At 71.0% G+C, this 56,623-nt stretch carries 52 protein-coding genes, 2 pseudogenes and 1 riboswitch (2 of these 55 cut by a window edge); of the genes and pseudogenes, 38 read left to right on the forward strand and 16 right to left on the reverse strand.

What is annotated here, in order from left to right; translation table 11 throughout:
• The 12 genes from rplS to ABZ919_RS12420 all read left to right on the forward strand — a co-directional run.
• On the forward strand, positions 1–50 hold the 3' end of the coding sequence (gene rplS, locus ABZ919_RS12365; protein ID WP_361246133.1) for a 50S ribosomal protein L19. The gene continues 301 nt to the left of window position 1, outside the view; the window shows 50 of its 351 coding nt (coding positions 302–351); its start codon lies beyond the left edge, outside the window; its stop codon occupies positions 48–50.
• A 45-nt stretch (positions 51–95) separates the two neighbouring features.
• Complete coding sequence (lepB, locus tag ABZ919_RS12370; protein ID WP_361246136.1) at positions 96–812, forward strand: signal peptidase I; 717 nt, start codon at positions 96–98, stop codon at positions 810–812.
• On the forward strand, positions 805–1,896 hold the full coding sequence (gene lepB / locus ABZ919_RS12375; protein WP_361246139.1) for a signal peptidase I: 1,092 nt from the start codon (positions 805–807) through the stop codon (positions 1,894–1,896). The genes lepB (ABZ919_RS12370) and lepB (ABZ919_RS12375) overlap by 8 nt, the downstream gene beginning before the upstream one ends.
• Positions 1,784–2,791 carry a signal peptidase I gene (lepB, locus tag ABZ919_RS12380; protein WP_361246141.1) on the forward strand — a complete coding sequence of 336 codons (1,008 nt, stop codon included), beginning with the start codon at positions 1,784–1,786 and terminating at the stop codon, positions 2,789–2,791. Before lepB (ABZ919_RS12375) ends, lepB (ABZ919_RS12380) begins: the two co-directional genes overlap by 113 nt.
• 203 nt (positions 2,792–2,994) lie before the next feature.
• A complete protein-coding gene (gene lepB, locus ABZ919_RS12385) occupies positions 2,995–3,780 on the forward strand; it encodes a signal peptidase I (protein WP_361246143.1) in 786 nt (261 codons plus the stop codon).
• Positions 3,770–4,294, forward strand: a complete 525-nt coding sequence (locus ABZ919_RS12390; RefSeq protein ID WP_361246146.1) for an NUDIX hydrolase — start codon at positions 3,770–3,772, stop codon at positions 4,292–4,294. Before lepB (ABZ919_RS12385) ends, ABZ919_RS12390 begins: the two co-directional genes overlap by 11 nt.
• 56 nt (positions 4,295–4,350) lie before the next feature.
• Entirely contained in the window at positions 4,351–4,659 is a 309-nt protein-coding gene (locus ABZ919_RS12395; protein ID WP_003965949.1) for a DUF2469 domain-containing protein, read from the forward strand.
• 91 nt (positions 4,660–4,750) lie between these two features.
• Positions 4,751–5,143 (forward strand): YraN family protein, encoded by a 393-nt coding sequence (locus ABZ919_RS12400; RefSeq protein WP_361246149.1) that lies wholly within the window; start codon positions 4,751–4,753, stop codon positions 5,141–5,143.
• Positions 5,144–6,769: a YifB family Mg chelatase-like AAA ATPase gene (locus ABZ919_RS12405; RefSeq protein WP_361246152.1), complete on the forward strand. Its 1,626-nt coding sequence runs from the start codon at positions 5,144–5,146 to the stop codon at positions 6,767–6,769.
• Positions 6,766–7,926 (forward strand): DNA-processing protein DprA, encoded by a 1,161-nt coding sequence (dprA, locus tag ABZ919_RS12410; protein WP_361246154.1) that lies wholly within the window; start codon positions 6,766–6,768, stop codon positions 7,924–7,926. Before ABZ919_RS12405 ends, dprA begins: the two co-directional genes overlap by 4 nt.
• 322 nt (positions 7,927–8,248) lie before the next feature.
• Entirely contained in the window at positions 8,249–9,091 is an 843-nt protein-coding gene (gene whiG, locus ABZ919_RS12415; RefSeq protein ID WP_361246157.1) for an RNA polymerase sigma factor WhiG, read from the forward strand.
• A gap of 154 nt (positions 9,092–9,245) precedes the next feature.
• Positions 9,246–9,803 carry a helix-turn-helix domain-containing protein gene (locus ABZ919_RS12420; RefSeq protein WP_361246427.1) on the forward strand — a complete coding sequence of 186 codons (558 nt, stop codon included), beginning with the start codon at positions 9,246–9,248 and terminating at the stop codon, positions 9,801–9,803.
• A gap of 500 nt (positions 9,804–10,303) precedes the next feature.
• On the opposite strand, the gene ABZ919_RS12425 is transcribed toward ABZ919_RS12420, so the two are convergent.
• Positions 10,304–10,876 (reverse strand): M23 family metallopeptidase, encoded by a 573-nt coding sequence (locus ABZ919_RS12425; RefSeq protein ID WP_361246160.1) that lies wholly within the window; start codon positions 10,874–10,876, stop codon positions 10,304–10,306.
• 285 nt (positions 10,877–11,161) lie between these two features.
• Here ABZ919_RS12425 and rpsB point away from each other — a divergent pair, with 285 nt between their 5' ends.
• From rpsB to ABZ919_RS12450, 5 genes are all read left to right on the forward strand, one after another.
• Positions 11,162–12,052, forward strand: coding sequence for a 30S ribosomal protein S2 (gene rpsB, locus ABZ919_RS12430; protein WP_361246162.1), 891 nt, complete (start codon positions 11,162–11,164; stop codon positions 12,050–12,052).
• 174 nt (positions 12,053–12,226) lie between these two features.
• A complete protein-coding gene (gene tsf, locus ABZ919_RS12435; protein WP_361246165.1) occupies positions 12,227–13,063 on the forward strand; it encodes a translation elongation factor Ts in 837 nt (278 codons plus the stop codon).
• Between the two features lie 204 nt (positions 13,064–13,267).
• Complete coding sequence (gene pyrH / locus ABZ919_RS12440; protein WP_361246168.1) at positions 13,268–14,026, forward strand: UMP kinase; 759 nt, start codon at positions 13,268–13,270, stop codon at positions 14,024–14,026.
• A gap of 175 nt (positions 14,027–14,201) precedes the next feature.
• Entirely contained in the window at positions 14,202–14,759 is a 558-nt protein-coding gene (gene frr, locus ABZ919_RS12445) for a ribosome recycling factor (RefSeq protein WP_258780901.1), read from the forward strand.
• Positions 14,759–15,913, forward strand: coding sequence for a phosphatidate cytidylyltransferase (locus tag ABZ919_RS12450; protein WP_361246172.1), 1,155 nt, complete (start codon positions 14,759–14,761; stop codon positions 15,911–15,913). Before frr ends, ABZ919_RS12450 begins: the two co-directional genes overlap by 1 nt.
• Positions 15,914–16,104: 191 nt before the next feature.
• Here ABZ919_RS12450 and ABZ919_RS12455 read toward each other — a convergent pair whose 3' ends face one another.
• The gene (locus ABZ919_RS12455; RefSeq protein ID WP_361246175.1) at positions 16,105–16,755 is read right to left on the reverse strand and encodes a YceI family protein; all 651 of its coding nucleotides are present in this window, start codon (positions 16,753–16,755) and stop codon (positions 16,105–16,107) included.
• A gap of 550 nt (positions 16,756–17,305) precedes the next feature.
• On the opposite strand from ABZ919_RS12455, the gene ABZ919_RS12460 reads away from it, so the two are divergent.
• The 6 genes from ABZ919_RS12460 (at position 17,306) to ABZ919_RS12485 (ending at position 23,543) form a co-directional block, all read left to right on the forward strand.
• Positions 17,306–17,488: a hypothetical protein gene (locus tag ABZ919_RS12460; protein ID WP_361246178.1), complete on the forward strand. Its 183-nt coding sequence runs from the start codon at positions 17,306–17,308 to the stop codon at positions 17,486–17,488.
• A 126-nt stretch (positions 17,489–17,614) separates the two neighbouring features.
• Positions 17,615–18,721 carry a 23S rRNA (adenine(2503)-C(2))-methyltransferase RlmN gene (rlmN, locus tag ABZ919_RS12465; protein ID WP_361246180.1) on the forward strand — a complete coding sequence of 369 codons (1,107 nt, stop codon included), beginning with the start codon at positions 17,615–17,617 and terminating at the stop codon, positions 18,719–18,721.
• Between the two features lie 23 nt (positions 18,722–18,744).
• Positions 18,745–18,853: riboswitch (TPP riboswitch) on the forward strand.
• A gap of 83 nt (positions 18,854–18,936) precedes the next feature.
• Positions 18,937–20,028 (forward strand): thiamine ABC transporter substrate-binding protein, encoded by a 1,092-nt coding sequence (locus ABZ919_RS12470; RefSeq protein WP_361246183.1) that lies wholly within the window; start codon positions 18,937–18,939, stop codon positions 20,026–20,028.
• A gap of 38 nt (positions 20,029–20,066) precedes the next feature.
• On the forward strand, positions 20,067–21,668 hold the full coding sequence (locus tag ABZ919_RS12475) for an iron ABC transporter permease (protein ID WP_361246186.1): 1,602 nt from the start codon (positions 20,067–20,069) through the stop codon (positions 21,666–21,668).
• 29 nt (positions 21,669–21,697) lie between these two features.
• Positions 21,698–22,717, forward strand: coding sequence for an ABC transporter ATP-binding protein (locus tag ABZ919_RS12480; protein ID WP_361246189.1), 1,020 nt, complete (start codon positions 21,698–21,700; stop codon positions 22,715–22,717).
• A 25-nt stretch (positions 22,718–22,742) separates the two neighbouring features.
• Positions 22,743–23,543 (forward strand): maleylpyruvate isomerase family mycothiol-dependent enzyme, encoded by an 801-nt coding sequence (locus ABZ919_RS12485; protein ID WP_361246192.1) that lies wholly within the window; start codon positions 22,743–22,745, stop codon positions 23,541–23,543.
• An 81-nt stretch (positions 23,544–23,624) separates the two neighbouring features.
• Here the strand turns inward: ABZ919_RS12485 and ABZ919_RS12490 are convergent, their stop codons facing one another.
• The 6 genes from ABZ919_RS12490 to ABZ919_RS12515 form a co-directional block, all read right to left on the reverse strand.
• Positions 23,625–24,311 (reverse strand): LAETG motif-containing sortase-dependent surface protein, encoded by a 687-nt coding sequence (locus ABZ919_RS12490; RefSeq protein ID WP_361246195.1) that lies wholly within the window; start codon positions 24,309–24,311, stop codon positions 23,625–23,627.
• Between the two features lie 224 nt (positions 24,312–24,535).
• The gene (locus ABZ919_RS12495) at positions 24,536–24,943 is read right to left on the reverse strand and encodes a VOC family protein (RefSeq protein WP_361246197.1); all 408 of its coding nucleotides are present in this window, start codon (positions 24,941–24,943) and stop codon (positions 24,536–24,538) included.
• Between the two features lie 102 nt (positions 24,944–25,045).
• Positions 25,046–26,497, reverse strand: a complete 1,452-nt coding sequence (locus tag ABZ919_RS12500) for a hypothetical protein (RefSeq protein WP_361246199.1) — start codon at positions 26,495–26,497, stop codon at positions 25,046–25,048.
• The gene (locus ABZ919_RS12505) at positions 26,479–27,219 is read right to left on the reverse strand and encodes an ATP-binding cassette domain-containing protein (protein WP_361246201.1); all 741 of its coding nucleotides are present in this window, start codon (positions 27,217–27,219) and stop codon (positions 26,479–26,481) included. The genes ABZ919_RS12500 and ABZ919_RS12505 overlap by 19 nt, the downstream gene beginning before the upstream one ends.
• 207 nt (positions 27,220–27,426) lie before the next feature.
• Positions 27,427–28,791, reverse strand: a complete 1,365-nt coding sequence (locus ABZ919_RS12510; protein WP_361246204.1) for an aspartate aminotransferase family protein — start codon at positions 28,789–28,791, stop codon at positions 27,427–27,429.
• Between the two features lie 19 nt (positions 28,792–28,810).
• Complete coding sequence (locus tag ABZ919_RS12515; RefSeq protein WP_361246206.1) at positions 28,811–29,332, reverse strand: Lrp/AsnC family transcriptional regulator; 522 nt, start codon at positions 29,330–29,332, stop codon at positions 28,811–28,813.
• 170 nt (positions 29,333–29,502) lie between these two features.
• Here ABZ919_RS12515 and ABZ919_RS12520 point away from each other — a divergent pair, with 170 nt between their 5' ends.
• Entirely contained in the window at positions 29,503–30,942 is a 1,440-nt protein-coding gene (locus tag ABZ919_RS12520) for a gamma-aminobutyraldehyde dehydrogenase (protein ID WP_361246209.1), read from the forward strand.
• A gap of 94 nt (positions 30,943–31,036) precedes the next feature.
• On the opposite strand, the gene ABZ919_RS12525 is transcribed toward ABZ919_RS12520, so the two are convergent.
• Positions 31,037–31,195, reverse strand: a complete 159-nt coding sequence (locus tag ABZ919_RS12525; protein WP_361246212.1) for a hypothetical protein — start codon at positions 31,193–31,195, stop codon at positions 31,037–31,039.
• Between the two features lie 807 nt (positions 31,196–32,002).
• On the opposite strand from ABZ919_RS12525, the gene ABZ919_RS12530 reads away from it, so the two are divergent.
• Both ABZ919_RS12530 and ABZ919_RS12535 read left to right on the forward strand, forming a co-directional pair.
• Positions 32,003–33,196 carry a spermidine/putrescine ABC transporter substrate-binding protein gene (locus ABZ919_RS12530; protein WP_361246215.1) on the forward strand — a complete coding sequence of 398 codons (1,194 nt, stop codon included), beginning with the start codon at positions 32,003–32,005 and terminating at the stop codon, positions 33,194–33,196.
• Positions 33,197–33,395: 199 nt separating this feature from the next.
• Positions 33,396–33,582: pseudogene (locus ABZ919_RS12535) on the forward strand (IS5/IS1182 family transposase); the annotation flags it as partial.
• A 508-nt stretch (positions 33,583–34,090) separates the two neighbouring features.
• Here the strand turns inward: ABZ919_RS12535 and ABZ919_RS12540 are convergent.
• From ABZ919_RS12540 to ABZ919_RS12550, 3 genes and pseudogenes are all read right to left on the reverse strand, one after another.
• A complete protein-coding gene (locus ABZ919_RS12540; protein ID WP_361246218.1) occupies positions 34,091–34,561 on the reverse strand; it encodes a hypothetical protein in 471 nt (156 codons plus the stop codon).
• Complete coding sequence (locus tag ABZ919_RS12545) at positions 34,561–38,871, reverse strand: DUF6531 domain-containing protein (RefSeq protein WP_361246221.1); 4,311 nt, start codon at positions 38,869–38,871, stop codon at positions 34,561–34,563. Before ABZ919_RS12545 ends, ABZ919_RS12540 begins: the two co-directional genes overlap by 1 nt.
• Positions 38,861–39,225 (reverse strand): annotated as a pseudogene (locus ABZ919_RS12550) (hypothetical protein). Before ABZ919_RS12550 ends, ABZ919_RS12545 begins: the two are co-directional and overlap by 11 nt.
• A gap of 586 nt (positions 39,226–39,811) precedes the next feature.
• On the opposite strand from ABZ919_RS12550, the gene ABZ919_RS12555 reads away from it, so the two are divergent.
• The 7 genes from ABZ919_RS12555 to ABZ919_RS12585 all read left to right on the forward strand — a co-directional run bounded on the left by ABZ919_RS12555 (position 39,812) and on the right by ABZ919_RS12585 (position 44,164).
• Complete coding sequence (locus tag ABZ919_RS12555) at positions 39,812–40,261, forward strand: hypothetical protein (protein ID WP_361246224.1); 450 nt, start codon at positions 39,812–39,814, stop codon at positions 40,259–40,261.
• A 150-nt stretch (positions 40,262–40,411) separates the two neighbouring features.
• On the forward strand, positions 40,412–41,374 hold the full coding sequence (locus ABZ919_RS12560; RefSeq protein WP_361246227.1) for a hypothetical protein: 963 nt from the start codon (positions 40,412–40,414) through the stop codon (positions 41,372–41,374).
• A gap of 34 nt (positions 41,375–41,408) precedes the next feature.
• Positions 41,409–42,068, forward strand: coding sequence for a hypothetical protein (locus tag ABZ919_RS12565; protein WP_361246229.1), 660 nt, complete (start codon positions 41,409–41,411; stop codon positions 42,066–42,068).
• On the forward strand, positions 42,052–43,008 hold the full coding sequence (locus tag ABZ919_RS12570; RefSeq protein WP_361246232.1) for an inositol monophosphatase family protein: 957 nt from the start codon (positions 42,052–42,054) through the stop codon (positions 43,006–43,008). Before ABZ919_RS12565 ends, ABZ919_RS12570 begins: the two co-directional genes overlap by 17 nt.
• Before the next feature lie 104 nt (positions 43,009–43,112).
• Entirely contained in the window at positions 43,113–43,775 is a 663-nt protein-coding gene (locus ABZ919_RS12575) for a helix-turn-helix transcriptional regulator (RefSeq protein WP_361246235.1), read from the forward strand.
• Between the two features lie 16 nt (positions 43,776–43,791).
• Positions 43,792–44,001 carry a Scr1 family TA system antitoxin-like transcriptional regulator gene (locus ABZ919_RS12580; protein ID WP_361246238.1) on the forward strand — a complete coding sequence of 70 codons (210 nt, stop codon included), beginning with the start codon at positions 43,792–43,794 and terminating at the stop codon, positions 43,999–44,001.
• Positions 43,970–44,164: a DUF397 domain-containing protein gene (locus tag ABZ919_RS12585; RefSeq protein WP_361246241.1), complete on the forward strand. Its 195-nt coding sequence runs from the start codon at positions 43,970–43,972 to the stop codon at positions 44,162–44,164. Before ABZ919_RS12580 ends, ABZ919_RS12585 begins: the two co-directional genes overlap by 32 nt.
• Here ABZ919_RS12585 and ABZ919_RS12590 read toward each other — a convergent pair.
• Complete coding sequence (locus tag ABZ919_RS12590) at positions 44,161–45,444, reverse strand: SLC13 family permease (protein WP_361246244.1); 1,284 nt, start codon at positions 45,442–45,444, stop codon at positions 44,161–44,163. The genes ABZ919_RS12585 and ABZ919_RS12590 overlap by 4 nt on opposite strands.
• Before the next feature lie 101 nt (positions 45,445–45,545).
• Here ABZ919_RS12590 and ABZ919_RS12595 point away from each other — a divergent pair, with 101 nt between their 5' ends.
• Together ABZ919_RS12595 and ABZ919_RS12600 are read left to right on the forward strand one after the other, a co-directional pair.
• Positions 45,546–51,401: a TIR domain-containing protein gene (locus tag ABZ919_RS12595; protein ID WP_361246247.1), complete on the forward strand. Its 5,856-nt coding sequence runs from the start codon at positions 45,546–45,548 to the stop codon at positions 51,399–51,401.
• Between the two features lie 49 nt (positions 51,402–51,450).
• Positions 51,451–51,954: a hypothetical protein gene (locus tag ABZ919_RS12600; RefSeq protein ID WP_361246250.1), complete on the forward strand. Its 504-nt coding sequence runs from the start codon at positions 51,451–51,453 to the stop codon at positions 51,952–51,954.
• Here the strand turns inward: ABZ919_RS12600 and ABZ919_RS12605 are convergent.
• Both ABZ919_RS12605 and ABZ919_RS12610 read right to left on the reverse strand, forming a co-directional pair.
• Complete coding sequence (locus ABZ919_RS12605) at positions 51,948–52,670, reverse strand: glycerophosphodiester phosphodiesterase (protein ID WP_361246253.1); 723 nt, start codon at positions 52,668–52,670, stop codon at positions 51,948–51,950. The two genes, ABZ919_RS12600 and ABZ919_RS12605, sit on opposite strands and share 7 nt — an antisense overlap.
• A gap of 30 nt (positions 52,671–52,700) precedes the next feature.
• On the reverse strand, positions 52,701–53,768 hold the full coding sequence (locus ABZ919_RS12610) for an adenosine deaminase (RefSeq protein ID WP_361246256.1): 1,068 nt from the start codon (positions 53,766–53,768) through the stop codon (positions 52,701–52,703).
• 156 nt (positions 53,769–53,924) lie between these two features.
• On the opposite strand from ABZ919_RS12610, the gene ABZ919_RS12615 reads away from it, so the two are divergent.
• Positions 53,925–54,770 carry a DUF4190 domain-containing protein gene (locus ABZ919_RS12615; protein WP_361246259.1) on the forward strand — a complete coding sequence of 282 codons (846 nt, stop codon included), beginning with the start codon at positions 53,925–53,927 and terminating at the stop codon, positions 54,768–54,770.
• A gap of 125 nt (positions 54,771–54,895) precedes the next feature.
• Positions 54,896–55,348 (forward strand): DUF4190 domain-containing protein, encoded by a 453-nt coding sequence (locus ABZ919_RS12620; protein WP_361246261.1) that lies wholly within the window; start codon positions 54,896–54,898, stop codon positions 55,346–55,348.
• 64 nt (positions 55,349–55,412) lie between these two features.
• Here the strand turns inward: ABZ919_RS12620 and ABZ919_RS12625 are convergent, their stop codons facing one another.
• A complete protein-coding gene (locus tag ABZ919_RS12625) occupies positions 55,413–55,991 on the reverse strand; it encodes an NADAR family protein (protein WP_361246263.1) in 579 nt (192 codons plus the stop codon).
• A gap of 209 nt (positions 55,992–56,200) precedes the next feature.
• On the opposite strand from ABZ919_RS12625, the gene ABZ919_RS12630 reads away from it, so the two are divergent.
• Positions 56,201–56,623, forward strand: partial view of a gamma-aminobutyraldehyde dehydrogenase gene (locus ABZ919_RS12630; protein WP_361246265.1) — the 5' portion only. The gene runs 1,113 nt beyond the window's last position; the window shows 423 of its 1,536 coding nt (coding positions 1–423); it begins with the start codon at positions 56,201–56,203; the stop codon falls past the right edge of the window.

The following is a 56,623-nucleotide window of genomic DNA, read 5'->3' on the forward strand; positions in this document are numbered from 1 at the left end:
GTGAGCTGCGCGGCAAGGCCGCGAAGATCAAGGAGAAGCGCGAGAGCTGAGCGCTTCCCCGGTGTCACAGCGGGGCCGGATAGCATCTGGCCCCGATGGACACCGAAGCACAGCCGACGGAACGCGACCGCTCCTCCCACCCGGATTCCCCGGGGCCGGAGGGACGGTCGCGTTTTGCGTGGGTGCCGCGGGTCGCCGAGTGGCTGCCGGGCGGCCGGATCACCCTCACCCTCGTCGCCTGCCTGGTGTTTTTGCTGGTCCTCAACGCGTTCGTGGTGCAACCCTTCCAAATTCCGAGCGGATCGATGGAACAGGGCTTGAGGATCGGGGACCGCGTTCTCGTAAATAAGTTGGCGTACCGTTTCGGTGCCCGGCCGAGCCGCGGCGACGTCATCGTGTTCGACGGCACCGGGTACTTCGGGCACGCCGACTACATCAAGCGCGTGGTCGGAGTGGGGGGAGACCATGTCGTGTGCTGCGACGAGAAGGGGAGGATCGAGGTGAACGGCCGCGCGGTCGACGAGTCGGCGTTCCTCTATCCGGGGGACAGCGCCTCCAGCGTGCCCTTCGACGTCGTCGTGCCCGCCGGCCGTCTGTTCGTCCTCGGCGACCACCGCAGCGACTCCAGCGACTCCCGCGATCATCTGGGCTCGCCCGGCGGTGGCATGATCCCGGTCGGTGACGTCGTCGGCCGCGCCGACTGGATCCTGTGGCCGTACGACCACCGGAGCCATCTCACGCGTCCCTCCGCCTACGCGCGCGTGCCGGCCCCCCGGGCGGAGCAGCCGGCTGGGGCAGGCGCTCATGGGTAACCGCGGCAAACCGCGCGGGGTGCCCAGCAACCCCGCCGACAATCTGCTGCCCACCGGGTCGCGCCGGACCTCCGCGCCCGGCGGCGGCCGTACGCGCGCCGAACGGCGGAAGCTCCAGCGCAAGGTCAAACGCAAACGCCGCCGTTCAGCCGTTCGGGAGATCCCTCTTCTGGTCGGTGTCGCCGTCCTCATAGCGCTGGTCCTGAAGACCTTCCTCGTCCAGGCGTTCGTGATCCCGTCCGGCTCCATGGAGCAGACGATCCGGATCGGCGACCGCGTCCTCGTCGACAAGCTCACCCCCTGGTTCGGCTCCGAACCGCAGCGCGGGGACGTCGTCGTCTTCCACGACCCGGGCGGCTGGCTGGCCGACGAGAAGACGACCAAGAAGCACGACCCGGTCGTCGTCAAGCAGCTCAAGGAAGGCCTCACCTTCATCGGCCTGCTGCCCTCCGACAACGAGAAGGACCTGATCAAGCGGGTCATCGGGGTCGGTGGTGATCACGTCAAGTGCTGTGACCAGCAGGGCCGGGTCACCGTCAACGGCGTACCGCTCACCGAAGGGGACTACATCTATCCGGGTGATGTTCCGTCCGCCCAGCCGTTCGACATCACCGTCCCCAAGGGCCGGCTGTGGGTCATGGGCGACCACCGGGGCAACTCGGCGGACTCCCGTTTCCACCAGAACACGCCGTACGGCGGCACGGTTTCCGAGAGCTCCGTCGTCGGCCGTGCCGTCGCCATCGGCTGGCCGATCGGCCATTGGACACGCCTGCAGGAACCTAAAACCTTCGCAAGCGTCGCCGACTCAGCGTCGGGTACGACCGCCGGTAGCCGGCTGTCGCATAGGGTTGCCTCCGAGAATCCGAACGCAATGACCCAGCTCCCGACCCCTGCGGAACTCCCGCTCGTTATGGGAGTGGTGGGCCTGCACCGTATGCGGGGCAGGCGGCGGCACAGAGTAAGGAGTTGGCGTGGGGGATGTGGCGGTTGGCGCACGGTCGGGGCACGACGGCGAGGAGCACCGCGGGCACCCCGTGGCAGCGAACGTCCCCGTGCCGAACGGCGCCATGACCTCAGAGAATGACGCGGCGGGCGACGACACGCCGCAGGACGGGCAGAAGCCGGGCACCGACGGCGTGGGCGCGGGCCGGACGGCCGGCCAGCAGAAGAAGCCGCGCTCCTTCTGGAAGGAGCTGCCGATCCTCGTCGTGATCGCGCTGGTCCTCGCGCTGCTGATCAAGACGTTCCTGGTACAGGCGTTCTCGATCCCGTCCGCCTCGATGCAGAACACCCTCCAGGTGGGTGACCGCGTCCTGGTCGACAAGCTGACCCCGTGGTTCGGCTCCCAGCCCGAGCGCGGCGAGGTCGTCGTCTTCCACGACCCGGACGACTGGCTGGCAGGCGAGCCGGCCCCGACACCGAACCCCGTGCAGCAGGTCCTCAGCTGGATCGGCCTGATGCCGTCCGCCAACGAGAAGGACCTCATCAAGCGCGTGATCGGCGTCGGCGGCGACACGGTCCAGTGCAAGGGCAGCGGCCCGCTGCTGGTCAACGGCAAGGCCCTGAACGAGCCGTACGTCTACCCCGGCAACACGCCGTGCACCGACGACGAGATCGGCGGCCAGTTCAAGGTGACGGTCCCCAAGGGCTACATCTGGGTGATGGGCGACCACCGCCAGAACTCCCGCGACTCGCGCTACAACCAGTCCGACAAGCACCACGGCATGGTCCCGGTCAAGGACGTGGTGGGCCGCGCGATCGTCAAGGCCTGGCCGATCAACCGCTGGGGCACCCTGCCGATCCCGGACACCTTCGACCAGCCGGGCATCGGACAGCAGACCTCGGCGTCCGCCGCCCTGACGGTGGCTCCGGAGGGTGTGGCCGTCGCCGCGGCGCTGCCGGTGGTGGTGTGGCGGCGCCGGCGCACGGACCGGCTGCAGTCCAAGGCCGAGCAGAAGACGACCGCGGGCAGCCGGTGACCGGAGCGGTCCGCAGCGTTTCCCGACGGCCGGACGGCCTACCGCCCGCGCACGCACTCCGGTGTCGCGCGGGCGGTCCCGTTTTCCCCCGAGTGATCCGGAATCCGTGAGTCCGGCGACGGCCGGGCCCGTCGTGCCGGTCCGGTCCCGGTCGCGAAACGGGGGCTGCCCCTGCCGGGTACTGCCGGGTAGGGTGCGGGTCCATGGGTGGCGAGAGCACGACGCGTACGGCCCCGCACAGCGGCGGGACAGGCACGGCACAGGCCGGCGGCAGCCGGCTCGGACAGCGGCTGTCCTCATGGGCCGTGGCACTGGGGCTGGTGCTGTTCCTGGGCGGATTCGGCTGGGCGGCGGTGACCTACCGGCCGTACACCGTGCCCACCAGCTCCATGACCCCCACGATCGACGCCGGTGACCGGGTGCTCGCCCAGAAGGTCGACGGCGGTGAGGTGCGGCGCGGCGACGTCGTGGTCTTCACGGACAAGAGCTGGGTCACTGGCGCCAAGGTGGTCAAGCGTGTCGTCGCGGTCGGCGGCGACACCGTCTCCTGCTGCACCAACGGCAAGCTGACCGTCGACGGCAGGCAGATCGACGAGCCGTACCTGCCCAAGGGCAGCCTGGCCGAGATCAAGAACTTCCCGACGGTTACCGTCCCCAAGGGCCGCCTGTTCCTCCTGGGCGACGAGCGTCAGGGCTCCCTGGACTCCACGGCCCACCTCACCGACGCGGCCAAGGGCACGGTCGCCCGCGGCGCCGTGACCGCACGCGTGGACGCCGTCGTCTGGCCCTGGAAGGGCTCGCTGAAGCGCCCCACCGGCTTCCAGGCCCTCGGCACCCTCTCCCAGCCCGGTCCGCTGTCCACCATTGAGCTGCTGATCGTCGGCGGTGCCGTCCTGGTGCTCGCCGGAGGTGCCTACGGGCCGATCGCGGGGCGCATGGGCCGCTCCCGCGCCCGTACCGCCCGCACGGAGACGGCCGGTGTCCGCTGAGACCACGCCGACCGGCGAGGACTCGTACGACGGCGCGCTGCGCAAGGTGGCCCGGGTGATCCTCCTCGACCCCGAGGACCGCATCCTCCTCCTGCACGGCCACGAGCCGGACGACCCGGCCGACGACTGGTGGTTCACCCCCGGCGGCGGCCTGGAGGGCGCCGAGACGCGCCAGGAGGCCGCGCTCAGGGAACTCGCCGAGGAGACCGGCATCACCGACGTCGCGCTCGGGCCCGTGCTGTGGCGGCGCAGGTGCTCCTTCCCGTTCGCGGGCCGCCGCTGGGACCAGGACGAGTGGTACTACCTGGCCCGTACGACGCAGACGGCCACCGCGGCGCAGGGGCTGACGGAGCTGGAACGGCGCAGTGTCGCTGGAGCACGCTGGTGGACGTGTCAGGAACTGACCCGGGCACATGAGACGGTGTATCCGACCAGACTCGCCGAGCTGCTGCGCACGCTGCTCGACGAAGGTCCCCCGGCCAGTCCCGTGACCCTCGACGCGGAAATCGTCTGAGGGGCCGTCGGACTGGCGCACAATGGGGGGATCGCACGGCTGAAGGGGAACATGCCATGAGCGCCGAGGACCTCGAGAAGTACGAGACCGAGATGGAGCTGAAGCTCTACCGGGAGTATCGAGATGTCGTCGGTCTGTTCAAATACGTGATCGAGACCGAGCGGCGCTTCTACCTCACCAACGACTACGAGATGCAGGTGCACTCGGTCCAGGGCGAGGTGTTCTTCGAGGTGTCGATGGCCGATGCCTGGGTCTGGGACATGTACCGGCCGGCTCGCTTCGTGAAGCAGGTTCGGGTTCTCACGTTCAAGGACGTGAACATTGAGGAGCTGAACAAGAGCGACCTGGAGCTCCCGGGCGGCTGAGCCGTCCTGCTCCCGTTCTGCTCGTCCGGGTGACGGAGTTTTCCACAACCGGCGAGTAACTCACCAAGATCAACAAGTTTCGCGGTGATGCGTGACCGTTGGCGCCGGAGGTGGTGCCGACATGAACGCACGAGAGGCACTGGGCAGGTACGGCGAGGAACTGGCCGCCCGGCGGCTCGCCGAGGCCGGAATGACGATCGTGGAGCGCAACTGGCGCTGCGGGCGCTCCGGCGAGATCGACATCGTCGCGCGGGACGGCGACGCGCTCGTCGTCTGCGAGGTGAAGACCCGCCGCGGCAGTGGCTACGAACACCCGATGGCCGCGGTGACGCCCGAGAAGGCGGCCAGGCTGCGCGAACTGGCCGAACACTGGATCCAGGCCCACGGAGGAGCGCCGCCGGGCGGCGTGCGCATCGACCTGATCGGCGTCCTGCTGCCCCACCGCGGCGCCCCGTCCCTCGAGCACGCGCGGGGGGTGGCCTGAATGGGATTCGCCCGCACCTGCTCGGTGGCCCTGGCCGGCGTCGAGGGAGTGGTCGTCGAGGTCCAGGCCGGCCTCGAACCCGGCGTCGCGGCATTCACCCTGGTCGGCCTGCCGGACAAGAGCCTGACGGAGAGCCGGGACCGGGTCCGGGCGGCGGTGGTGAACTCGGGCGGCGAGTGGCCGCAGAAGAAGCTCACCGTCGGACTCAGTCCGGCATCGGTGCCCAAGGCCGGCTCGGGCTTCGACCTGGCCGTCGCCTGCGCGGTGCTCGGCGCCGCCGAACGGATCGATCCGCGTGTCCTCGCGGACATCGTCATGATCGGGGAGCTGGGCCTGGACGGCCGGGTCCGCCCGGTCCGCGGCATCCTGCCGGCCGTCCTCGCCGCGGCCGACGCCGGCTACGAGCAAGTGGTCGTCCCCGAGTGCGCCGCCGCCGAGGCGTCGCTGGTCCCCGGCGTCTCGGTGCTCGGCGTCCGCAGCCTGCGGCAGCTCGTCGCGGTCCTCACCGAGGAACCCGTCCCCGAGGAGGAACCCGACGGGCAAGGCCGCCCCGATCCCCTCCTGGCCGGCCTGCGCGTGCCGGGCACGGGCGCGGCCACCGGCATGCACAGCGGCGGCGCAGTACAGCACGACCATGATCATGACCTGGCGGACGTCGTGGGCCAGACCTCGGCCCGCACGGCCCTGGAGGTGGCCGCCGCCGGCGGACACCACCTGTTCCTCGAGGGGCCGCCGGGTGCGGGCAAGACCATGCTCGCCGAGCGCCTGCCCGCCGTCCTTCCCCGCCTCACCAGGGAGGAATCGCTGGAGGTCACGGCGGTGCACTCGGTGGCCGGGCTGCTGCCACCGGGCAAGCCGCTCATCGACGTCGCCCCCTACTGCGCCCCGCACCACTCGGCCACGATGCAGTCACTCGTCGGCGGAGGCCCCGGCATCCCACGCCCCGGAGCGGTCTCCCTCGCCCATCGGGGCGTGCTGTTCCTGGACGAGGCACCCGAGTTCCACAGCCAGACCCTGGACGCCCTGCGCCAGCCGCTGGAGTCGGGGCACGTCGTGATCGCACGCAGCGCGGGTGTCGTCCGCTTCCCGGCGCGCTTCCTGATGGTGCTGGCGGCCAACCCGTGCCCCTGCGGGCGCTTCTCGCAACGGGACTCGCTGTGCGAGTGCCCGCCGTCGGTGATCCGCCGCTACCAGTCCCGCCTGTCGGGTCCGCTGCTGGACCGGGTCGACCTGCGCGTCGAGGTCGATCCGGTCACCCGGGCCCAGCTCACCGAACCCGGTGCCCGAGGCGAGTCCACGGCGACGGTGGCCGAGCGGGTACGGCAGGCCCGCGAGCGGGCGGGGACCCGCCTGTCCGGCACCCCCTGGCGCGCCAACAGCGAAGTGCCCGGCAGAGAGCTGCGCAGCCGCTACCACCCCGTGGCCGGCGCGATGGACGAGGCCGAGCGCAACCTCGAGCGTGGTGTGCTCACCGCCCGCGGCATCGACCGGGTGCTGCGCGTCGCCTGGACGGTCGCCGACCTCGTCGGGCACGACCGCCCGGACGCCACCGACGTCGCACTGGCCCTGCACCTGCGCACCGGCGTTCCGCGAGGGGTGCCGATGGCGATCGGGGCGCTGACATGACCGCCGGCGAGGACTCGGCAGGCGAACTGCTCGGGCGGGTCCTGCTCTGCCGGGCCATCGAGCCGGGGGACGAGGCTGGCGGGCGGTGGATCCGGGAGTTCGGGGTGGGAGAGGTGGTACGACGGCTGCGGGAGGGGGCGCCGGCGTTGCCCGGGGTGAGTGAGGCGCGGTGGAGCGGGCTGGTCGGGCGGGCCCGGCGGGCCGAGCCGGGACAGGATCTCGCGCTGGCCGGGCGGGCCGGGGCAAGATTCGTGGGGCCCGGGGACGCCGAGTGGCCCGGGCAGCTCGACGACCTCGGTGACGCCCGGCCGATCGGGCTGTGGGTGCGTGGGCGGCCCAGTCTGCGGATGTGGGCGCTCAAGTCGGTCGCCGTGGTGGGCGCGCGTGCCTGTACCGAGTACGGCACTCATGTCGCCGCCACCCTCGCCGCAGGGCTCGCCGAGCGGGGCTGGGTGGTGGTCTCGGGCGGCGCGTACGGCATCGACGGCGCCGCCCACCGAGGCTCCCTCGCCGCGCGCGGAGCCACCGTCGCCGTCCTGGCCTGCGGCGTCGACCGGCCCTACCCGCGCGGCCACGCCGCGCTGATCGGCAGGATCGCGGAACAGGGACTGGTGGTGGGCGAGTTGCCTCCGGGCGACCATCCGACCCCGAGCCGGTTCATCCTCCGCAACCGCGTCATCGCCGCCCTGACCAGGGGAACCGTCGTCGTGGAGGCCGCCTGCCGCAGCGGCTCGCTGGCCACCGCGCGGGCCGCGGGGCGCCTCGGACGGTTCGTCATGGGCGTGCCAGGCCCCGTCACCAGCGCGCTCTCCGCCGGTGTGCACGAACTGCTGCGCGGGGAGGCCGCCCTGGTCACCGATGCCGCGGAGGTCGTCGAACTCGTGGGCGACATGGGTGAGCTGGCCCCGGCCCGGCGAGGCCCCGTACTCCCACGTGACCTGCTGGAACCCGCCGCGCGTGCCGTCCTCGCCGCCCTGCCCGGCAGCCGCCCGGCCACCGTCGAGGAGGTCGCGCTCGGCACGCCGACGGCCCGGGACGAGGCGATCGCGAGATTGTACGAACTCCGAGCACTTGGGTACGTCGAACGACACGGCGATGGCTGGAAGTTGACACGCCAGGCCGTGATGTCGGTCCGCGCCGGCCGCGGTCCGTGCTGACCGAGTGTGTTCGGCCGTCCGGGGGAAAGCCCGACGCCCTTGAGGTTCGCAGGAGTTGGCGCCCCGGCCGGTCACGCAGAGCGAGTCGCGGAACGAGCGCGCGCGCCCCGCCGGAGCGCCCCGCGCGCGGGTGGAGCCTCGGTGTTCGCACACCGCGACACCTCAGTCACGCTACGCTCACGAAGACGCCGACACAGACCGCACGAACTCGACACCAGTCCGACAGCTCACCCAGGAAGCCCACCTTCCCCCACGACCTACCACCCCCTCCCACTTCACAGCACTTCACGGCACTTCACGGCAGAACGGCACAAGGCGACGAATGCCCCAGCACACCTCCGGGTCCGACCGGGCGGCGATCCCCCCAGCCGCCCGCGACGGTGGCAGCGTGCGGCCGCCCGCTCCCTCGACGCTCGACGAGCTGTGGCGGTCCTACAAGGCGACGGGGGACGACCGGCTGCGGGAGCAGCTGATCCTGCACTACTCACCGCTCGTGAAATACGTCGCGGGGCGGGTGAGCGTCGGCCTGCCGCCCAACGTGGAGCAGGCCGACTTCGTCTCCTCCGGCGTCTTCGGACTGATCGACGCGATCGAGAAGTTCGACGTCGACCGGGAGATCAAGTTCGAGACGTACGCGATCACCCGGATCCGGGGCGCCATGATCGACGAGCTGCGGGCGCTGGACTGGATCCCGCGTTCGGTGCGGCAGAAGGCGCGGAACGTGGAGCGGGCCTACGCCACCCTCGAGGCGCGGCTGCGGCGTACCCCGTCCGAGGGCGAGGTCGCGGTGGAGCTGGGCATGGAGGTCGACGAACTGCATGCAGTGTTCAGCCAGTTGTCGCTGGCCAACGTGGTCGCGCTGGAGGAGCTGCTGCACGTCGGCAGCGAGGACGGCGACGGGCTGAGCTTCCTGGACACGCTCGAGGACACCGCCGCGGACAATCCCGTGGAGGTCGCCGAGGACCGCGAGCTGCGGCGCTTTCTCGCCCGGGCGATCAACACGCTGCCCGATCGGGAGAAGACCGTGGTGACGCTGTACTACTACGAGGGGCTCACCCTGGCCGAGATCGGCAACGTCCTCGGGGTCACCGAGAGCCGGGTCAGCCAGATCCACACCAAGTCGGTGCTGCAGCTCCGGGCCAAGCTGGCGGGCTTCGGGCGGTGAGCCCGACGGCACCGGGGCGGACCGGCGGATCGGCCCTACGCTCGGTGGTTCGGGTGGTTCGGGTGGTGCGGTCGGCGTCGCGGGCGTGAACGCCTCCCGTTCGGGTGGGGGCCTCCGTAAAGTGGTTGACGTGCCAAGGATTCGAGCGGCCTCCGTGGCCGAGCACCGGTCGATGCAGCGAGCCGCCCTGCTGGATGCGGCGCGGTCGCTGTTGTCCGAGGGCGGAACCGAAGCGCTGACGTTCCCCGCACTGGCCGAACGGACGGGACTCGCGCGTTCGTCCGTGTACGAGTACTTCCGGTCGCGGGCCGCCGTGGTCGAAGAACTGTGCGCGGTCGACTTTCCGGTGTGGGCGGCGGAGGTGGCTGCCGCGATGGAGCCGGCCGAGTCCGCCGAGGGCAAGGTCGAGGCGTATGTACGGCAGCAGCTGGCGCTGGTCGGGGACCGGCGGCACCGGGCTGTCGTCGCCATCTCGGCGAGCGAGCTGGACGCCGGCGCGCGGGAGAAGATCCGGGCGGCCCACGGCGGGCTCGTGACGATGATCGCCGACGCGCTCGGGGAGATGGGGCACGACCAGCCCCGGCTGGCGGCGATGCTGCTGCAGGGAGTGGTGGATGCGGCGGTGCGGCGCATCGAGCTCGGGGCGGCGGAGGATCCCGGCGTGGTGACGGATGCGGCGGTCGCCATGGCGCTGCGGGGCGTGAAGGGCTGACACCGGCGGACGCCGGCCGGGGAAGAGATCGGCTTGCGCCCGGGGCCGGCGGCGCTGCAGCTCCCCCGGAGGTGCGGGGAAGCGCGCGATAGGCCCCACAAGGCCCAGCGGCCCCCACCGCGGTCAAGCCGCCGCCGTGGTCGCAGCCCGCAGCCGTAGTCGGAGCCGCAGCCGCAGCCGTGGGTCGCAGCCCTGCCGCTCCGGTCCCCGCCCCGGTCAGGCCGCCGCCGTGGTCGGAGCCTGCAGCAGTAGTCGGAGCCGCAGCCGCCGCCGTGGTCGGAGTCGCAGCCCTGCCGCGCCGGTCCTCACCGCGGTCAGGCCGCCTCCGAGGTCGGAGCCCACAGCCGCAGTCATAGCCGCAGCCGTAGTCGGAGCCAGCAGCCGCAGTCATAGCCGCAGCCGCAGCCCTAGCCGCACCCGTGGCCGTAGTCGAAGCCCGCAGCCGGAGGCATAGCCGTAGTCGGAGCCCGCAGCCCTGTCGCAGTCATGCACGGCCGCGGCTACCCCGGCAGCGGTACCCCCAGCACCGGCAGCAGTCTCGGCGGTCCCCTGTGCAGCAGCCAGGGCGGTAGCAGCGACAAGGGGTCCAGGTACGCCGTGCCCCGGCGCAGACCCCAGTGCACGCACAGGGCGGTGCAGTGGGAGCCCGCCCGTTCCACCAGGCCCACCGTCTCTCCCGCCCTCACCACCTGACCCCTGCGGACCGACGGAGTCACCGGCTCGTACGTCATCCGAAGATCCGTGCCGGTCAGGTCCACCGAGACGACCCCGCGCCCCGCGACCCGCCCCGCGAACGACACCCGGCCCGGCGCCACCGCCCGCACGGGGGAACCGGCCGGCGCTGCCAGGTCCACGCCTCGGTGACCGGCGCCGTACGGCGTCGCCGGCGGCTCCCAGCCGCGCAGGACCAGGGGGTGGACCCCGACCGGCCAGGTGCGTGCGACGGCCGGGACCGGGACCCGAGGAGGCGGCGGTGCGGGGTCCGGGGGAGGGGTGTCCGCCCAGGCCCAGGGGCTCAGCAGGGCCATCGCCAGACCCAGGAACAGGCCCAGCGGTACCAAGACGCATCGCATCGCTCGTCGCATGCCGCAACCGTCCCGCACCGCCGCCGATCACGGCCGGAGTCTGTGGACTACTCACCGGTTGTGGACAGCGGCGTCACCCGGTGGCCCGGCGGTCCCGTACACTTCTTCTGGCGATCCGGGTCACCGGGTCGACTTCGCACGCCCCGACACCAGGCCGTCAAGCGGTCGGTGTCAGCGCCTCTCGGTCCTCAGTGGCAAGGCGCGTCGCGGGCGTCAGGCGCGGGAGCCGTCCGGCTTTCGCGGCACAACCGAGAAACTCGAGGAGATACGGCCATGGCCGTCGTCACGATGCGGGAGCTGCTGGAGAGCGGCGTCCACTTCGGTCACCAGACCCGTCGTTGGAACCCGAAGATGAAGCGCTTCATCTTCACCGAGCGCAACGGCATCTACATCATCGACCTGCTCCAGTCGCTGTCGTACATCGACCGCGCCTACGAGTTCGTCAAGGAGACCGTCGCCCACGGCGGCACGGTCATGTTCGTCGGCACCAAGAAGCAGGCGCAGGAGGCCATCGCCGAGCAGGCCACCCGCGTCGGCATGCCCTACGTCAACCAGCGCTGGCTGGGCGGCATGCTCACCAACTTCTCGACCGTCTACAAGCGCCTGCAGCGCCTGAAGGAGCTCGAGCAGATCGACTTCGAGGACGTCGCGGCGTCCGGTCTCACCAAGAAGGAGCTTCTCGTGCTCTCGCGCGAGAAGGCCAAGCTGGAGAAGACCCTCGGTGGTATCCGCGAGATGCAGAAGGTGCCGAGCGCCGTCTGGATCGTGGACACCAAGAAGGAGCACATCGCCGTCGGTGAGGCCCGGAAGCTGAACATCCCGGTCGTCGCGATCCTCGACACCAACTGCGACCCCGACGAGGTCGACTACAAGATCCCGGGCAACGACGACGCGATCCGCTCCGTCACCCTGCTCACCCGTGTGATCGCCGACGCCGTCGCCGAGGGCCTCATCTCCCGCTCTCGCGTCGCCACCGGTGACAAGGGCGAGAAGGCCGCGGGCGAGCCGCTCGCCGAGTGGGAGCGCGACCTGCTCGAGGGTGAGAAGAAGGCCGAGGAGGCCCCGGCCGCCGAGGCTCCCGCCGCTGAGGCCCCGGCTGCCGAGGCTCCTGCCGCCGAGGCCGCTCCGGCCGAGGAGAAGGCCGCCGAGGGCGAGCAGGCCTGAAGCACGCGTTGACGGCGGGGGCGGTACTGCAACCAAGAGCGCTCCGGCGCGGTGAAGTCCGCCCCCGCTGTTCACCCGTAGGTCGGCGCGACGTACGCGCTCCGCGTTCACATGTGAAGCGCACACCGTGCTGATCTGAAGATCTTCCAGACTTCGAGAAAGACTCACAGACTCATGGCGAACTACACCGCCGCCGACGTCAAGAAGCTCCGTGAGCTCACCGGCGCCGGCATGATGGACTGCAAGAAGGCGCTGGACGAGGCCGAGGGCAACGTCGACAAGGCCGTCGAGGCGCTCCGCATCAAGGGTCAGAAGGGCGTCGCCAAGCGCGAGGGCCGCTCCGCCGAGAACGGCGCCGTGGTCTCCATCATCGCCGACGACAACTCCTCCGGCGTGCTGGTCGAGCTGAAGTGCGAGACGGACTTCGTCGCCAAGGGCGAGAAGTTCCAGGCCGTGGCCAAGGCCATCGCCGAGCACGTCGCCAAGACGAACCCGGCCGACCTCCAGGCCCTGCTCGGCTCCGAGATCGAGCCCGGCAAGACCGTCCAGGCGTTCGTGGACGAGGCCAACGCCAACCTCGGTGAGAAGATCGTCCTGGACCGCTTCGCGCAGTTCTCCGACGGCTACGTCACCGCCTACATGCACCGCACCATGCCCGACCTGCCCCCGCAGATCGGTGTCCTGGTCGAGCTCGACAAGCCGAACGCCGAGGTCGCCAAGGGCGTCGCCCAGCACATCGCCGCCTTCGCGCCGAAGTACCTCTCCAAGGACGAGGTGCCGGCCGAGGTCGTCGAGTCCGAGCGCCGCATCGCCGAGGAGACCACCCGCGCCGAGGGCAAGCCCGAGGCCGCGATCGCCAAGATCGTCGAGGGTCGCCTCAACGGCTTCTTCAAGGACGCCACGCTGCTCGGCCAGCCGTACGCGCTGGACAACAAGAAGTCGGTCCAGAAGGTGCTGGACGAGGCCGGTGTCACCCTGAAGCGCTTCTCGCGCATCAAGGTCGGCATCTGAGCCGGTACAGCGATCGACGCGCGACCCGCGGAGAAATCCCGATAGGGTCGACAGCAGTCGTCCGCGCACACCGCCACACCCGGGTGTGGGGTGGACGGCAGCAGATCTGACGAGGAGGCCATTGCCGCGCACGGGAGCGAAAAGCGACCCCACCGGCAATGGCCTTCTTCGTATGTGCAACACGTGAAAGAGGCGGGATCTCCCATGACCACCAAGGCCCAGAAGAGCGACGACGGCAAAGTACCCGGCCGGTTTCTGCTGAAGCTGTCCGGAGAGGCCTTCTCCGGAGGCGGGGGCCTGGGCGTGGACCCGGACGTGGTGCACAAGATCGCCCGCGAGATCGCGGCCGTCGTCCGTGACGGGGCGCAGGTCGCGGTCGTCATCGGCGGCGGCAACTTCTTCCGCGGCGCCGAACTCCAGCAGCGCGGCATGGACCGCGCCCGCTCCGACTACATGGGCATGCTCGGCACCGTGATGAACTGCCTCGCCCTCCAGGACTTCCTGGAGAAGGAGGGCATCGACAGCCGGGTGCAGACCGCCATCACCATGGGTCAGGTCGCCGAGCCGTACATCCCGCTGCGTGCCGTGCGCCACCTGGAGAAGGGGCGTGTGGTCATCTTCGGCGCCGGTATGGGCATGCCGTACTTCTCCACCGACACCACCGCCGCCCAGCGCGCCCTGGAGATCGACGCCGAGGCGCTGCTCATGGGCAAGAACGGCGTGGACGGTGTCTACGACTCCGACCCCAAGGCCAACCCGGACGCCGTCAAGTTCGACGCCCTCGGCTACGGCGAGGTCATCACCCGCGACCTCAAGGTCGCCGACGCCACCGCCATCACGCTGTGCCGCGACAACAAGCTTCCGATCCTCGTCTTCGAGCTTCTCGCGGAGGGCAATATCGCCCGCGCCGTCAAGGGTGAGAAGATCGGCACGCTGGTGGGTGACCAGGACAGCCGGGACTGACCTGGAATCAACCCGGCCGGTGGCTCGCGGCCCTGTGAGGGGCCCGGTCCCTGGCCGGGGGATGGACAATGTCCTGCCGGTCGGGAACCGTGCAGGAAGAAGACGCGACGCAGCCGGCCGCCGCCCGTCAGAGGAACCGCAGCCGGGCCTCACTCAAGACACGCAGGAGCAAGTGGTGATCGAAGAGACCCTCCTCGAGGCCGAGGAGAAGATGGAGAAGGCCGTCGTGGTCGCCAAGGAGGACTTCGCCGCGATCCGCACCGGCCGTGCGCACCCGGCGATGTTCAACAAGATCGTGGCCGACTACTACGGTGCCCCGACGCCGATCAACCAGCTGGCCTCGTTCTCCGTGCCGGAACCGCGTATGGCGGTCGTGACCCCGTTCGACAAGAGCGCGCTGCGCAACATCGAGCAGGCGATCCGTGACTCCGACCTGGGCGTCAACCCCAGCAACGACGGCAACATCATCCGTGTGGTGTTCCCCGAGCTGACCGAGGAGCGCCGCCGCGAGTACATCAAGGTCGCCAAGGGCAAGGGCGAGGACGCCAAGGTGTCCATCCGTTCCGTGCGGCGCAAGGCCAAGGACGCCATCGACAAGCTGATCAAGGACGGCGAGATCGGTGAGGACGAGGGCCGCCGTGCGGAGAAGGAGCTCGACGACCTGACGGCGAAGTACGTCGCTCAGGTCGACGAGCTTCTGAAGCACAAGGAAGCGGAACTGCTCGAAGTCTGATGAGCGACTCTTCCTGGGGGGCGCCGCCACCGGCGGGTCAGGCCGGCTACTGGGGGCCCACCGAGGGCAGGCCTGCCCAGGAGGCCGCCCCGGCGGGGCCCGCGTACGATGCGCCTGAGGCGCAGCACACTCGCCCCATGCCCATCGTGCCCGACGGACCCGCCTACGGCGGAGACCGGGACGGCGACCGGGGGGCCGCTCGGCGGAGCGGCCCCTTGTACCAGGAATTCCAGCACGGGTCCCGCCCCGAGCCTCCGCAGGCCCGCACACTCCCGGCCGAGAACCAGAATCCGGAGCCCATGCCCGACGCCCACCAGCCGGCCCCAGCGCCGCAGAAGAAGAGCGCGGGCCGTGACCTGAGCGCGGCCATAGGGGTCGGCGTCGGGCTCGGTGTGGTGATCGTCGCCTCGCTGTTCGTCTACAAGGCCGTGTTCGTCGGCGTGATCGCGGTCGCCGTCGTCGTCGGCCTGTGGGAGCTGACCAGCAGGCTGCGGGAGCGCAAGGACGTCAAGGCGCCGCTGGTGCCGCTCGCGGTCGGCGGCGCGGCGATGGTGGTCGCCGGGTACGTCCGGGGCGCCGAGGGCGCCTGGGTCGCCATGGCGCTGACGGCGCTGGCGGCCCTGGTCTGGCGCATGACGGAATCGCCGGAGGGCTACCTGAAGGACGTCACGGCGGGTGTCTTCGCGGCCTTCTACGTCCCCTTCCTGGCCACGTTCGTCGCGATGATGCTGACGGCGGAGGACGGCCCCTGGCGGGTCCTGACCTTCCTTCTCCTGACGGTCGTCAGCGACACCGGCGCCTACGCGGTCGGCTGGCGCTTCGGCAAGCACAAGCTGGCCCCGCGCATCAGCCCCGGCAAGACGCGCGAGGGCCTGGTGGGCGCGGTGCTGTTCGCGATGATCGCGGGCGCGCTGTGCATGCAGTTTCTGATCGACGACGGCAGATGGTGGCAGGGCCTGCTGCTGGGTGTCGCCGTCGCGGCCAGCGCCACGCTGGGCGACCTCGGCGAGTCCATGATCAAGCGCGACCTGGGCATCAAGGACATGGGTACCTTGCTCCCCGGCCACGGCGGCATCATGGACCGCCTGGACTCCCTGCTGCCGACGGCTCCGGTGGTGTGGCTGCTGATGGTGGTGTTCGTCGGCTCGACGTGAGCCGGGTGCCGGGTGCCTGGTGCCGGTTGGCGTGCGCCATGTGCCCTGCGGTGTGCCTTGCGGGCCCCCGTTCCCTGTATGAGGAGCGGGGGCCCGATTTTCCTTACGTGTGCGGGGGCGCCCGTTTTCCTTACGTGTGCGGGGGACGCCTCTCGCGCGTGTGCGATGTCGACGCGGCGCGCCTGCGCCTGTCAGGTGGCCCGGATGGCGGCGATGTCGAACTGGAGGCGGACCTTCTCGCTCACCATGGCCCCACCCTGAGCCAGCCGGGCGTCGTAGGTCAGACCCCAGTCGGCACGGTTGATGGTGGTGGTGCCGTCGAAGCCGACCCGCTCGTCGCCGAAGGCGTCGGTCACGTGACCGATGTAGGTGAGTTCCAGGTCGACGAGGCGGGTGGTGTCCTTGATGGTGAGATCGCCGGTCATGCGGTAGACGTCGTTGCCCAAGAGCCGCACCGCGGTGCTCGTGAAGGTCATCCGCGGATAGGTCCCCGCGTCCAGGAACTGCCGGCCGACCAGGTGCGCGTCGCGCTGCTCGACGCCCGTGTCGACGCTGGCCGTGTACAGCACCAGGTCGGCCCGGGAGCGGGACGGGTCGCGGCCGTCGAAGTACAGGCGGCTCTCGTACTCGGTGAAGGCACCTCGCACCGTCGTCACCATCGCGTGGCGCACGGAGAACCCGATCCTGCTGTGGGCGGGATCGATCAGCCATTCGCCGGTGAGGGACGCCAGGCCGGGATCCGGCAGGACGGCAGTCCCGTTGGCCACGGGGGTGGCGTGGGCGACGGGAGCGGCGGACGGCTGAGCGTGCCGGTTGAAGGAGTTGCGGCCGAAAAGGTTCATGGCTCATGTGGTTACGTGAGCGCGCGGGACGGGACAAGGCCCGACCAGGAAACCCGACCGTTCGTCAGCAGAACTTCACAGCTCACCGCACATATCCCGCCTGCGACAGGCCAGTTGACGGTGCTGCGTCGTCCCGTCTTGCTCCTCCGGCTCCCAGGCCTGGAGAGCTGGTCCTGGCGTTGCACGGTCGTATTCCGCTGGACTCCCTGCCCCCAAAGTCATCCAGTACCACGGGGAAAGGCGGCTGCTGGCCTCGGCGCGGTCATTGGTTCCACGGACTTATGGAGCCGAAGCGGCCCCTCATATCGTCGAGCATTCTCGACGGTGGCAATGTGGAAGATGTGAACGCTGGGGACAGCTCAGCCGGTGTGCGGCAGCTGCGACGGTCAAGCAGCGCGTTGCTATTCGTTCCGATCGTCCTCATCGCAGTGACCACGGCAGTCGACCAGTTGCTCCGCATCCAGGCCCGCTGCTCGTGATCGCCCTTGGCGGCGTGCGCCGCGCGAAAGCGCCTCGCCTCTCACGAGCGGACACCTGGAAGGCCACGACGATGCGAGCAATCCAATACGACCGGTTCGGCGACTACGAAGTCCTCCACCTGGTGGACGCTCCCAGGCCTGCGCCTCAGAGCGGGCAGGCCCTGGTCCGGCTGACGCTGGCCGCCCGGTCGCTCCCGTGCACCTGGAGTGACGGGCGGATGCGCCGTGGCCCGGACGCGACCGGTACGGGCTGACCGAGTCCTGGGCCGTCCCTGGGCCGTCCGAGGCCGGCCAACGCTGACAGTCGGCACCCACGGGTGACCGCCCCCACCCCGCTCTGGCCTGGGCTCCCCGAGTTGATCTGCGACACTGGAAGGGTTATGCCGAAGCCCGGAGAACTCACTTTCGTCGCCCCGCGCGGAGCCAAGAAGCCGCCGCGGCACCTTGCCGACCTCACGCCCGCCGAGCGCAAGGACGCGGTGGCCGAGATCGGCGAGAAGCCGTTCCGTGCCAAGCAGCTCTCGCAGCACTACTTCGCGCGGTACGCGCACGACCCGGAGCAGTGGACCGACATCCCCGCCGGCTCGCGCGCCAAGCTGCAGGAAGCGCTGTTCCCCGAGCTGATGACCGTCGTCCGGCATCTGTCGACCGACCAGGGGACGACCCGCAAGACGCTGTGGCGGCTGTTCGACGGGACGCTCGTCGAGTCCGTGCTGATGCGCTACCCCGACCGCGTCACCATGTGCATCAGCTCACAGGCCGGCTGTGGCATGAACTGCCCATTCTGCGCCACCGGACAGGCGGGGCTCGACCGGAACCTGTCCACGGCCGAGATCGTGCACCAGATCGTCGACGGGATGCGCGCGCTCCGGGACGGGGACGTGCCCGGCGGCCCGGCCCGGCTGTCCAACATCGTCTTCATGGGCATGGGCGAGCCGCTCGCCAACTACAAGCGGGTCGTGGGTGCGATCCGCGCGCTGACCGACCCGGCTCCGGACGGGCTCGGACTGTCCCAGCGCGGGATCACCGTGTCCACCGTCGGGCTCGTGCCGGCCATCCACCGGTTCGCCGACGAGGGCTTCAAGTGCCGCCTCGCGGTCTCGCTGCACGCCCCGGACGACGAGCTGCGCGACACCCTCGTCCCGGTGAACACGCGCTGGAAGGTGCGCGAGGTGCTGGACGCCGGGTTCGAGTACGTCGAGAAGTCCGGGCGCCGGCTGTCGATCGAGTACGCGCTCATTCGCGACATCAACGACCAGGCCTGGCGCGGCGACCGGCTCGGCCGGCTGCTCAAGGGCAAGCCCGTGCACGTCAACCTCATTCCGCTGAACCCGACGCCGGGGTCGAAGTGGACCGCCTCCCGGCCGGAGGACGAGAAGGCGTTCGTGGAAGCCATCGCCGCCCACGGTGTGCCCGTCACCGTCCGGGACACCCGTGGTCAGGAGATCGACGGGGCCTGTGGCCAGCTCGCGGCCACCGAGCGGTAATCTGGCCACGTCCACATATCTTCATATTCCGACAGGGGAGCGCCACAGCGCTGAGAGTGCGGCGGACAGGGCCGCAGACCCTCTGAACCTCGCCCAGGTCATTCTGGGTAGGAAGTTCGGTCACCACTCAAGCTGTTGCGCCCTGCCCGGGTCCTTCCCACCGAAGCCCCGGGCAGGGCCGCGTCTCTTCCTGGCCAACCCCAGGAGGACATCCAGTGCAGAACAAGACCTTCGTGGCCGTGGCGGTCGGGCTCGGCCTGATCACGCTGTCCGCGTGCGGGTCGACGCACGCCAAGTCGTCCACGGACTCCGAGTCGTCCACGGACTCCAAGACCGTGACCCTCGTCAGCCACGACTCGTGGGCCGTCTCCAAGAACGTGCTCGCCGACTTCGAGAAGAAGACCGGGTACCAGGTCAAGGTCCTCAAGGACGGCGACGCCGGGCAGGCCGTCAACAAGGCGATCCTGACCAAGGACAACCCGCAGGGCGACGTGTTCTTCGGCGTCGACAACACCCTGCTCTCCCGAGCCCTCGACAACGGCCTGTTCCAGCCGTACACCGCCAAGGGCCTCGACAAGGTCGGCGCCGCCTACCAGCTCGACAAGGACAAGCACCGGGTCACGCCGATCGACTACGGCGACATCTGCGTCAACTACGACAAGGCCTACTTCAGCGCGCACAGGCTGACGCCGCCGCAGTCCTTCGCCGACCTGGCCAAGCCGGCGTACAAGAACCTCCTCGTCACCGAGAACGCGGCCACCTCCTCGCCCGGCCTCGGCTTCCTGCTGGGCAGCGCGGCCCGGTTCGGCGACACCGGCTGGCCGGACTACTGGAAGAAGCTCAAGGCCAACGGCGTCAAGGTCGTCGACGGCTGGGAGCAGGCGTACTACCAGGAGTTCTCGGGGTCGTCCGAGGGCAGGAAGGCGGGTGGCGACCGGCCGCTCGTCGTGTCGTACGCCTCCTCGCCGCCCGCCGAGGTGATCTACGCCAAGAAGCGGCCCGGCACCGCCCCGACCGGTGTGGCGAGCGGCACCTGCTTCCGGCAGATCGAGTTCGCCGGAGTGCTGAGCAACGCCGGGAACACCAAGGGCGCCAAGGCGTTCGTCGACTTCCTGGTCTCCAGGGAGTTCCAGGAGGACATGCCGCTGAACATGTTCGTCTACCCGGTGGTCGACGGCGCGAAGGTGCCCGCAGACTTCACCAAGTACGGGCCGGCCGCCCAGCACCCCGAGATCATGGCCCCCGGGAAGATCGCCGCCAACCGTGACCAGTGGCTCAAGTCGTGGACCTCGCTCGTACTGAAGTAGTCCGTCCCCGGCGGGGGAACGCGGCGCGGTTCGGGCTGATGGCCCTGCCCGTCGCGTTCTTCGCCGTGTTCTTCGCCTGGCCCGTCGCCGCGATCGTCGCGCGCGGGCTCAAGGCCGACGGCACCTGGCAGTTCGGGCGGCTCGCGGACGTGGTCACCCAGCCCGACCTGCGGCACGTGCTGTGGTTCACCACCTGGCAGGCGCTCGCCTCCACCGTGCTCACCCTGCTGCTCGCGCTGCCCGCCGCCCATGTCTTCGCCCGGCTCGACTTCCCGGGCAAACAGCTGCTGCGAGCCGTCGTCACTGTCCCTTTCGTGCTGCCGACCGTCGTGGCCGGCAGCGCGTTCCTCGCCCTCGTCGGGCACGGCGGGCTGCTCGACGAGCTGTGGGGGGTACGGCTGGACACGACGGTGTGGGCGATCCTGCTGGCCCATGTCTTCTTCAACTACGCGGTCGTCGTACGGACCGTCGGGGGGCTGTGGGCCCAGCTCGATCCCCGGCAGGAGGAGGCCGCCCGGATGCTGGGCGCCTCGCCGCTGAGCGCGTGGCGGAAGGTGACCCTGCCCGCGCTCGCACCCGCCGTGGCCGCCGCCGCGCTGATGGTGTTCCTGTTCACCTTCACCTCCTTCGGTGTGGTCCAGATCCTCGGCGGCCCCACCTTCTCCACCCTCGAGGTGGAGATCTACCGGCAGACCTCCGAGATCTTCGACCTGTCAACGGCCGCCGTCCTCACCCTCGTCCAGTTCGTCGCCGTCGGTGCGATCCTCGCCGTGCACGCCTGGACGGTGCGGCGCCGGGAGACCGCCCTGCGGCTCGTCGATCCGAAGCTGACCGCCCGCCGCCCGCGCGGCGCCGGACAGTGGGCGCTGCTCGCCGGCGTCCTCGCCACCGTGGCCCTGCTCCTCGTGCTGCCGCTGGCCGTCCTCGTCCGCCGCTCCCTGGACGCACCGGGTTTCGGCTACTACCGGGCCCTGGCGCACACCGACGGCGGTACGTTCCTGCAGCCGCCGGTACACGCCGTGTGGACCTCTCTGCAGTACGCCGCCACCGCCACCGCCATCGCCGTCGTGATCGGAGGTCTCGCCGCCGCCGCGCTCGCCCGCCGGGACGCCGGACGGCTGATCCGGGGCTTCGACGCGCTGCTGATGCTGCCGCTCGGCGTCTCCGCCGTGACCGTCGGCTTCGGCTTCCTGATCGCCCTCGACAAGCCCCCGCTCGATCTGCGGCAGTCCTGGATCCTGGTGCCGCTCGCCCAGGCGCTGGTCGGCGCCCCCTTCGTCGTACGCACCATGCTGCCGGTGCTGCGCGCGGTGGACGCTCGGCTGAGGGAGGCCGCCGCCGTGCTCGGGGCCTCGCCCTGGCGGGTGTGGCGGGAGGTGGATCTGCCGCTGGTGCGGCGGGCGCTGCTGGTGGCCGCCGGGTTCGCGTTCGCGGTCTCACTCGGCGAGTTCGGGGCGACCGTGTTCATCGCCCGGCCCGACGACCCGACGCTCCCGGTCGCCGTGGCCCGCCTGCTCAGCCGCCCCGGAGACCTCAACTACGGCCAGGCGATGGCTCTTTCGACGATCCTGATGGTGGTGTGCGCCGCCGCGCTGCTCGTCCTGGAGCGGCTGCGCACCGACCGGACGGGGGAGTTCTAGATGCTGACGGCCGGACGAGGGAGTTCTGGATGCTGCTGAGCCTCGATGGCGCGACCGTGCGCTTCGGCGGACGGGCCGTGCTCGACGCCGTCGGCCTCGATGTCGCCGAGCACGAGGTGGTGTGCGTGCTCGGGCCCAGCGGCAGCGGGAAGTCGACGCTGCTGCGGGCGGTGGCCGGCCTGCAGCCCCTGGACTCCGGGCGGGTGCTGCTCGACGGCCGCGACCAGGCGTGCGTGCCCGCGCACCGGCGGGGCGTCGGCCTGATGTTCCAGGACCACCAGCTCTTCCCGCAGCGGGACGTCGGCGCCAACGTGGCCTTCGGGCTGCGCATGCACGGCCTCGCCAGGGGCGAACGGGAAGCCGAGGTCGGGCAGTTGCTGGAACTGGTCGGCCTGCCCGGGGCCGCCGAGCGGGCCGTGGCCTCCCTGTCCGGCGGCGAGCAGCAGCGCGTGGCGCTGGCCCGGGCGCTCGCCCCCCGGCCCCGGCTGCTCATGCTGGACGAGCCGCTCGGCCAGCTCGACCGGTCGCTGCGCGAACGCCTGGTGGTCGAACTGCGTGAGCTCTTCGGCCGGTTGGGCACGACCGTGCTCGCCGTGACCCACGACCAGGGCGAGGCGTTCGCGCTGGCCGACCGGGTGGTGGTGATGCGGGACGGGCGCATCGCGCAGTCCGGCGCGCCGCTGGAGGTCTGGCAGCGGCCCGCCGACGCGTTCGTGGCCCGCTTCCTCGGCTTCGACAACCTGGTGCCGGCGACCGTGGCCGGTGCGGCGGCCGACAGCCCGTGGGGCAAGCTGCCGGTGCCCGACGGCTCCCCGCAGGGAAACCGGACGCTGCTGGTCCGGCCCGCCGGGGTACGGCTCGTGGCGGCCGACGCCGGTCTGTCCTGCACGGTGACCGCGCGCACCTTCAAGGGCACTCATGTGGCCGTCCACCTCCAGCCCGCGGACGGGCCGCGCCTGGAGGCGGCCTGCGCGCTGCGGGAGGCACCCGACGTCGGGGACGCGGTGGGCGTGGAGTTCGACGCGGCCGAAATCGTCGTGCTCGACTGATCGTCGCGGCCCTAGGGTAGGCGGCATGACCTTGCTCGCGCATGACCGCTACTGTGACGAGATCGCCCGCCAGGTGGAGCAGTTGAGGTCCGTGGTGGCCTCCGGCGCCGACCTGTCCGCGACCGTGCCGACCTGTCCCGACTGGTCTCTGGAAGACCTCGTACGCCATATGGGCGGGGCCCTGCGGTGGGTGGAGACGATCGTGCGCACCCGGGCGCAGGAGCGCGTTCCGCGTGACCAGGTGCCGCTCGGTGCCGGGCCCGCGGAGCGGGGCGACGCGGCGGCACTCGACAAGTGGCTGGCCGAGACCGGTGAGCTGGTCGTCGCGACGCTGCGCGAGGCCGGGCCGGACACCGCCGTGTGGAGCTTCCTCCCGGGGAAAGCCGTTTCCGGGTTCTGGGCCCGGCGGATGACCCACGAGATCAGCATCCACCGTGCCGACGCCTCCCTCGCGGCCGGCCTCGACTACGAACTGGCACCGGCGATCGCCGTCGACACGATGGACGAGTGGCTGGACTTCGCCATCCTTCTCCAGCAGATGCGGGGCCATGAAGAGGCCATGCGCCTGGACGGCCCGACCCGTTCCATCCACCTGCACGCCACCGACGCCGACCCGGCGCTGAACGCCGAGTGGCTGCTGGAGTTCGGCCCGGACGGCGTGCGCTGGTGGCGCGGCCACGAGAAGGCCACGGTCGCCCTGCGCGGCCCGCTCACCGCCGTGCTGCTCGCCTTCTACCGTCGGCTGCCGCTGGACGCGCCCGGCCTGGAGGTGCAGGGCGAGCGCGAGGTGCTGGAGTTCTGGCTGTCACGGGCGACCTTCGGGTGAGGGCCTTCGCACGACCGCGGCCCGCCCCCTGGGGATAGGAGGACGGGCCGCGGCGATGTTCGTGCACCTGCCGGCGAGGCGTCAGCTGTTGCCGCGCGCCCCACGACGGCGCATGCCGAAGTAGACGGCGCCACCGCCGACGACGACCAGCGCACCCGCGATGCCGGCGATCAGGCCGGTGTTGGAGCTGGCGCCGGTCTCGGCGAGGTTCGAGCTACCGGCCGCCGGGGACGGCGCGTTGCTCGGCGCGGTCGCCGGGGCGGAGCTGGACTCGGAGGCCGACGGGGTCGGGGTCGCCGACTCGGCCGGGGCGGACTTCGACGGCGACGGCTTCGGCGTCGACGAGGCCGGCGGGGTCGGGCTGTCGGTCTTGCAGGCGGTGGCCGGGGCCGTCAAGCCGTTCTCGATGTCCTCGTCGACGATGTTGGCCGCCTTGACGTGGACGCGGTACGACGCGTTCGGCTTCCAGTTCTCCGGGAAGGTGACCGGAGTCCCCTCGGCCGAGCCCTTGACCTCCTGCTCGCCGATCTGCTTCTCGACCCCGCCCTTGTTCTGCAAGAACACGGTGATGGTGGCGGGGGTCCCGGAGATGTCGGTGTCGGTGACGACGATGACGCCCTTGTTGCCGTCGCACTTGGCTTCGGCCTTGAAGTCACGGATGTTGCACGCGAGCGCGGAGCTGGACAGACCCAGCACCACCGCGGCCGAGGCGGAGGCAACACCCAGGATGCGAACGGAACGGCGCGCGCTACGGCGAGTTATGGACACGTTTGTCCTTTACAGAGTGCATAACTGCGGGGGGCTGAGGGGGCGTTGGGGCGAACGGATGAGGTGAGGCCCCATCACCCCCAAGAGGCTCACAGGTTTATAAGCGCTCCGTAAGCAGTGTCAATGCATATGCCCACACCGGCCGTTGGCTTTACCTGCTTATTAACCATCTGGACGTTTGACGGTTTCCGGTGCCCGCTCGCCCCCTGCGCGCGGCGACGCGATCAGCCCTCGACAGCGGCCGGATCCATCCAGATGACCTCCCAGGTGTGGCCGTCGAGGTCGTCGAAGGCGCGGCCGTACATGAAGCCGTGGTCCTGGGTCCGGCCGCTCGGCGTGGCGCCCGACGCGAGGGCCCTGTCGACGAGTTCGTCCACCTTCTGGCGGCTCTCGGCACTCAGCGCGACCAGCACCTCGCTGGTCTTCGTGGCGTCGGCGATCTCCTTCTGGGTGAAGGTCGCGTAGAACGGCTTGGTCAGCAGCATCGCGACGATGGTGTCGCTGATCACCACGGAGGCGGCCTTGTCGTCGCTGAACTGCGGGTTGATGGTGTAGCCGAGTTCCGTGAAGAACTTCTTCGACGCGTCGAGGTCGTTCACGGGCAGGTTCACGAAGATCATCTGCTGGTACATCAGGGGCCTCTCTCCCGAGGTGGTCCGTGCTGGGGTCAGCGTGTTCGGTGGGTAGACCGAGGGCCGCGGGAGAACTCATCGGTCGCCGTGGGCCCTTTTGGGTCAGCGCTCCACGGGGAGGGCCGCCAGAGCGGCGACCGCCAGGGTGAGCGGGCCGAACACCGCGACCAGGACCGCCGCGCGGAGGGCCGCGGCCGCGCGCAGCATCGTGGCCGGGGCGCCGAGGCGGACCAGCGCCGCGGTCGTGTCCGCCCGGCACTGGCGGGTCTCCACCGCCGCGGTGAACAGGGTGGCGACCGTGCAGCCGGTGACGAGCAGCCCGCCGAGGGTGGTCAGCGGACCGAACGCCGGTGCCGGGTCCGAGTCGGCGTACAGCGCGGTCATGGCGTACCCGGCGGACGCGACCGCGCAGACGACGCCCAGGGGGCGGCCGATGCGGATCGCCTCCGCCATGAGGACCCGGCCGGCGAGGAGACGCAGGGCGCCGGGGCGGGTGGACTGCAGGAGGCGGCCGCACAGGTGGGTGATGCCGGGGGCGGCGAGGACGAGGCCGGTCGCGGTGAGCAGCCGGCCGAGCAGCACGGCGACGTGCGAGTGGCCGGCGTAGGCCTGGACCGCCAGGCCGGTGGCGAGGAGGGCGATGCCCCACGGGAGGCCGACCGGGGCGCCCTCGGGCGGCTGTCGGTGGAGTTCGCTCCAGTCCGCGTCCGCGGCCGCGTCCCTGTCCCCGTCCGTGCCCCTGTCCGTGACGGTGCCTGTGTCTTCGTCCGTGACTGTGTCCGTGACGGTGACTGTGTCCGTGTCCGCGGCTGTGTCCCTGTCCGGGGCCTGGGTCCCGGGGCCGGTCGCGCCGCCCGGCGCCGTGACCGCGCCGCCCGTCCCCGCCCGTGCCGCCGCGTCCGCCCGCTCGCCCGGGGCGGTACCGGCCCCCGGCCGCAGCCGCGCCCCGAACCGCCCGTACGCCCCGAACGTCTCCCGCACCACCGAGTGGCCGTACGCCCCGAAGCGGCCGTACCCGCGCAGGGCCGGGGCGGCGGGGCGGGGGTCCTTCGGGCGGAGGGCCAGCGCCACCGCCGCCGACGCGGTGGCCGGGACCACGGCCAGCAACGTGAGGACCGCCGGGAGCGGGAGGTGCTCGTCCGCTGCCAGGAAGTCCGCCGCCGCGCCGCCGAAGGGCATGCCCGTGAGGTAGCCGCGCAGATACAGGAAGACCACCAGGGCCAGCAGCGAGCCCAGGGTGCAGGACAGTGCCGTGGTCAGGGCGGAGATCGCCATCAGCCGCGCCGGGCCGAGACCCACCGCGGACAGGCCCGGGCGTGGCCGGGTGCCGGGGTCGGTGCGGGCCACGGCGAGCGCGAAGTACACCGTGGCGGCGAGCGGCACCGCGCACCAGGCCAGCCGCAGCACTGCGGCGTTCGCGTGCTCCGGGTGGCGGAGGGCGTAGCCGAGGCAGGCCAGCAGCAGGAAACCGGTGCCGCCGGCCGCCGCGGCCACCAGCAGGCGGCGCAGCTGGACGGCGGGCCGGGCCGCGCGGGTCAGACGGAAAGCGACCACGCGGCCCGGCCTTCCGTCTCGGGGGCGTCCGGCAGGTGCACGGTCCGTACGCACCGGCCGTCCAGCAGCGCCACGGTGCGGTCGGCGAGGGCGGCGGTGTCCGGGTCGTGGGTGGCGAGCAGGACGGTGATGCCGTGCGAGCGGGCGGCCGTGGTGAGCGTGCGCAGGACGTGGGTGCGGTCGGCGCGGTGCAGCGCAGCCGTGGGCTCGTCCGCGAAGAGGATCGCGGGGGACGGGACCAGCGCCCGGGCGATCGCCACGCGCTGGCGTTCGGCCTGGAGGAGTTCGTGCGGGCGCTTACGGGCCTTGTCGCCGACGTCGAGCCGTTCCAGCCACTCCAGCGCGGCGATCTTGGCCCGGCGGCGGCCGGTGCCACGCAGCATCAGGGGGAGCGCGGCGTTCTCCCACACGTTCAGCTCGGGGACCAGGGCGGGCAGCGGGTCGATCCAGCCGAACCGGTCCCGGCGCAGCCGCTCCCGGCCCATCGGGCCCAGGGTGTGCAGAGGCGCGCTGTTGAACCAGACCTCGCCGCTGCCCACGCGCAGCTGGCCGGAAAGGCAGCGCAGCAGGGTCGTCTTGCCGCTGCCGCGCGGGCCGGTGACGGCGAAGATCTCGCCCTCCCGCACGCCGAGCGAGATCCCGGCGAGTCCGGGGGAGCCGTCGGGGTGCCTGAAGTGCAGGGAGCGTGCCCAGAGCACGTCGTTGTCCGGCGGGGCCTCCATGGGCGTACACCTCGGTTCTGATCCGTTTTCCCGTGCCTGTTCCCCCGTCCGGGGGAACGAAGGCTGGGCCGATCGGTCACTGGAACGCTAGGCAGCCACCACGGAGAGGCCGGACAGCACACGGCCCCGGGCCGCCGTTCCCACTCGAACGGACGGCACCGGGGCCGTGATCGATCATCCAGTCGGATGATCACAGCTTCTGCGTGCTCAGAGCTTGGTCCACGCCTCCGTGAGCGTCGCGCGCAGGATCTGCTCGATCTCGTCGAAGGTCTCCTGGTTGGAGATCAGCGGCGGGGCGAGCTGGATCACCGGGTCGCCGCGGTCGTCGGCACGGCAGTACAGGCCGTTGTCGAACAGCGCCTTGGAGAGGAATCCGTACAGGACGCGCTCGGTCTCCTCCTCGTTGAAGGACTCCTTGGTGTTCTTGTCCTTCACCAGCTCGATGCCGTAGAAGAAGCCGTTGCCGCGGACGTCGCCGACGATCGGCAGGTCGTGCAGCCTCTGCAGGGTCTGCAGGAAGGCGCCCTCGTTGTCGAGCACGTGCTGGTTGAGGTTCTCGCGCTCGAACAGGTCGAGGTTGGCGAGACCCACCGCGGCGGAGACCGGGTGGCCACCGAAGGTGTAGCCGTGCAGGAAGGTGTTGTCGCCCTTGTAGAACGGCTCGGCGAGCTTGTCGGAGATGATGCAGGCGCCGATCGGGGAGTAGCCCGAGGTCATGCCCTTGGCGCAGGTGATCATGTCCGGGACGTAGCCGAACTTGTCGCAGGCGAACATCGTGCCGAGGCGGCCGAAGGCGCAGATGACCTCGTCCGACACGAGCAGCACGTCGTACTTGTCGCAGATCTCGCGCACGCGCTGGAAGTAGCCGGGCGGCGGCGGGAAGCAGCCGCCGGCGTTCTGCACCGGCTCCAGGAAGACCGCGGCGACGGTGTCCGGGCCCTCGAAGAGGATCTGCTGCTCGATCTGGTCGGCGGCCCAGCGGCCGAAGGCCTCCGGGTCGTCGCCGAAGAGCGGGGCGCGGTAGATGTTGGTGTTCGGCACCTTGTGCGCGCCCGGGACGAGCGGCTCGAACGGCGCCTTCAGGCCCGGCAGACCCGTGATGGACAGGGCGCCCTGCGGGGTGCCGTGGTAGGCGACCGCACGCGAGATGACCTTGTACTTGGTCGGCTTGCCCTGCAGCTTGAAGTACTGCTTGGCGAGCTTCCACGCGGTCTCGACGGCCTCGCCGCCACCGGTGGTGAAGAAGACCTTGTTCAGGTCGCCCGGGGCGTAGTCGGCCAGGCGCTCGGCCAGCTCGACGGCCTTCGGGTGGGCGTAGGACCACACCGGGAAGAAGGCGAGCTCCTGGGCCTGCTTGAACGCGGTCTCGGCGAGTTCCGTACGGCCGTGACCGGCCTGGACCACGAACAGACCCGCGAGACCGTCGAGGTAGCGCTTGCCCTTGTCGTCGTAGATGTAGGTGCCCTCACCCCGGACGATGGTCGGGACCGGGGAGTTCTCGTACGAGGACATGCGGGTGAAGTGCATCCACAGGTGGTCGTACGCGGTGCGGCTGAGGTCCTTGGTGCTCACGGTTATCGGGTCCTCACGGTTATCGGGTTCCCCACATGTAGGTCTGCTTCTTGAGCTTCAGGTAGACGAAGCTCTCGGTGGAGCGCACTCCGGGCAGGGACCGGATGCGTTTGTTGATGACGTCCAGCAGGTGGTCGTCGTCCTCGCAGACGATCTCGGCGAGGATGTCGAACGAGCCCGCGGCCATCACCACGTACTCGACTTCCGACATGTCAGTCAGCGCGTCCGCGATCGACTCGACGTCGCCCTCGACGTTGATCCCGACCATCGCCTGCCGGCGGAAGCCCACGGTGAGCGGGTCCGTCACGGCGACGATCTGCATCACCCCCTGGTCCAGCAGCTTCTGGACGCGCTGGCGCACGGCCGCCTCCGACAGGCCGACGGCCTTGCCGATCGCGGCGTACGGCCGGCGGCCGTCCTCCTGGAGCTGCTGAATGATGGCGAGGGAGACGGCGTCCAGCTGTGGGCTGGTGCCGTTCCTGGACTCGCGGGAGGAGTCCCTCTGGTCTGCGCTTCGACTGGCCACGACCTCACTGTGCACGACGTCTCGACAGTTTTGCAAGGCCTGATCAATGAAATCCGTTGTCTGAGAGTCGCACTCTTGCGGATTTCGCAGCAGTCGCGGCGGTGGGGCTGTTGAAAACGTGAGCCTGGCAGCTAGTGTGGGTGTCTCAGTGAGTGGACGGAAAGAACCAGATCAGGAGGCCGGCAGTGAGCACCGAGCTGCGTCGTCTGCGCAACTACATCGACGGTGAGTTCCGGGACGCCGCCGACGGACGGACCACCGAGGTGGTCAACCCGGCGACGGGCGAGGCGTACGCGACCGCGCCGCTGTCCGGCGAGGCGGACGTCAACGCCGCGATGGAGGCCGCCGCCCGCGCCTTCCCGGCCTGGCGCGACACGACCCCCGCCGAGCGTCAGAAGGCCCTTCTGAAGATCGCCGACGCGTTCGAGGAGCGCGCCGAGGAACTGATCGCGGCCGAGGTGGAGAACACGGGCAAGCCCACGGGGCTCACCCGCTCCGAGGAGATCCCGCCGATGGTCGACCAGATCCGCTTCTTCGCGGGTGCGGCGCGGCTGCTGGAGGGCCGGAGCGCCGGTGAGTACATGGAGGGGATGACCTCGATCATCCGCCGTGAGCCGGTCGGCGTCTGCGCGCAGGTCGCGCCCTGGAACTACCCGATGATGATGGCCGTGTGGAAGTTCGCCCCGGCGATCGCCGCGGGCAACACGGTCGTCCTGAAGCCGTCGGACACCACCCCGGCGTCGACGGTCCTGATCGCCGACATCCTCGGCTCGATCCTGCCCAAGGGCGTCTTCAACGTCGTCTGCGGCGACCGCGAGACCGGCCGTCTGATGGTCGAGCACGACATCCCGGCGATGGCGTCGATCACCGGCTCGGTACGCGCCGGCATTTCGGTGGCCGAGTCGGCGTCCAAGGACGTCAAGCGGGTCCACCTGGAGCTGGGCGGCAAGGCCCCGGTCGTCGTCTTCGAGGACACCGACATCGCCAAGGCCGTCGAGGACATCTCCGTCGCGGGCTTCTTCAACGCCGGCCAGGACTGTACGGCCGCCTGCCGCGTCCTCGTCCACGAGGCGATCCACGACGAGTTCGTGACCGCGCTGGCCAAGGCCGCCGAGGACACCAGGACCGGCCAGCCGGACGACGAGGACGTCCTGTTCGGCCCGCTCAACAACCCCAACCAGCTCAAGCAGGTCGAGGGCTTCATCGAGCGGCTGCCCGCCCACGCGCGCGTGGAGGCCGGCGGCAAGCGCGTCGGCGACAAGGGCTACTTCTTCGCGCCGACCGTCGTCTCCGGCGTCAAGCAGGACGACGAGATCATCCAGAAGGAGGTCTTCGGCCCGGTCATCACCGTCCAGTCCTTCACGGACGAGGACCAGGCCGTGGAGTGGGCCAACGGCGTCGAGTACGCCCTGGCGTCCTCCGTGTGGACCAAGGACCACGCCCGCGCGATGCGCATGTCCAAGAAGCTCGACTTCGGCTGCGTGTGGATCAACACCCACATCCCGCTGGTCGCCGAGATGCCGCACGGTGGCTTCAAGAAGTCCGGCTACGGCAAGGACCTGTCCGCCTACGGCTTCGAGGACTACACGCGGATCAAGCACGTGATGACGTCCCTGGGCGAGTAGGCACCGGGAACGGCAGTGAGCGGCCCCCGGACGGGTTCACCTCCTCGTCCGGGGGCCGCGCCGTACCGGTGAGCCTTCCGCGGTACGGCGATCCTCACCACAGGTTCGTCGACGCGGCGATCAGCATCCCGGTAACCCCGCACGGCGTGAGCGCCACCCCGCACAGCAGCACCGGGAAGGCCACGACCAGGAGGAGCGGACTGAGGAACAGGTCCGTGGAAGTGATCAGCTTGCGCTCCTCGCGCCCCTCCACAAGTCACAGGCGGCGGGTCGGCAGGGCGGCCAGGGACGCGTGCGGCACGCCGCGCGGGTACGCCGTCTCACGGCCGTCGGCGTCCGTGGGGACGCAGCGCTGTGCCCAAGGTCCGCCGCGGCCCGCAGGCGCGCTCGGTGCCGCGGTACCCCGCCGCGACGCGTCCGCCTCTGAACGCGCTCCGGGTCTGCGCGATCACCCCCCCAGCAGAGCGCGCCCCCGCCGCAGGCCATCCCGACCCCGAAGTTCAGGAGCGGGACGCGGACCAGCGCCGCGGTCCAGCCGCCCAGGATGCCGACCACCAGGCAATAGCAGGGCAGGGCGACGAGGGCGGCACGGGTCAGGAGCTGCCCGGTGGTGTAGCGCTCCGTCAGCCGCGGCCGCCGAGCGGCCGCCCCGTCCCGGGCGCGTGCAGACCGTCGCGGGCGGACCTGTCCACCGAGAGCACGCCATCGCCGGGGCCGCATGGTCCGGTGGGTGACGTGGGGGTGGGCGCGTCGGGGCTCTGCCCGGCCGGTGTCCTGGCCGTGAACGGATGCCCCGCGAGCAGCTCACCGAATGCCGTCAACTGGCCCTGGCACCGGGACGATTCCTCCCGCGCCTCGCGGCGCCGCTTCCCCCGTGGCAGCACCCGGCCATCGTCCTCCCGGGAAGGGGGCGGGACACTGCGTGATGCGGGACGACTGTCCGGTCGCACGTTTCCGTACCCCGGCAACCTCCCGTGATCGACAAGGTGTCGGGCAGCCGATGGCATGCTCGACGCAGCGTCGATTGTCGCTTCGCCGGGCGGAACGGCATCCTTCCGGGGTGCCCCAGACTTCTTCGCGTACGTCCTCGATGTCCCGCCGCTCCCTCCTGCGCGCGCTCGGCGGCACCGCCGCGCTCGGTGCCCTGGCCGGCTGTGGGGTGCCCGCCGCCTATGTCGCGCCCGGCGACCGGGCCGTCGCCGACGCGTCCGCGAACGACAAAAGGCTGACCTGGGCGAACTGGCCGCTGTACATAGACACCGACGACCACAATGCCAGCCGGCGGCCCACGCTGGAGGCGTTCGAGAAGCGCAGCGGGATCTCCGTCGACTACGTCGAGGAGATCAACGACAACGACGAGTTCTTCGGCAAGATCAGCCCCGCGCTGATGAACCACCAGCCCACCGGCCGCGACCTGATCGTCATCAGCGACTGGATGTGCGCCCGGTTCGTCCGCCTCGGCTGGGTCCAGGAGATGGACCGCGCCCGGCAGCCGAACGTGGCGAAGCACCTGGACCCGCTGCTGCGTACGCCCGCCTTCGACAAGGGCCGCCGCTACACCGTGCCCTGGCAGTCGGGCATCACCGGCATCGCCTACAACCGGAAGAAGCTGGGCCGTGAGATCCGGCACGTCAAGGATCTCTGGGCGAGCGACCTGAAGGGCCGCGTGACGCTCCTGTCCGGCCTGGACGAGTCCTTCGCGCTGCTGATGCAGGGCAACGGCGTGGACATCACCAGGTGGACGGCGGACGACTTCCACCGCGTCTGCGACGAGGTCGAGCGCGAGGTCCGCAGCGGCCAGATCCGCCGCTTCACCGGCAACGACTACACCAAGGACCTGGTCAGCGGGGACGTCCTCGCCTATCAGGCCTACTCCGGCGACGTCATCCAGCTCCAGGCGGACAACCCCGACATCCGCTTCGTCGTGCCCGAGGAGGGCGCCGAGCTGTGGTCGGACTCCCTGATGATCCCCAACCGGGCCCGCCACAAGGCCAACGCCGAGGCCCTGGTCGACTTCTACTACGACCCCGAGGTCGCCGCGGAGCTCGCCGCCTGGGTCAACTACGTCTGCCCGGTCCCGGCCGCCAAGGACGTCCTGGCGTCCTCGAAGGACAAGGACACCGCGGCCCTCGCCGACAACCCGCTGATCTTCCCCGACGCCGGCATGCGCGAGCGGCTCGCCATCGCCCGGGACATCACCTCCACGGAGCGGGTGGAGTTCGCCAAGCGGTGGAACGGGATCGTGGGGCTCTAGGCATACGAGCCCTTGTGTGTGACAAAGAATTCTAGTTAGCACAGAAGAGGGATAGTTGGCACTGAATGCAGTGCGCGCAGAGCCTCACGCAGGATGGTGACGTCCACCGTCAGCTAAAGTGTGTCTCTCTGATGGTCTCGTCAGTTGATCGGATGTGCCTGTCCGGTTAGTGATCAACGACATCGGAGGGACCGCGTCGGTCGACTCCACCGTCGTCCGGGCTCACCAGTACGCCGCCGGAGTACTCAAAAGGGGCCGCAGGCCGCAACGAGCCGGACGATCACGCGCTCGGACGTTCCCGCGGCGGGCTGAGCACCGAGATTCAACTGGCCGCGGACGGCCCCCTTGCCTTCACCGTGGCTGCAGGTCAAACCGGTGACGCGCCCACCTTCGAGACGTTCATGAGCCTTATCCGGGTGCCGGGACCCGGCCCTGGTCGGCCTTGGACCCGCCGCACATGGTCCTGGCCGACCGTGCCTACTCATCCCGCGCGATCCGCGGCCACCTGCGCCACCGGCAGATCCGCGCGGTCATCCCGCAGCCGTCGGACCAGATCGGCGACCGTCTGCGGCGGGTTGCCGCGGCGGCCGTCCACCCGGCTTCGATGCTGAGCTTTTCAAGCAGCGCAACATGTCGAGCGGTGCATCAACCGCCTCGAGCAGTGGCGCGGCCTGGCCACACGGACCGACAAACTCGCGGTCGCCTACCAGGCCGCGCTCCACCTCGCAGCCATCCTCATCTGGGCACGGCGCTGACCGAGGAGACAGAACCTAGCGGCGACACGCCTCGTGACCTGGGCTGAACCGGAGTGCCAACTCCATGTCGCCGACCATTGACACTACTTGGTATCAGCACAGGTCACGAACGCTGCCCAGTGCCTGGTAGCCATCGTGGTCACAACGGCTGCCATCGGATTAGCGCGGGCATCGCAGCGTGGTCGGTGCCTTCCATCGTCACGATGACTTCCCGGCCTGTCGTCCTTCCCAACCAGGTCACGAAGGTGCGCACGTGTGCAAAGGTCGCCTCGTCGACCACGTCGGAAGGATCGAAGGTGAACTCGATCTCTTCGACGTCGAAGAAGTAGCAGGTGAACCACACACCGTCGACGTCGATGGCCAGGCTCGCCGATTCCTCCGGGTTCTGCTCAAGACGGGACCATACGACAGAGGCGTCCAAGGCGCCGCTCTCCGTGGTGCCGGCGAGCGTCCAGGTAAGGACATAGTTCCACGGGGCCACACGCAGCCCGTCGAAGATGCGCCGCCAATCGTCGAGCGTGGTGTCGAGGACGCAAACGTCCCGCAGCGCTCCGTCTGCCACGAAGTCCTCTGCCCGGTAGGCCGGTTCGGCCTGGTGCTGCCCCGCCATCACAGGAATCCTTCGAAAGTGAGTTGGCCCCCACGCCAACTCCATCGGGCGCCCCAGCCGCCGGGAACTCTGAAGTCGCGGGTGATGCCGCCGTATTGAGCCGATGCAGAGGTGTTGACCTTCTCGACCACGTTCGGGTCAGTGAGTATGTCCTGGATCATCTCATTGGCGATCTCGGTCCGCTCACTATTGGTGACCTTGCCGAAATTGTACATATCGACGTGAGCTTGACCCCGTTTGGCCAGGTTACCTGGGCTTGGGTCGCCGTGCTTCTGCAAAGCCCTGCCGGCGGGCGACAGCTGGCCCTTCTTGATGGTGGTGGCTGCCTGGGACAAGTCGTCGAGGTCATAGTTGCAGGGGGAGAGACCGAGGGGATCGATCCAGGTGAGCGGAGTGCGTACATATCCGTGGTGATTGTCCGCTGGCTCCAGCCCCAGGGGATCCGCGCTGATATATCGGGTCGTCCTGGGGTCGTAGTAGCGGTGGAGGTTGTAGTGCAGCCCTGTTTCGTCGTCGGCGTACTGCCCCGGGAAGCGCAACGGGCAGTCCGCGTCCGGGGCCGGGCCCGGCAAGCATGGGCCCCACAGGGTGCTGCGGCGCTGCCAGAGCAGGTCTCCGGACGCCGACACCAGTTCCATGGGGGTACCGACGGGGTCCGTGACCACGGCGCAGAAGCGAGCGTTGCGCTCGGGTTTCGTCTCCTCGGCCAGGCGCGCCAGGAACGATGCGCTCGATAGCGTGGCCGACGGCTCGTGGTCGGTCTGGGCCACTGGGCGAGGGGTGCCCGGCTTGTAGTCCCAGGTCAGCACCCGGCCGTCTGGCGCGGTCTGCTCGGCCAGGAGGGCGCCGTCCCAGCTGAACTCTGTGCGGTCGTGCTCGGAGCCGTCCCTGGCAACCCGGTGCTTGGAGACGCGCCGCCCCAGTGGGTCGTAGGCATAGCGCCAGCGGTCGCCGTCCGGAGTGACCACCTGCGTCAGTCGGTCGTCGGCGTTCCATACGTAGCTCCACGTACGGCTCTGGCCGTTCAGAAGCCTGCCGGTTCTGCGGACCAGGCGACCTTGCGCGTCGTGCTCATACACGGTTCCGCCCGCCGAGCGGACGAGGGTGCCGTCGAACTCGCGCTCGCCGGGCGCGTCGTGGACGGGTGCGGTGGCGTCCACCAGGTTGCCCGTCGAGTCGTAAGCGTAGGTCTCGGTCCAGCCGTGGGCGCGCACTACGGTTACGCGCCCCATGCCGTCGAGGTCGAAGCGGCGGGTGCCTGAGGTCAGCTCGCGGATCTCGGTGACGTAGCCGTCGGCGCGGTGTGTGTAGGTGCGGTGCTGGAGGAGACGGTCCACGCCGTCCGCCGCTGGGCCTGAGGTCAGGCTCTGTCCAGTCAGGAGGTCCCGCGGGCTCCAGTTCTGGGTCAGCCTCACCTCCGTACCGAGGCGGCGCTCCGTCTCGCGGCCTGCGGAATCGTGGGCGAACTGGACTTCGCCCACGGGCGAGCGCAAGGTGAGCGGGCGGCCCGCCGGATCATACGTCCATTCCGAGGCCAGCCTGGACGGAGTCACCCGGCGGACGCGTCGGCCGAGAGCGTCGTACGCATTCGTGGTCGTGCGGCCGTTCACCGTCTCCGACAGCACGCGGCCCAGGCTGTCTCGCTCCAGAACGACCTCGGCGTCGGCGTTGGACGCGTGCGCGAGACCACCGTCGGGACCGTATGCGAACGTCGTGACGGCACCTGACTCGTACCGCTGCTCAACCACCCGCCCCACCGCGTCCCGCGTGAGGTGCAGGGTCTCCCCGGCGCCATTGATCCGGGAAACCAACTGTCCTGCAGCGTCATGGACGTATGTCAGCGTGCGGCCGTTGAAGTCGGTCTCCGCGGTCAGCCGGCCCGCCTCGTCGTAGGTGTACGACCAGGTGCGCCCCTGCGGGTTGGTGACGCCAGTCAGGCGGAGTTCGGTGTCGTAGGTGAACTCGTAACGGGCGCCATCCGAGTCCGTCCGCGTGGTGGGGACGTCGAAAGGGCCCGGAGTGTGGTGGGTCGTGTTACCCGCGGCGTCGGTGTGGCTGAGAAGGTTGCCCTCCGCGTCCCAGTCCCATGACTCGCGCGTGCCGTCGGGGTATTGGCGCCACGCCTGCTTACCCTCGATGGTCCAGCCCAGGCGGGTGGTGTGGCCCAGCGGATCGGTTGCCTCGATGATCCGGCCGAAGGCGTCCCGGCGGATCGTCGTGGTGCGGCCCAGCTCATCGGTCGCCGCGACGGGCAGGCCGGCCGGGTTGTACGCGACGGTGCGGGTGTGGCCGAGGGCGTCGGTGATCGCCGTCGGGCGGCCCTCATCGTCGTGCGTGTACCAGGTTTCGGCGCCCGTGGGGTCGACGGTCGTGAGGAGGTTGCCACGTTCGTCGTATGTGTGCCGCCAGACCGCACCACCCGGCTCGACCACGTCTGTCGGCTGCCCGAACGCATTGCACGAAGCCCGCGCGATCGACCTGTCCGGCAGGCTGAGTTCCGTCAGGTTGCCTGAGGCGTCGTAGGCGTACTGCGTTGTGCGTCCCAGGGCGTCGGTGACGGCGACAGGCCGGACACCGTACTTGTCCCAGCGGGTGCGGGTGGTGTGCCCCAGCTGGTCCGTCTCCTCCTCGACTTGGCCCTCGGCGTTGTAGCGGTGCACTGAGACGAGGCCCAGGGAGTCTGTATATGTAGTCGTGCGTGCTGCGTCGTCGTACCTCAGCGTCCCGGACAGGATGCCATCCACGCCCTCGGTGCGGACCACACGGCCGCGGTCGTCGTAGACGTATGAGAACCAGGTGCCGATACGGTCGGTCCAGCGGGTGACGCGTCCATCGCCGTCATAGGCAAACCGCAGCGGCTCACCACTGGAGTTGATGACCTCGGTCAGGTTGCCCGACGAGTCGTAGCCGTAGCGCATCACGACCGTGCCCTCGTCGAGCGCGGCGCCCGGGCGGTAACGCGATGGCGGCTCATCCAGGAGGCGCAGGGCCGTGATGCGGGGGCCCTGGGTGTCGACGGCGACGTAGTAGCCGCCGGAGTGGCGAATGCCGAACGGGATGCCCTCGTCGTCGCGTTCGACGTCGATGCGGTTGCCGTTGCGGTCCGTCCAGGAGTCCAGTGCCAGGTGGAAGACGCCGAAGGTGGGAGCGGGGACAGGGGCGGCGAAGGTCCGTGTCACGCCCGTTGACGGGTCGGTGACCGTCATTGCGCCGTCTGGCTTGCCGTCCCACTCCAGCGGCCAGCGGGCGCCCTTCACCGGCATCGTCGGCACGCCCGGCTCCGGCACCGGATACACCAGGCGCATACCGTCCGCAGCCGCGAAGACGACCCCCTCACCGTCGATCTGGAGGCACTCGTCGAGGGTGGAGATCCACGTCGGGCCGAAGCAGACACCTCCCCGGTACGAGGACAGGTGGGTTCGCGTGAACTGAAGCGGCAGACTCCCCGGCAGGGCCAGGTCCGTCTGCGTCATCAGCATGGCGCCGGTCGCCACGTCGATCGGCTCGCCCACGCACGGCATGTCGTCGGCGGTGCGGGCCGCCGTGCCCAGATCGACCAGGTCGGGGCGGAGCGACGGCGGGCGCAGCAGCAGTGGGGTGGTGTCGGCGAGTCCTCCTTCCATGCTCGCCTTCAGCAGGCCGTCGCCCGCTCCGAGCGCGCCGCCGAAGATCATGCCGTCCTTGGCGGCCTGGTTGACCTCGTCCAGGCTGAAGCCGTGCTGCAGACCCGCGGCGATCTGCAGCGGCTGGGCCACGGCGAGGTCGACGGTGACCGACTCGACTCCGCCGAACGCGACGCCGGCGAAGGCGCCTCCGATGACATCGGCCACCAAGGTGGAGACCCCGACGCCTACCGTGGCGCCGAACTCGATGACCGCGTCAGCCGCTGCTGCCGCCGCCCCGGTGGCGATGCCCGCGGTGAGTACGGCCAGCGTGATGCCGCCCGCGATCACGAGCGCGTCGATGCCTATCCGCGCCCAGAGCTTGTTGATCGCGTCGTCGATGCCGTCGGCGAACTTGTCCAGGCCGTTGGCCATATCCCGCGAGGACTCCGCGAGGTCGCTCAGCCAGCCGCCGTGCTGGTCCTTGGCGTAGCGGTCCCAGAACTTGTGGAATGCCTCGATCGACTCACCCGTGTTGTTGTGGATGATCCCGGACGCGCTGCGGTGCACGGGGGAACGGACGTCATCCACCGAGTGGGCGAATGCGCGCCAGGCTTTCGCCGCGTCCCGCAGTTTGTCGGGGTCGGCCTCGGGCCACCACAGGCCCATGTCGAGAAGGATGTGGCGGGCTTTGGACTCAACGCTCACCGGCACCGTCGCTCTGCTTGTCGGTCTTCACCTCGGTGAACATGCCGGCGACGAGCTTGTCGTTGTCCACATGCCCGTCCGCCATGTCCACCATGGCCTCGTGAATGCTCGTCAGACCGAGCACCAGGATGCCCGCCGCGCTCTCGATCTTCTTCTGGTTCGGCTTGTAGACGCCGCCGAACTGATCGCCCTGTTCGTCGTGGCCCCAGGGCTCACCGAGGCCGTCCAGGGTCTTGATGAGAGTGGTCAGAGCCTTGCTCAGATCGATGGCCCCTTGCTGGAAGGCCGGTGCCGCCGCCTTGATGTCGGCGTCTTGATGTCAAGCACCTTGCCGGGGACCTTGCCGTCGCCCATCGGTGCATCCCCGCTCGCAGTCGCGGCTTTCGACTCTATGGTGACGAATTCAAAAAATCCCCATGCCTTGGCAATCTAAAGGCAGGGCTGGCTGGTTGACGCACCCACGCACTCGAACGGCCTTGGGCAACGCGGGTGTGGTCCGCGGCGCCCCCCTAGGGGTCCGGTGTGGCGCTGGCACACACATGGGGAGCACGTGCGCGCAACATCCGCCTCCGAGAAGGCTTCGTCATTCGGCGGTGCTGCGCCCCCTCGTGAGAGGATCTCCCTGCGAAACTCCACAGTGTCATCAAGGGATTCGCTGGCGTGCGTGACAGCCCGGCGAGCCCCCGCATGGCTCACGCGGGGTCGTCGGCCACCTTGGAAGGAGCCTCGCACCGGCCGTCACTCATGCGGATCATGACGAGGTGGGTCCACCGGGCCGCCTCGGTCCGGAGGGCGGACACCATGCGAGATTCGATAGGCCAGGGGGCTCCGGCGCGGAGCGGTGCGTGCGCGGCTGCCGGGCTGCCCGGCGTCGACGCAGGGCGAGGGGGTCGACCGGTGCACACCGGTGATGGCGGTCGCATGGAAGGGACCGGGGAACATGACGACCTGGGCGCTGGTCGTCGAGACGACCATGAGTGCCGGGGACCGCAAGCACATCGAGGCCCACGTGGTGGCGCACGTCTCCGGGGCGCGGGCCGAGGCGCTGGCGGAGCTGGAGCGGTTTGCCCGGAGGTATGCGCCCGAGCACCCCAGAAGTCCCAGGCGCCGCCGGCTTCTCCGGAGCGGCGACGGGTTGCTGCTCGTCGTCGACGGGGCGTGGCAGTCGTTCGCCACCCGGTTCACGGTGGCGGAGGTGCTGGAGGACTCCGCCGCGCCCGTCGACCCCGAGCCCGTGGAAGGGCCGAGCGGGCCCACCGGCTCACCTGAGGAGCCCACTGAGCCCGTCGCTTCACTCGACGAGCCGGCCGAGCCGGTGGACCAGGTCGAGCGGTATGCGGACGGAGTGCCGGTGAAGCCGGCGTGGCTGGGACGCGACGATCTGGCGTGACCGCGCCGACCGGGCCGCCGGGCAGATCGACGAGCACCTGTGATCCGCAGCGAGCACCGGCGTGCGGCGGCTTCGCCAAGGCTGATTGACGCATAGCCCGGCAACTTCCCCTCCTCCTACGATGGAAGCCACCGTCGGGGGAGGGTGGACGTGACGCGCAGCACACCACAGGGGGCCGGGCGCCGGCTGGAGGACGCGATCGCCTGGGCGGTCCGCAACGCGGACGGGATCGTCGCCATCGTCGTCGCCCTGGTCGTCGGGCTGATGGACGTCCTCAACCAGAACATGGACGACAACGTCGTCTCCGGCGCCACCCTGCTCGTACTCGCGGCGCTGGTGTACGGCTCGCTCACCGAACGCCGCCGGCGCATGGCCGACATCCGGTCCGCGAGCGCCGGCACGAGCCGGGCCATCGAGGACCTGGCGATGGTGCGCACCCTCTCCGGCGCGGAGGTCGCGCTCGCGCACGAGCGGGCCCGGCGCACCACCACCCGCTGGGTGTTCAAGGGAGGAACCGGCACCTATCTGCGCGCCGTCACCCTCCCCGAGTGCGTCCTCGAAGCGCAACGCCAGCGGCGCTCGCTCAGCATGAAGATCGACATCATCAACCCGGCCGACGACCACGTGTGCGCCGCGTACGCGCGCTTCAGGAGCACGTTCGGCCCGGCGCCCGGCGGCGCCTTCGGAGAGTGGACCGTCGAACGCACCCGCAAGGAGGCGTACGCCACCGTCGTCGCGGCCGGCTGGCACCGGCAGCGGCTGGACACCCTGGAGATCGACGTCCACCTCTCCTCGGTGGCACCGGCGCTGCGCTTCGACCTCTCGGACACCTGCCTGATCATCACCCAGGACGACCCGAGCCGGGTCAGCCTGTACGTGGAGCGGGACCGGCCGCTCTACGACTACTACGTCACCGAGCTGCACCAGAGCCGCGAGCAGGCGGTCAAGCTCGATCTGCGCGAAGCCGTCCCGCTCTCGGACGAGCCGACCGTGGACGAGGTCAGACGCCTGCTCGACCGGCTGGGCCTGCCAGTTCCGTCGAGCTTCACCGACCGTGACGTCGGCGACATCATCGACAAGGCGCTGCGCGCGGAGAACCCGTACCGCAGGTGAGCGAGCGCCGTGTTCCGGCCAAGGGGGGAGGCACATGGACTACCCGGCCCTGGAACGGGCCGCCCGGCGGCACGCCACCGCCGAGCTGATACGACATGCCGTATCGGAACTCGACCTGATCGTCTCCGGCCGCCGCGCCCTGCGCGCGGTACGCCACCCGCTCGGGTTCGTCTGCCTGCCCGTCCTGCGCGACGGCGGCGACGGCGTCTGTGTCCATGTCTTCGGCACCGCGGAGGCGGAACCGGACGGCACCGTACCCCAAGTGCACTGCCACAGCTGGGACCTGACGAGCACCGTGCTGTACGGGCGGCTCGGCAACCGGCGTGTGCACATCGACGACGACCCCGGCGACGACGCCACCCACCGGGTCTTCGAGGTGCTCAGCGACCCGTCCGGCGTGGACGAGATACGGCCCACCGGACGGCTGGTGCGCTGCCGGCCCGGTGCGGAACAGACCAGCGCGCGCGGCCAGACCTACGCTCTCCCGGCGGGTGAATTCCACACCAGTGTGGTGCCGGACGGCCGCCCCACCGCCACCCTGGTCCTGGGCCGCACCCTGCCCGGCCGGGTGGACCTCTCCCTGGGTCCGCCGGCCGCCCCGGGGCACCGCATGGTCCGCCGAACCTGCGACGCGACCCAGACCGCCCGGATCGCTCGGGCCGCCCTGAGGAGGATCCATGAGCCCGAACCCTGACGCCTGGTCCTCCGAGCACGGTACGGCCGTGGCCGCCGCCGAGGAGGCCGGGGCGCTGCTGCGGTCCCGCTTCCCCGACGGGTTCGTCCCCCGGCCCAAAGGCCGACTCGGGGACGTGGTGACCGACTTGGACGTCGCCGCCGAGCGACTGGTGGTCGGGCGGATCCGGGAGCGCTTCCCGCACGACCGGATCCTCGCCGAGGAGTCCGGCGAACTCGCCGGTGACGGCGGCGGCCGCACCTGGCTCGTCGATCCGCTCGACGGCAGCAACAACGTGGTGATCGGGCTCGCCGTGTACGTCGTCGGCATCGCCCTGTGCGTCGACGACACGCCCGTGGTGGGGGTCGTCCACGATCCGATGACCGGCCGTACGTGGTCCGCGCTGCGGGGCGGCGGGGCCCACGGTCCGGGCGGACGCCTCGCGGCGAACGCCGCCGGCCGTGCGCTCTCTCCCGCCGGACCGCTGCTGGCCTGGACCCAGGGCCACGCCGTCTCCCGCGACGACTCCGTCGCCTGTGCCCTCAGGCACACCCTCGAACTCCGCTCCCGGCGCCTGCTCCAGCTCTGGGCGCCCCTCGTGGCCTGGGCGATGCTCGCCCGCGGGGACATCGACGGCTTCGTCGGCTACCGCGCCGAGGGCATCGACCTGCCCGCCGGTGCCCTGCTCGCCCACGAGGCAGGCATCGCCCTACGGCACCTCGACGGCGCGGAGTTCGCCGGCGGGTTCGGCGGTCCCGACACGGGACGGTCCTTCGTCGCCGGGCGCCCCGAACTGCTGCCGCGGCTCCTCGACCTCGTCAGCCCTTTCTCTCCCGGCACCGAGGGCACGCACACGGCGGGAACCGTCCCGACAGGTCCAGCGGCGCGGCGTTCTTCGGCGGCCGGTACGTCACCTTCGGCCCCCACGTCCGGCCCCCGTCCCGGGAGACCCTCAGCGTGAGATACACCCCGACGAACCCGTCTTCCTGGTCTTGCATTCCAGCGCCTTTCGCTTTCCGTGGCGGTACATGCACACAGTGATGTGAGGGCGAGTAACTTCGGTAGATGACCGAGCGTGACAACCGGGTCCGCACCAGGGGAGTTGCACAGGTGGCCATCGAGGACAACCCGCGTTCACGGAAGCAGTACGGGCAGGAGCTGAAGCGGAGGCGGGAAGCGTCGGGACTCACCCAGGAGGAGCTGAGCCAACGTGTCGTGATGTCCCGCACGCACATCGCCCACATCGAGGCGGGGCGCCGACGGCCGGATGTGGAGGATGCGCGGCGGCTGGATCAGGAACTGGGTGCGGATGGGTTCTTCGAGCGGTTCCTGCCTGCGCTGGACGGCAGGAAGGTGGCGGAGCACTTCGCGGAGGCGGCGGAGCTGGCACGTCAGGCGGTCGCCATCAAGCAGTACGCGAGCGTGCTGGTGCCCGGTTTCCTCCAGACACCGGATTACGCGCGCGAGGTGCTGAGTTCCGGGCACCCGGCGAAGAGCGACGAGAAGCGTGACAGCCTGCTCGCCACTCGCCTCGAACGAGCCCGCATTCTGGACAACTTCGACTCGCCCAGGCTTACGGTCCTCCTCGGCGAGGCCGTTCTGCGGCAGGTCATCGGTGGGTCCCAAGTGATGTGCGAGCAGCTCCGTCACATCCTGGAGCTGGGCGAGACCCGCCGTGTCCGCGTACACGTGCTCCCCTTCAAGGCCGGGGGCCCATGCCCTCCTTGAGGGTCCGGTCAAGCTCATGTGGTTCGAGGAGCTGCCGCCCGTGGCGTATGTGGAGGGCCTGAAGTCGGGACGTATCTGGGAAGTCCAGCACGCTGTGCGTGAGTTGGAGGACGTTTACGATCACGCGCTGGGGGACGCACTGTCGCACCGCCAGTCCCTGGCGTTGATCAAGTCAGTCGCGGAGGATTACGAGCATGAACAGAATCCCGGTAACCGCCTGGCGTAAGTCGACGTACAGCGGCGAGAGCGGCGGTGACTGCCTCGAAGTGAACGACACCCCCGCCCCCACCCACGTCCCCGTCCGCGACAGCAAGAACCCCGCCGGGCCCGCCGTCGTCTTCTCGGCACCGGCCTGGACGGCGTTCCTCGGCTCCCTGAAGACGCACTAGCGCGTCAAAGCCAGCGCAGCGACCCCCGCGGACACCGCGCACACGGCCAGTACCGTGCCGGTCCCGACCAGCCGGCGCACCGGCACCCGCACCCCGTACGCATGGCAGCGCTCGTACCACAGCAGCGTGGCCAGGGACGCCCACGGGGTGATCACGGGGCCGGCGTTGGTGCCGAGCAGCAGGGCGAGGAGCTGGTCGTGGTTGCCCGCGGGCACGGCCGCCTCCCCGGCCAGATAGACCGGGAGGTTGTTGAGGGCGTTGGACAGCCCGCCGCCGACCGCAGCCGCACGGAACAGGCCGAGCGCGCCGCCGTCGGTGCCGACGGCCGAGGCCAGCAGGTGGTGCAGCCCGTGTGCGTCGAACGTCTCGACGACCAGGAACATGCCCGGCACCATCACCAGCAGCCGCCAGGGGACGAGCGACAGCCGCAGCGCGGACCGCCGCCGTACCCCGAACGCCGCCACGGCGATGAGTGCGGCCGTTGCGGATGCCATCCACAGCGGCACGTCGGCCACCAGGATGGCGAGCAGGAAGCCGGCGCAGGCGAGCGCGCAGGCGCGGAACAGCACGGCGTCGGCGGGGCGGTGCACCCCCGGGGGCACATAACGGTCGGCGGTGTCCACGCGCACATCCGCCGCGCGCGCCGCACCGGGCCCCGACACCGGTACGGCCGCCATCAGCCCGGAGCTGTCCACATCAGGCCCCCCACGCCGCCCCCGCCGCCAGAAGAACAGCCACAAACAAGCCATCGTCACGGCCAGCACGGCCAGTTGCGGTGCCCACATGCGCCCCGCCAGGCCCAGCGGGGACAGCGCGACCCGGTTGGCGGCCAGCAGGTTCGTCAGGTTGGACACCGGCAGCAGCAGGCTGGCCGTGTTGGCCAGCCACACCGTCGTCATCGCCAGCGGCACCGGTGCGATGCCCACCCGGGAGGCGAGCGCCAGCATCACGGGAGTCAGCAGGACGGCCGTCGTATCCAGGTTGAGGGCGATGGTCGTGACCGCCGCGAAGGCGACGCACAGCAGGAACAGCAACCCGTAACTGCCCCGCCCGGCCCTCGCCACCCGTGCCGCCACCACGTCGAACACCTCGGCGCGGCTCGTGAGTTCGGCGAGCACGATGACCGTGCCGAGGAACGCCAGCAGCGGGGCGATCCGAGTCAGCGCGCCGGATGCGGAACCCGCCGGCAGCAACCCCGTGGCCACGCACAGCAGTCCGGTCGCCAGCAGACCGATCGCCACGCGGTCGAGCACATGCAGACGCAGCAACAAGACACGCACGGTTGGAAGGGTCGCACGTTTGTGCGTCGCTGTGACCAGGGCGCTGTCGACGGCCTGGAAACGACCGGTATCAACCTCTCTTCTCACGGCATCATCAATACATGGTGGCTCGTCAGAACATCCCGGGGGACACCGGGCCATTGGACTTCTTCATCAGCTACTCGCCGGCCGACGAGCGCTGGGCGTCCTGGATCGCCTGGACCCTGGAGGAGGCCGGGTACCGGACGGTCCTGCAGGCCTGGGACTTCGTCCCGGGCACCAACTTCGTCGACTTCATGGACCGCGGCGTGAGCGAGTCCGCCGCCGTCATCGCCGTACTCTCGCGCAACTACGAGCGCTCCCGGTACGGGCGGATGGAGTGGCAGGCCGCGCTGCGTGCCGACCCGGACGCGCCGGAGCGGCGGCTGATCACCGTGCGGGTCGAGGACATCCCGGTGGAGGGCCTGCTCGCCACCATCACCTATGTGGACCTGGTCCCGGTCGCCGATCCGGCGGCGGCCCGGGAGCTGCTGCTGGCCCGGGTCCGGCAGGCCCTCGACGGGCGGGCCCGGCCCAGTCTGCCGCCCGGTTACCCGGGTGCCGGCGGCCACCTCGGCCCCTCGGCCCCGCCCGTGGCCGGCCCCGGGCGGCCGCTCGGCGGGTCCGGGTGGGCGGGGCGCCGCAGACCGGCCGCGCCGCCGTCGTACCCGCGGGTGTCCGGGGCGGTCTTGGAGCGGGAGGCGGTCACCGTGCTCCAGCTGGCCGGCCCCGCCTTCGGCCGGGGCCAGGACCCCGCCGAGTTACAGGCGGCGATCTGGGGCGACCTGGTCGAGCTGGCCGACGCCGGTGCGCCCTCGCCCGACCTGCTGGTCGTCACCGGGGACCTCACCGCTTCCGGCAGCCGGCGCGAGTTCGAGCAGGCCCTCGCCTTCCTCACCGGGCTGCGCGCCCTGCTCGGCCTGGAGCCGCACCGGGTCGCGCTCGTCCCGGGCGGCCAGGACGTCAACCAGGCCGCCTGCCAGGCGTACTTCAGCACCTGTGAGGCCGACGAGATGCCGCCCAGGCCGCCGTACTGGCCCAAGTGGCGGCACTTCGCCCGGCTGTTCCAAGAGCTCTACCAGGGGCTCGACGCCGTCTTCGACAGCGATCAGCCGTGGACCCTCTTCCCCGTGCCGGAACTGCACACCGTGGTCGCGGGGCTCAACTCCTCGATGGCGTACAGCCACCGGCGCGACGACCAGTACGGGCTGGTCGGGCGTGAGCAGGCCGCCTGGTTCGCGCAGGCCCTGCGGCCGCACGAGACGGAGGGGTGGCTGCGGATCGGGGTCGTGCGGCACTCGCCGGGCGACGGCCGGCCCGCCGCCACCGGCCTGCGCCGGGCCGGTGTGCCGGGTACGGCCGCCCTGGACGGCGCAGGCCCGCTGCGCGACACCGATGTGCTGACCCGGCTCACCGCGCCCCGGCTGCACTTGCTGTTGCACGGCCCGGCCGGCCCCGGCGGGCTGTCCTGCCTGGTCACGGCCTCCGGGGAGGTGCCGGTGATCGGCGCCGTACGGCCCGGCGGGCATCAGCTGGTGCGGGTGGGCCGTGAGGGGCTGGCCGTCTGGGAGGGGCCCGGGGAGCCGCGGCGCCGGCCGGTGCAGTGGCGGCGGGCCGACCGGGCCTTCGGGCCGGAGGCCACGCCCGCCGGCCACCCCGACGGCACCCTCGCGCCCGCCCCCGAGCCGGAGCCGCGTGCCCTGCAGACCCCCGCCGAGATCCTGCTCACCCGGGTCGCCGAGGTGTGCCGCACCCGTCACGACGGCGCCCAGCTGCGCCGGGTGGACGGGCCGGTGCCGCAACTGCTCGTCACCTGGACCCAGTCCGGCTTCGTCCGGCAGCAGCGCGTGGCCGTGCACACCGGCACCCCGGCCGCGCAGGACGTCGACCGGTTCGTGGCCCTCGTGCACGCCGCCGACGCGGAGGCGGAGGCCGAACTCGTCCACGACGGGCCGCCGCCCGCCCGTGAGCTGCGCGACGCGGCCCGCCGCCGGGGCGTGCGGGTGCGCAGCTTCACCGAGTTCCAGGGTCTGCTCGACCTGCGCGGCTATGTCACCGGGCAGAGCGAGCGGCTGCGCACCGACCCCCGCTACCCCCCGGGCATGTACCTGCCGCAGCGGTACCGCGAGGTGGAACGCCTCGACGCCGAGGACCGCGACGGGCTGGTCGACGAGATGCTGCGGCTGCTCGACTCCGACCAGGGCCGCTTCCTGCTGCTCCTCGGCGACTTCGGACACGGCAAGACCTTCGCACTGCGCGAGCTGGCCCGCCGTATTCCCGCCGAACTGCCCCATCTCGTCCCGCTGCTGATCGAACTGCACGCGCTGGACCGGGCCTACTCCTTCGAGGGCCTGGTCGCCGCCCATCTCGCCGCGCACGGCGTCGACAACATCGACCTGCGGGCCTTCAGGTACATGCTCCAGCAGGGCCGGATCGTGCTGCTCTTCGACGGCTTCGACGAACTCGTCAACCAGGTCACCTACGACCGCGCCGCCGAACGCCTCCAGGTGCTGCTGGACTCCGCCGTGGACAGCGCCAAGATCGTGGTGTCCAGCCGCACCCAGCACTTCCGCTCCCAGGGCCAGGTGCTCACCGCCCTCGGCGAACGCGTCGGCCTGCTCCCGCACCGCCGGGTGCTGGCCGTCCAGGAGTTCAGCCCCCAGCAGATCCGCGCCTACCTGGTCAACCGCTACGGCGGCGACGAGCGTGCCGCCGACCACCGGATCCGGCTGCTCGACGCCATCCCCGACCTGCTCGCCCTGTGCCGCAACCCCCGGCTGCTCGGCTTCGTCGCCGACCTCGACGACGACCGGCTGCGCGCGGTCGCCGGTGCCGGGCGCGCGCTCAGCCCCGCCGGACTGTACGAGGAGGTGCTCACCGCCTGGCTGGGCTTCGAGGCGCAGCGCGGCAGCGGCAGCCCCGGCCGGGCGCCCGGGCTGTCCGTGGACCAGTTGTGGGACGCGGTCACCGCACTCGCCCTGCGGCTGTGGGAGAGCGGGCAGGACTCGCTGCGGCTGGACGAGCTGACCGACGTCGCCGAGACCCTGACCGGGCTCGCGGACGCCCGGCTGTCGGTGCCGCAGACCGCCCACGCCATCGGCTCCGGCAGCCTGCTGGTGCGCAGCGACGACGGCCTGTTCCGGTTCATCCACGGCTCGGTGGTGGAGTGGCTGGTCGCCCGGGAGTGCGCCCGCCGGCTCACCGACGGTGACAGCGCCCTGCTGGGCAGGCGCCAACTCAGCCAGCTGGCCGTGGAGTTCCTGTGCGACCTCGCCGACCACCGGGTCTGCCAGGCGTGGGCCGAGCGGGAGCTGTCCGGCACCCCCGGGGAGGAGCCGAACGCCGCCCTGGACGCCGCCCGCGCCAACGCCGTGAAGATCCTCAGCCGGCTGCGGGTGCCCGCCCACACCGACCTGCGCGGTGCCGCCCTGGCCGGGGAGGACCTGTCCCACCGCGACTTCTCCGGCGTGGACCTCACGCGCGCCGATCTGACCGACGCCCGGCTGGTCGGTGCCGACCTCTCCGGCGCCGTGCTGCGGGGCGCCCGGCTGACCGGCGCCCGGCTCGACGGCGCGGACCTGACCGGCGCCGACCTGCGCGGCGCCGACCTCAGACGGGCCCGGCTGATCGGCACCGACCTGACCGGCGCCCGGGTGGACGGCGGACGCTGGCGGCGAGCGGCGCTGATCTCCGCCCACACCGGATCCCTGGCGCGGACCCCCGAACTCGCGGTGGCGGCGATCGCGCCCGGCATGGCCGTCGACTCCGGCTTCCGGCCCTCCGCGGTCGGTGTGCCCTACGGCTTCGACATGCGCACCAGCCGGCTGCCCGAGCCCATCTCCTACAGCCCCGACGGCGAGCTGCTCGCCGTCGGCAGCGAGGACGGCGGCGTCCTGGTCTGCGACGCCGCCACCGGCATCCCGCTGCGCACCCTGCAGGGCCACACCGGCCGCGTCTACGCCGTCAAGTTCCGCGGGCGGGTCCTGGCCACCGGCAGCGCCGACGGCACCGTACGCCTGTGGGACCCGGTCTCCGGCCGTTGTCGGCACCGGCTGGAGATCCACCCGCAGGGCGTCTGGCCGGTCACCCTGGACACCGACGGCACCCTGATGGCCACCGGCGACGCCGATGGCGTGGTCACCGTCTGGGACACCGCCGCAGGCACCCCGCTGCACCGGCTGCCCGGCCACGCGGCGCCCGTCTACACCGTGGCGTTCGGACCGGGCGACGCCACCCTGGTCACCGGGGACGCCGCCGGCGCCGTACGCCTGTGGGACCTGGGCACCGGCGAGCGGACCGGTGAACTGACCGGCCACCGCGGCGCGGTGTTCCGGGCGCGGTTCGGCCCGGACGGCACGCTGCTGGCCACCACCGACCAGGGCGACGACCGACAGGGCGGCACGGTACGGGTGTGGGACCTCGCCACGGGGACCTGGCAGCAGGAGTTCACCGGGCACTCCGGCCGCGTCTACACCCTGGACTTCCACCCCGGCGGGGCCCTGCTGGTCAGCGGTGACACCGAAGGGGAGGTGCGGCTGTGGGACCTGGCCGCGGGGCGCAGCGCTGGGCTGCTCGGCGGCTGCCGCGGGGCCGTGTACCAGGTGCTGTTCGACCCCGACGGGACCCTGCTCGCCGCCGGGGACAGCGCCGGGGTGGTCCGGCTGTGGCGGATCGACCCGGAGGCCGACCCGGTCGCCGCGCCGCTGAGCCGGCAGCCGGCCGAGCACCGCGGCTCGGTCTGGGTGTGCAAGTTCCGTCCGCACGGCGACACACCGGCCCAGGGCCCCGGCGCGCTGCTGGTGACGGGCGGCAACGACGGTGTCGTACGGCTGTGGGAGCCGGCCACCGGCCAGGGCCGGCGCATCCTGCGCGGCCACGGGCGGCGCATCGGGAGCCTGTCCTTCAGCGCCGACGGTTCGATGCTGGCGGCCGGCGGCAACGACGGCGTCGTACGGGTGTGGCACTCCGCGACCGGCCGACGGCTGCGCGAACTGACCGGGCAGAGCGACCGGTTGGTGTCCGCCGTCTTCGGGCCCAGTGGCGCCCTGCTGGCCACCGCGAGCAGCGACGGCGACATCTACCTGTGGAACGCGGCCACCGGCGAGTACCAGCGCGAACTGGACGTCGAGACCGACCACGTGTGGGCGGAGGCGTTCAGTGCCGACGGCGAACTCCTGGCCACCGCCAACGACGACGACACGGTTCGGCTGTGGTACCGGGCCACCGGAGCGCACGTCGCGACCGTCACCGAGCACTACGGGCGGGTCCGCGCGATCGCCTTCCGGTCCGACGGCGCGTTCCTGGCCACCGGCTGCGACGACCGCAAGGTGCGGATCTGGGATCCTGCGGAACGCAGGATCACCGGCGTCCTCGACGGCCACACCGACCGGGTGTACGCCGTGGCCTTCGCCCCCGACGGTTCCTGGCTGGCCAGCGCCTCCTGGGACGGTACGGCGGTGATCTGGCGGGACGGCGAGATCGGCCACCGTCTGACCGGCCACACCGGCAAGCTCTGGACGGCGGCCGTCCACCCCCTGCGCCCCCTGCTGGCCACCGCGGGCGACGACCGTACCGTCCGCCTGTGGAACCCCGGCACCGGCCGCCAGACGGCTGTTCTGACGGGCCACACCGGCCGGATCCTCGCGGTGGCGTTCAGCCCCGACGGCTCCCTGCTGGCCAGCGGCGGCGAGGACGGCACGGTACGGCTGTGGAACGTCCCGGCCGACGGATCCGCGATCGGCACGGTCACGCTGCGGGCCACGCTGGTCGGCATGCCCGGCGGCTGGGCCGCGCTGTCGCCGGCCGGCGGCTACAAGTACGAGGGGGACGTCACCGGCGAGTTCTGGCACGCGGTCGGCATGTGCCGCTTCGAACCGGGCGAGTTGGACGGCCATGTGCCCGGCGTGTGGCAGGTGCCCCTGGACGGGCCCCTGGGCTGACGCCGAGGGTGCTTTTGAACACGTTCAAATGTGGGCGTACGCTGCTGCCATGAGCGACAGAGCCGCCCAACTCAAGGGCATTCGCGTCTGGCTGGCCGTATTCGTGGTGTGCCTCGTCCTCAGCGGGGCCACCGCCTTCCCCCTGGTGCACGAACTGCGCTGGGCCGACGGCCTGGTGCGCGCCCTGTCCGTGCAGGACCGCCTGCCGGGACTGACGGACTGGATCACGAGGGTGCGGCACGGCCTGGACACCGCCGACACCGACTACCCGTTCCTGCTCTACGGCACCGACTGGCTGGCCTTCGCCCACCTCGTCATCGCCGTCGCCTTCTACGGCCCCTACCGCGACCCCGTCCGCAACGTCTGGGTCGTCGAGTTCGCGATGATCGCCTGCGCCGGGATCATCCCGCTCGCCCTGATCTGTGGCCCGATCCGTGGCATCCCCTTCTTCTGGAGCCTGATCGACATGTCCTTCGGGGTGTTCGGCGTGATTCCGCTGTACGTCGTACGGAAGAAGATCAAGCGGCTGGAGGCGCAGCTCGCCGGCTACTGACAGCTGCCGCTGCCGCTGCCGCTGCCGCTGCCGCCGCCGTCGCGCAGGGCGTGCAGGGTGTCCACGCGGTTGGTGGTGATCGAGTCGACGCCCAGGTCGAGAAGGCGGCTCATCGAGCGGCGGGTGTCCGGGGTCCACGCGGACAGCAGACAGCCGTCGCGGTGAACGCGCGCCGCCAGCTCCCTGCTCAGCAGCGAGAAGCGGTAGTTGAGCCAGCGCGGGCGGACCGCGGCCAGCAGCCCGGGCCGGGGCGGGGCGAGGGTCGTCCAGGTCAGGGCGATCTCGGCGGCCGGGTCGGCGGCGCGGACGGCGAGCATGGCCTCGGTGCCCGCGCAGTAGTAGACACGGTCGCGGGCGCCGGTCTGCCGGACCACGTCCATGACCCGGTCCACCATCCGCCGCTCGACCCGCCCGCACAGGTCGACCATCACCCGGCTGTCACCGGTCGCGGCCAGCGCCTGCGCCAGTGTCGGCACCCCGCCCGCCGTGAGAGCGCGCACCTCCTCGGCGGACAGCGCGCCGAGCGGGCGTCCGATTTCCCAAAGCCGCTGCAGCGTGTCGTCGTGCAGCAGGACGGGGACGCCGTCGCGGGTGAGCCGGACGTCGATCTCGACCGCGTCCGCACCCCGGTCGAGTGCGGAACGCAGCGAGTCGATGGTGTTCTCACGGAAGCGGTAGGGGTCGCCGCGGTGGGCCACGGCGGTCACGGTCTGCATGGCCCCCATTGTGGCCGCCGTGGGCGTGGGTCAGGCAGCGAGCCAGGCGGCGGCGTACGCGTCGATCTCCGCCGCGATCCGGGTCTTGCCGGCCGCGTCCAGGAAGGAGGCCGTCACGGCGTTCTTCGCCAGCTCGGCCAGCCCCCGCTCGTCCAGGTCGAGCAGCCGGGCGGCCACCGCGTACTCGTTGTTGAGGTCGGTGCCGAACATCGGCGGGTCGTCGGAGTTGATCGTGACCAGGACCCCGGCACGCGTGAACTCCTTGATCGGGTGCTCGTCCAGGGTGCGGACCGCGCGGGTGGCGATGTTCGAGGTCGGGCAGACCTCGAGCGGGATGCGGTGATCGGCGAGGTGCGCGAGCAGCTTCGGGTCCTGCGCGGCACTGGTGCCGTGCCCGATGCGCTCGGCGCGCAGATGGGTCAGCGCGTCCCACACGGTCTCCGGGCCGGTCGTCTCCCCGGCGTGCGGCACCGAGCGCAGGCCCGCGGCGATGGCCCGGTCGAAGTACGGCTTGAACTGCGGCCGGGGCACGCCGATCTCGGGGCCGCCGAGCCCGAACGACACCAGGCCCTCCGGGCGGATCCGGTCGTCGGTGGCGAGCCGGGCCGTCTCCTCCGCGGACTCCAGACCCGCCTCGCCGGGAATGTCGAAGCACCAGCACAGTACGGTCCCGAACTCGGCCTCGGCGGCCTTGCGGGCGTCCTCGATCGCCGCCATGAACGCCAGCTCGTCGATGCCGCGCCGGGTGGAGGAGAAGGGGGTGATGGTCAGCTCGGCGTACCGCACCTGCTGCCGGGCCAGGTCACGGGCCACCTCGTAGGTGAGCAGCCGGACGTCCTCGGGGGTGCGGATGAGGTCGACCACCGACAGGTACACGTCGATGAAGTGGGCGAAGTCGGTGAAGGTGAAGAACTCGGCCAGGGCCTCGGGGTCGGACGGCACCTTGGAGTCGGGGTGCCGTGCGGCCAGTTCGGAGACGATGCGCGGGGAGGCGGAGCCGACGTGGTGGACGTGCAGTTCGGCCTTGGGCAGTCCGGCGATGAAGGTCCGCAGATCGCGGTCGGCCGTGCCGGCGGCGGGTACGGAGCTCTCGGTCATGGGGTCCTCCCCGGGACGGGCGCCCGCGACGCGTGGTCCGTGGTGCGGGCGCGGTGATCGGCTGATCGGTTGCGCGGGATCATCGTAGGCCCCGGTCCGCGCCCGACCGGCCTGCCCGTAGCATGGCGGGACAGCGAGCAGAGGGGGTCCTTCACCATGTCCGACGAGGTGCCGCAGTCCACGCCGCACGGGCAACAGCCCGCCGGCGAGGGGACGAGGCCACCCCGGGTCTCCCTGGGCAAGCCGGACACGGCGCAGGGCGCCGGACCGACCCCGGCCGGTGACTCCGTGCACTACCAGGAGACGCTGACCTCGCTGCCCGGGGCGCCGGACGAGCCCGCGGACGCCGTGCCGTCGTCCTGGGCCCCGCCGGTCGCCGGCCCCCAGGCGCAGACCGACCCGTTCGCGCCCCCGGCCGCCACGCCTCCCGCGAACCCCTACGCCCCGCCGGCCGGCCCGGCGAACGGCTACGCGCCGCCCGCCCAGCACGCGGGACCGGCACCCGTGCCCCCGCCGCCGGTAGCCCCGGAAGGCCCCGGCCGGATGCCGTACGGCTACCCGGGCGCACCCTCGGCCTACGGCTACCCGGGACAGCCGCAACCCCAGCCGCCGTACGCCGGCCCCTACCCGGCCGCGCCCGGCTACGGCTGGCCGGGCATGCCGATGGTCCCGCAGAACGGCATGGGCATCGCGGCGATGGTGCTCGGCATCCTCTCCCTGTGCCTGTTCTGCATGTACGGCGTGGTCTCGGTGGTGCTGGGCATCCTCGCGGTGGTCTTCGGCATCAAGGGGCGCCGGCGGGCCGACCGCGGCGAGGCCACCAACCGCGGCCAGGCCCAGGCGGGCCTGATCATGGGCATCATCGGCATCGTGATCGGGATCGCCGTGATCGTCCTGCTCGCGATCGGCATCACCGCCGCCGTGCACGAGGGCAGCACCCACTCCGACCCGTACGACGACTCGGCCCGCAGCGTCTCGGTGGTGGTGGCCACGGACCGCTGAGCCCGCCAGGCCGTGGCCTGCCGGCAGCCGTCGGCCGGAACCCGCTGACCTCCCGGTGCGGCCATCTGCCCCTCCCGGTGCGGCCATTACGATGCCTTGATCGTCAACGGAGGGGGAAGCACCTCATGTCCCACATCAACCCCGAAGCCGGTGGTTTCGGTCCCCCGGCCCCGCAGCAGGCGCCGGGGTACGGATATCCGCAGCAGTCCGGGCCCGGCTACGGCCACGCCCAGCCGGGTACGTCCTACCCGGCCGTGCCGACCGGGGCGTATCCGCAGGCCCCCGGCTACGCGATGCCGATGCAGCCGAGCAACGGCATGGGCACCACGGGACTGGTGCTCGGCATCATCGGAGTGGTCTGCAGCCTGACCTTCTTCCTGTGGTTCTTCGGAATCGTCCTGGGCATCCTCGGGATCATCTTCGGCGCGGTCGGGCGGGGGAAGGCCAACCGGGGTGAGGCCACCAACAAGGGCGCGGCCACCGCGGGCCTGGTCTGCGGGATCGTCGCCACGGTGATCCTCCCGGTGCTGGGCTTCGTGATCTTCGCCAGCATCATGGGCAGCGCCAGTACGTTCTGACGCAGGTCCCGGCGCCCCGGGGTACCGGGACCGGGCACGGGGCCGGTCGTGAGGACCGGCCCTCTCAGGCCCCGCCCTCCTCCGGCCGTGCCCCGGCCAGCCGCTCGCGCGCCTCCATCAGCGCGAAGCCCAGGAGATTCAGCCCCTTCCAGCGCCCGGGGTCCGATGCCGCCGCGTCGTCCGCGGCGAGGCCGATGCCCCAGACCCGGTCCACCGGGCTCGCCTCCACCAGCACCCGGTCACCGGTGCCCAGGAGGAACGCGCGGAGCGCGTCGTCGGCCGCGAACTTGTGCACACTGCCCTCGACCACGATCCGGAAGCGCTCCCGCTCCCATGCCGCCTCGTCGAAGTCCCGGACCAGCCGGCCCGCCTTCTTCGCCTCGGCGGGATGCGCCGCGGCCAGCACCCGGCGCTCCGCCTCCGCGTCGCCGAACAGCCGCGCCTTGCCCGCCATCATCCAGTGCTCGGCCGTCGCGTAGGTCACCCTGTCGACCTCGAACGGTGACGGCCACCACTGGCTCAGACAGCTCGCGCCGATGCCGCCGTCCGGCCGCGGCCGGTGCCCCCAGAAGTGGAGGTACCTGATCCGGCTGCCTGCCCGGACCTCCCTGATCAGGGCTTCCAACCCGTCGATCTTCCCCATGCACGCGAGTCTGGCACGCACCACTGACAGTCCGTCCGGCCTTTTCTGTCCGGACTCGACACCTGGTCGACAGATTCCGTCGCGTAACCAAAAGGCAACAACGGAATCACTTGTTGGAGTCCTCTTGCTCTGTCAGGATCGGCACTCAAATCGAGCTGGAGCTACGCCACCCACCCCCCGGGACGGGGCGAACGGCGGAGGAGAGCGACATGCACAACCCGGGCAGCGCCACCCCGGAACGATTCCCTGCGCAGGAGCGATTCGCCGACGGCGCGCAGTTCATCGCCGGACGGCTGACGAAGGGCACCTCGGGCCGCACCCACGCCGTGGTCGACCCCGCCACCGGCGAGGACGTGTACACCTACGAGCTGGCCGGCACCGACGACGTCGACGCGGCCGTCGCCGCCGCGCGCGAAGCCTTCCCGGGCTGGTCCTCCGCCACCCCGGGCGAGCGTTCCGACGCCCTGCACAGGTTCGCCGCGGTGCTCGCCGACCGCGCGGAGGACTTCGCCCGCGCGGAGTCCCTGCAGTGCGGCAAGCCGCTGAAGCTCACCCGCGAGTTCGACGTGCCCGGCACCATCGACAACACGGCGTTCTTCGCGGGCGCCGCCCGGCACCTCGCGGGGCAGTCC

It is taken from the genome of Streptomyces sp. NPDC046759, from assembly GCF_040645475.1.
Lineage (GTDB): Bacteria > Actinomycetota > Actinomycetes > Streptomycetales > Streptomycetaceae > Streptomyces.

Coding starts and splice junctions, on each gene's coding strand:
- lepB (WP_361246136.1), top strand. CDS start 96: ATGGACACCGAAGCACAGCCGACGGAACGCGACCGCTCCTCCCACCCG.
- lepB (WP_361246139.1), top strand. CDS start 805: ATGGGTAACCGCGGCAAACCGCGCGGGGTGCCCAGCAACCCCGCCGAC.
- lepB (WP_361246143.1), top strand. CDS start 2,995: ATGGGTGGCGAGAGCACGACGCGTACGGCCCCGCACAGCGGCGGGACA.
- ABZ919_RS12395 (WP_003965949.1), top strand. CDS start 4,351: ATGAGCGCCGAGGACCTCGAGAAGTACGAGACCGAGATGGAGCTGAAG.
- ABZ919_RS12405 (WP_361246152.1), top strand. CDS start 5,144: ATGGGATTCGCCCGCACCTGCTCGGTGGCCCTGGCCGGCGTCGAGGGA.
- dprA (WP_361246154.1), top strand. CDS start 6,766: ATGACCGCCGGCGAGGACTCGGCAGGCGAACTGCTCGGGCGGGTCCTG.
- whiG (WP_361246157.1), top strand. CDS start 8,249: ATGCCCCAGCACACCTCCGGGTCCGACCGGGCGGCGATCCCCCCAGCC.
- ABZ919_RS12425 (WP_361246160.1), bottom strand. CDS start 10,876: ATGCGATGCGTCTTGGTACCGCTGGGCCTGTTCCTGGGTCTGGCGATG.
- rpsB (WP_361246162.1), top strand. CDS start 11,162: ATGGCCGTCGTCACGATGCGGGAGCTGCTGGAGAGCGGCGTCCACTTC.
- tsf (WP_361246165.1), top strand. CDS start 12,227: ATGGCGAACTACACCGCCGCCGACGTCAAGAAGCTCCGTGAGCTCACC.
- pyrH (WP_361246168.1), top strand. CDS start 13,268: ATGACCACCAAGGCCCAGAAGAGCGACGACGGCAAAGTACCCGGCCGG.
- ABZ919_RS12450 (WP_361246172.1), top strand. CDS start 14,759: ATGAGCGACTCTTCCTGGGGGGCGCCGCCACCGGCGGGTCAGGCCGGC.
- ABZ919_RS12455 (WP_361246175.1), bottom strand. CDS start 16,755: ATGAACCTTTTCGGCCGCAACTCCTTCAACCGGCACGCTCAGCCGTCC.
- ABZ919_RS12460 (WP_361246178.1), top strand. CDS start 17,306: ATGCGAGCAATCCAATACGACCGGTTCGGCGACTACGAAGTCCTCCAC.
- rlmN (WP_361246180.1), top strand. CDS start 17,615: ATGCCGAAGCCCGGAGAACTCACTTTCGTCGCCCCGCGCGGAGCCAAG.
- ABZ919_RS12475 (WP_361246186.1), top strand. CDS start 20,067: ATGGCCCTGCCCGTCGCGTTCTTCGCCGTGTTCTTCGCCTGGCCCGTC.
- ABZ919_RS12480 (WP_361246189.1), top strand. CDS start 21,698: ATGCTGCTGAGCCTCGATGGCGCGACCGTGCGCTTCGGCGGACGGGCC.
- ABZ919_RS12485 (WP_361246192.1), top strand. CDS start 22,743: ATGACCTTGCTCGCGCATGACCGCTACTGTGACGAGATCGCCCGCCAG.
- ABZ919_RS12495 (WP_361246197.1), bottom strand. CDS start 24,943: ATGTACCAGCAGATGATCTTCGTGAACCTGCCCGTGAACGACCTCGAC.
- ABZ919_RS12505 (WP_361246201.1), bottom strand. CDS start 27,219: ATGGAGGCCCCGCCGGACAACGACGTGCTCTGGGCACGCTCCCTGCAC.
- ABZ919_RS12540 (WP_361246218.1), bottom strand. CDS start 34,561: ATGGCGGGGCAGCACCAGGCCGAACCGGCCTACCGGGCAGAGGACTTC.
- ABZ919_RS12555 (WP_361246224.1), top strand. CDS start 39,812: ATGACGACCTGGGCGCTGGTCGTCGAGACGACCATGAGTGCCGGGGAC.
- ABZ919_RS12565 (WP_361246229.1), top strand. CDS start 41,409: ATGGACTACCCGGCCCTGGAACGGGCCGCCCGGCGGCACGCCACCGCC.
- ABZ919_RS12570 (WP_361246232.1), top strand. CDS start 42,052: ATGAGCCCGAACCCTGACGCCTGGTCCTCCGAGCACGGTACGGCCGTG.
- ABZ919_RS12575 (WP_361246235.1), top strand. CDS start 43,113: ATGACCGAGCGTGACAACCGGGTCCGCACCAGGGGAGTTGCACAGGTG.
- ABZ919_RS12580 (WP_361246238.1), top strand. CDS start 43,792: ATGTGGTTCGAGGAGCTGCCGCCCGTGGCGTATGTGGAGGGCCTGAAG.
- ABZ919_RS12585 (WP_361246241.1), top strand. CDS start 43,970: ATGAACAGAATCCCGGTAACCGCCTGGCGTAAGTCGACGTACAGCGGC.
- ABZ919_RS12595 (WP_361246247.1), top strand. CDS start 45,546: ATGGTGGCTCGTCAGAACATCCCGGGGGACACCGGGCCATTGGACTTC.
- ABZ919_RS12600 (WP_361246250.1), top strand. CDS start 51,451: ATGAGCGACAGAGCCGCCCAACTCAAGGGCATTCGCGTCTGGCTGGCC.
- ABZ919_RS12605 (WP_361246253.1), bottom strand. CDS start 52,670: ATGCAGACCGTGACCGCCGTGGCCCACCGCGGCGACCCCTACCGCTTC.
- ABZ919_RS12610 (WP_361246256.1), bottom strand. CDS start 53,768: ATGACCGAGAGCTCCGTACCCGCCGCCGGCACGGCCGACCGCGATCTG.
- ABZ919_RS12615 (WP_361246259.1), top strand. CDS start 53,925: ATGTCCGACGAGGTGCCGCAGTCCACGCCGCACGGGCAACAGCCCGCC.
- ABZ919_RS12620 (WP_361246261.1), top strand. CDS start 54,896: ATGTCCCACATCAACCCCGAAGCCGGTGGTTTCGGTCCCCCGGCCCCG.
- ABZ919_RS12625 (WP_361246263.1), bottom strand. CDS start 55,991: ATGGGGAAGATCGACGGGTTGGAAGCCCTGATCAGGGAGGTCCGGGCA.